The organism is Butyrivibrio sp. WCD2001 (assembly GCF_000424485.1).
Lineage (GTDB): Bacteria > Bacillota > Clostridia > Lachnospirales > Lachnospiraceae > Butyrivibrio.
Window position 1 is genome coordinate 1 of the sequence record NZ_AUJZ01000019.1, and the last position, 51,510, is coordinate 51,510.

Genomic DNA, 51,510 nt, shown 5'->3' on the forward strand with positions numbered 1-51,510 from the left:
CCAAAAATCGGCAGTGTTCCCTCGTATTCCTGTGCATGATAAAATCATGCTACAGGAGGAACAGCCATGGCTAGTAAAGAACTAATAGCAAAGCTTAGAGAGAAATACATCCAAAATCCGCCGGAAGGCATGTCGGCGAACGAAATCCGCGAGATGGATGATGAAGACCTTCTCGACATGGATTACTTTATGCATGAAGATGATGAATTCTTTGACGAGGTAGATTGGTAATTTAAAACCAACATACCTCCGCTTTGCGTGGCCCGGTCTTGTCCGGGCCTTTTAATTCAAGGTTTTGCCGCAAGGCGAAATTTCCTATTAAATAAAAAAAGGACGCATAAACATTAGTGTTTATACGCCCTGTGTTATAACATTCATCTTAGAAATATCCGAGCCCGGATATCCATGCATTTACAGATTCCCTTACGCTGTCCTGATCATTCTGTGCATCAGTATTGGGTCTTTCATCCTCTGATTTCCTTAACAACTTTAACGGCTTCTTTTGTCATATCCTCAATCTTATCAAAGGCGCATGATTTAATAAGATCACCTTTGACCATCCAGCTACCACCACAACATGCAATTCTGTCATAAGAAAGATAATCTCTCATGTTCTTTTCATTGATTCCACCTGTTGGCATGAACTTAATGCCTGTGTAAGGTGCTGCCATAGCCTTGATCATTGCAAGACCGCCTGCCTGTTCAGCGGGAAAAAATTTAAGAACCTTGAGGCCTCTTTTTACGCCCTGCGCTGCCTCTGAAGGAGTAGCTACTCCGGGAAGCACTGGATACCCTTTCTCAAGACAGTAATCCACAACCTCAGGATCAAATCCCGGGCTAACAATGAACTTTGCTCCTGCCTCAATGGCCTCATCCACCTGTTTTGTTGATAAAACAGTTCCTGCTCCAACCAGCATATCCGGAAAATTATCTGTCATTATTTTAATTGCATCAGCTGCAGCAGCTGTTCTGAATGTCACTTCAGCACATTTTAAACCACCTTTAACGAGTGCCTCTCCAAGAGGTTTTGCATCATCTGTGGAATCATTGATACTATTGCAAGTAACCACACATATTTGTTTGTTTTTAACGCATTTACGATATCCTTTAATCCAACTCGTTCCTCTTCGCTGTTTTCATTTGGATTAAATTCCTCTTTTATAAAAATAAATCTAAGCAAGCCAAGAATCAGTAGTGGCACTGCAAGCATTAATACTATCTTTTGCCAACCTCCTGGAACTGGCGCATATTTTCCAATTAGCATTGGAAGAATAATAGAAACAACCATGCAGCCTAAAGTGATAAATACACCACCATATGCAGATACCTTTGTGATAGCCATAGGATCACCAAAAGCTCTTATGATATATGGTGCCTCAGCTGCATTCATCATTGTTCCAAAAATTGACCATACTAATGTGTACATAACTAAAAGCCAAATTGATTTTGCTGTCGTACTCCAATTAACATTCGAAGCAAACAAAGCATATGTACAAACCCAAGTCCCAATCAAACACAGTTCATAAGGGCGTCCTTTGCCCAATTTAGTGTTTGTATTATCTACAATCCACCCAGCAATCAAGTCAGTCAAGCCATCGAAGATTTTGCTTGCCATTAATAATGTTCCGACTAAAACCGGAGACATTTTCAAACTATCTGTGCAAAACATGCTCAGATACCCCATAAGAATTGTTACTGTTCCGAATGAAATTGGTCTTGTATTCCAAGCCAACAGTCTCCCCACTGAAACCTTTTGCGATTTTTCCACCATAATATCCTCCTCTAAATGGTTTATTGATAAATAAACTTTACAGGTTTATTTTTGTTGCAACAATAGCACTTTTAAACGTAATAAGTTATAATACTAACATAAATGAACTTTTGAGTGAGGGAAAATTTTGGCAAGCTACGTTGGAGATACTACAAATGCATCTCAATACCAATTCAATTTCAAATTAGACAATCAGAATACTCGCATTCTTTCAAGGAATTTGGCGGAAGGTTCTGCAGATAGCCCTGATATTATTTTAGAGACGCTCCATCCTGATAATATGGAGGAAAATTTCGTATGGTGTTTTATATCGCCGGGCAATTTTTTCAATGCGTCTTTTTCTTATGAGGATGAATACAGCCCAAATAAGTTTAACCAGCTCCATTACCACGATTATTTTGAGCTGGTATATCTGATTTCCGGCACAATGTATCAACAGATAGAATCTGAAAGGCACCTCTACACTGCTGGCAGTCTTTGCCTTTTGAACTGCAATGTTCGCCATCAGGAAGAGTTCTCCACAGAATATAGAGCTTTATTTTTACGTCTACCTATAGGATTAATAAAAGAGTTATACGAAGATATGGGTAAAATGTACTTTCAGGTGGAGAATAAGCATCGAAATCAAGTTCTAGAAAGATTTTTGGGCGATAATTTAGGTCTTTCAAAAGATAAAACAAACAAAAAAGAATACATAGATTTTATCCCATCAGATAGCGATGCCTCTGTGAGAGAAAACATGTACAAACTATTTGATAAACTGACAAAACAACTTGTGCATCCAGAAGTGGGTTCTACCTACATTATAAAGGCTATAATCGTTCAAATTTTTAATGAGTTATCTATAAAGAATCATTATAAAATGGTTCCTCTGACAATAGGTACCTCTGCAGAGGCCCAGCTTTTCGAATCTGTCAGAAATCAAATTTTGGCAAAGCACGGTAGAATCACTAGGGAAGATTTAAACGAATCATTGTCCTACAATGCTACTTATCTTAATCGCATTGTAAAAAAATACACCGGCTACAGCATAAAGCAATACGCCCTACAAATTGCCATGAAAGAGGCTGCTGAAATGCTTGAACACACAGATATGCAGATTTCAGAGATATGCAAAAAGCTTTCCTTTAAAAATGAAACTTATTTTTATAATTCTTTCCAAAAAATTTATGGGATGACCCCTAAGAAATATAGGCAGGAAATGCAAATCGAGCCTGCAAATAAAAAGTCAATAGTAAAATAAGATTTTTCTATAGTTTCAAAAACGTGTATAACTAATAAGCCACCACATCTGTGCCGGCTCAGTGCACAAATGATAAATGGCAATTACTTTTTCAACTTGGCAAGATACTCTTTAACCCTGCCATAGTAAATTCTTAGAAATTTATTAGCTCCAGCCGTCATATATACATAATACGGCTTTCCTTGCAATCTTTTCTTATCCAAGAACTGATATACAGGGTCATCTTGTGGCATGGATTTAATTAGTGCATCCATGACAAGAAAAAGTGTTCTTCTCAACTCTGACGAGCCTCGTTTAGTTGTGGGAACACTTTTTTGTGCGTAAGTTCCTGACTCATTAACTCCCGGATCCACACCTGCAAACGCCGTTATTGCAGCTTTGTGGCTAAACCTTGTAACATCACCTATTTCTGCCATAAGCTGCGGCCCTAAAGATGGTCCTACTCCCTTCATTGACATCACAACAGGATATTCTGGTAACTTTGAGGCCGTTTCATTCATTAACTGTCTAAGCGACTCAACTGTAGCAGATGCATTATTCAATTGAGAAATTGCCTGTTTAATGATCAGCTTAGTTATTTCATCTTTAGGAAGTACAGGTACCACCTCTTTAGCATTTTCGTATATCGCTACTGCCTTAGATTGACTATAATTGTACTTCTTTCGTTTACACCATTTTTTATAGTGTTCTGTAAACGCATTTAATGACATATTTCGAATGCAATCAACATGCCAGTATGTATCGATGAAATCCACCCACTTTTGACTTCCATCGTTTCTAGCAGGACTATCAAAGTATGTGTTCGCTCCAGGGTAAGTTTGATCAAGGATACCAATTAGATTATTCTTCATCGCAGTTTTTTGCTTTACATAAAAGCCAAACTGTCTATTCATTATTTTTAGTTGATTACGTATCTCATCCATAAGGCTATACTGTTTTAGCCCCGTCCATTTGTCAAGAGCATACCTGGCTATCTTTATTGAATCAGCCTTATCAGACTTTACCTTTCGTAATGAATCATTATCAAAATCTTTTATCAACTTGGCATTGATAGTGCTAACAAAAAGGTTTGCTTCAGCCAACTGATGCGCAAGGACTTCATAATAACGCCCCGTGTGTTCCATCACTATACGTGATTCTCCATCAACCGAATTAATAAGAGCAATCAATGCTTTTATTTCACTCGAAGTATGTTTTACTTCAAATGGCTCAGAAACGATTTCTCCGAATGGTCTCATTATCGATACCATACTCTTGCCTTTGGAAACATCAATACCTACTGCATTCATACACTATGTCACTCCTTATGTTTAATAATGCAATGGAAAAATCCAGTTTCACTCATTGCCTATTCAAACTACTGTGGTGTGACACGAACGTACCGATGGCAGTTCAACCTGCATAAAACGAACACTGCGAATGAGGTGCCGGATAACAGACTCGATTACGGACGCGAAGTCCAAGTAGGCGGTAGTCATTCCGATTGCACCTTCATTCTATCAGTTAAGCAATAAGTTGGATAATAACCTGACTGGCTGCCATATATATAACCCATAAACTTATTGTAGTAGTAGGAGGGAGTGATGCTACTTCCTCTGAAAGCTTTTTAGCGGAAAGGCTATCTCTTGTACATTTTAACTCTATCGCAATGTCAAACTCATCAATACATATGTCTTTTCTAACAGCACACGCTCCTGCATCCTGATACTCTTCTATTCTGGCAAGCGGAAACACTGCTCTTAGCAGAGCATTTCTTCTATATGAATTAATGAAAAAAACAGCAGACCACAAGAATCATGATCTACTGTTATGAACGCTTCGAATTATTTCTGTTATTCTGTTTTAAGGATTATCCCTTGGTGGCTGTTTGTCAGACATCTGAAACAGACCTCCCTCAGGAATTCTTCATCAGTTCATCGAGCATGGCTGCCGCTTCTCCGACAATATCGTTGCAGGTTCTCAAGCATTGCCACGACACTAAGATACCCGCCGCATTTACCGTCAATGCTTCTTGGAGCAGGCACGCTCTTCTTTGCCTCCTCAGGTGTCACACCTAGTTTTTCAGCAAACGTCATAGCAAGCGAGGCTGAACAGTTATTTCCGTTACGGTGATTCTCTCTGGCTATCTTTTCCATTTCATTCATATATATCCCGTCACTTTCTCTTTTCAAAAACGATTTCAGTATCACATGATAGGTCATCTCTGTAAGTATATCCAAGCCGGTCAAACTTCTTTATCTCATTAGGATCTTCAATCTGGTTTTCAGCCATGTATTTCACCATCTCTCCTCTGGCCATCTTGGCATATGTACCCTTTGTCACGAACTTCCCATTTACCATCTCGCCAAATGTGATGGTGATGTAACAGTCATCCGGTTTCAGGTATTTTTCAATGCACTTTGAATACTCCTTAGATGCAAGATTTATTATAACACCGGTACCATCACTTACTTCATCATAGAGCCTGGATCCCCACAGATCATATAAATCCTTATGTCCATTAATTGATGCCTTAGCCTGCATCTCAAGCCTGTATGGCGTAACTCCGTCCATAGGTTTAAGCACACCATAAAAGCCCGAAAGGATGCGAAGATGCTCCTGCACATAATCATAGCTTCTGTCTTCAAACACCGCAGGTGCCATATATTGAAACGCGATTCCTTCATATGAAAGTATAGCTGGTGTCAGTCTGTTACGAAGATCCATCTCTTTAATGCGTTTGTAATTCTGCTCAGCAATTTTATCATTGCAGCCCCACAGTTTCTGTAATTCATAATGCGACTTCTTACGGAGCCACTCAAGTATTTCCTCTGTCTGATCAAGGAATACCGGGGCCCCCTGGCACTCAAGTTTATCCGTATCCACATTCATCTTCTTTGCAGGTGAAAGAATAATCCTCATCACAGTTCTCCATGCATCTTTTCAGAATCATCGTCTGCTTTTGCTTTATACTTTGCATCACATAGCTGGTATATATGCGGCTATAACTGCTATCACTAAAGCTGGCAGCATATTAGCTACTCTTACCTTTTTACCCCAAACAAGGTTAACACCAACACAGAAGATCAGTATGCTTCCGATAAGCGACAGATACGAAACAGCCATATCTGTCATGATAGGTGATACCAGTCTCGCAAGTAAAGTTATTGTTCCCTCAAGCAAAAACACCGGTATTACAGAAAAAGCACACCCTTTTCCCATAGATGCTGTCATAATGGCTACTATTATAAAATCCAGCACAGCCTTTACAGCAAGCGTTGAATAATCTCCGCTGATTCCATCCTGTATTGAACCTACAATAGCCATAGCCCCTATGCATACCGTAAGCGATGCAGTCACAAAAGCGTTTACAAATTCCGAATCCTTGCCATTACCACTTTTTATTTTAAGCCATTCCCCAAAACGCTCAAAGGCTCTTTCTATTCCAATCAGTTCCCCTATAGCTGTTCCTATGGCAAGGCATAGAACCACAAGCATGGATCTGCCACCCACGAGTGCATTGTTCTCAACTTTCATCATACCCTCCATAGCACCTGAAATTGCTATAAAAAGGGTACTTATACCACATACCTTGCAAAGTGCATCCTGCTGATCTTCTTTAAATAACTTCCCTGTTATATTTCCGAGGAAACCGGCAGCAACTATAGCTGCACTGTTTATTATTGTCCCCAACATTATCATGTTCTTATATTTCCTTTTTTCATTTTTCTCCTGATATTTTAAGAATAATTATACTCATGAAAAAGGCAGGACACAATTCAAAGGAAACTGCATCCTGCCGCTTGTTATTATTATCTATTAGATGCATCTAACTTCTCTTCCGATGCCTTTTTCCTATAACTTGCTATACATCCAACTGCAACTCCTATACCCATCCCCCAGCTCTGTCCAAGTCCCATGTATCTGTGCCTGGCTCTGTTCTTTTCAAGCTCTTCTTTATTCTTTTCCGACATCTCCTTGACGTTTTTGGAAGTTGCTACACCAAACAAAAGGTATACAGGCGCAAGTACTCCGATCAATACAATGAATAACCAGATTTTAGGTGTCATATTTTCAAGTCTCCTCCTTTAAGTTATCCTTACAAGCTAGATTATAATCAGGGTTCCTTCCAAAAAACAGAGAAAAAGTGGTGAAATATCCTCTTAATATCCATCATAATCTATAGTCTCTTTCCGATCTCAATTCTCATGTTGTGCTCTTCCGGGCCTTCATTAGAATAGGCATATCTGTCAAATCCTATAAGCTCGAAGCCATTCTTTTTATAGAACAAAATCGCTTTTGAATTGTAGCTCTGTGTTTCCAGGACAGCCATTCTCGCACCGCTATCTACAGCCACTTTCAAAATTGTTTCAAGAAGTGCAGTCCCTACACCTTGGCTACGAAGTCCCACATCAAACACACAGATATTTGATATTCTGTATCTGTTATTCCACGCTTCCAGAAATCCTTCTACAAAGCCTATAAGAACATCTCCTTCAAATGCTCCATAAGCTACCGGATTGTCTAGCCATTCCGACAGCATATCATCTTCAAGCGGCTCCACAATCTCGTTATCCGCTTCTATCCATTCCACAGAAAAGCCGTCATCTGCAGGCTCTATAGACAGGTACTTGTTTGACCGGACTTCTACTTTATATCGTTTTCCGTTGTATTCATCATAGCCAAGTTGTCTTATTGTCATCTATTCTCCCAGTCTTCTTTCCTCTCTTTATCCATCAATCCTGTCAGATCTAAGAATTGCATACCAGCTGGAATCATTGATCCCCTGATTGTTGATATCTGAGCTGCGTAGCGTGCCCTCATATTGCATTCCACATTTCTTCATGACCATACCGGAGTGAGGGTTATTAACATCATGCCTTGATTCAATACGATTTGCTTCCACCTTATCAAAAAAGAAATCTATAACAGCATTTAAAGCTTCAGATGTAATCCCCTGATGCCACCATGCTCTTCCAATGCAGTAACCAATGTGGATCATATTTATGTTTTCTTTCATACCGACGGCGGAGATACTGCCTATTGGCTCATCTATTTCTTTCAAGACAATAGCCCACTGATAGTACTTTTTATCCTTATATGAATCCACCCACTGCCTCAGTAGATTCCTTGTTACATCAACAGTTCCATGAGGCGGCCACGTTAGAAACTTCGTGACTTCTTCATCATTTGCCCAGTTCAAGAACATAGCATCAGCATCTTCAACTTTGAATTTCCTCAGTATCAGTCTCTCGGTCTCAATTGTCTGTGTCCCGCAATGCCGCATTTTCATACATCCTCCGTCAACAAAACATAGTTCCACTATATCAGAAAAAAAGCCTTTTTACAGTAAATAATACCGTCAAAAGGCTTTTTCAGATAATTTTAAAAACCACTTGTCTTATAAGTCTGCTACAGTGTTTTTGCAAATTCCCTTATCTCGTTCATCTTGGCTTCGGATTTGTTCTCGTCCCCATTAGCAGTAATTACGCCTGCTGCCTCAATACCTGCATATCCCATGTATGCCTTATATTGGGCAATCGCAGCATCATATACACCGGGAGATCCTGAACTGAGCAGAAGAACTGTCTTCTTTGCTGCAGGCTTGCCAATACAGTAAACTCTCTGGATAGCAGCCTCCATCTGCGCTGTCATGGTGAAGTAATAGATTGGAGATGCAAAAACTATGACATCTGCCTCTTTGTATGCTGGCATAATCTTCTCAAGATCATCTTTCTGCACACATGTACCCTCACCCTTTGTGTGGCAGTACTCACAGCCAAGGCATCCGGCAATCTTCATTCTGCCAACCTGGTATTCCTCTACTTCATTGACCAAAATCGATCAACGTCTCCGGGGATATATTATTCTATTCCGTTTCATTTAAGTTTCATCTATCCTTTGAAGAATCAGAGAGTGAATGTTGCTCCAAAAGCTATTGTCATCTTCTCTTTATTGTAGAATGCTGAAAGCTTCTCAAGGCAATCATCATACATTTTATGGAATGCTTCGTTTCTCTGCTCTCTCTTAACTTCTGCTTTTCTTGTATCCTGAACATCGTTAAATCTCATAATATTTACCTCTTTCTTTGTTGTGGTATTTGTTAGCCGTTTGGCTGTTTCTTTTCTCTTTCTGAGCTTATAATATTACTTCCCGGGTTATGGGAACACCAATTTTATTTGTTTTCATTTCTATTTATTGGTTATTTATTCCTTATATGTTATACATCACCCAGCAATATCCACATATCAATTTCATTGGATTTTTATAATTATTATCATGTATTTTTTGATTGGCTCATTGTTACTAAGGATGACTAAAAAAAGAATAAGGGAGTATTTATCAAGATTTCAGGATTTAATGGAATCTAAATAGACAGTTGATGTACCAATTATGACAGAAATGGACTTTCATAAGACAGTTATGGAATTCAAGTAGTCAGTCTGAAATTATATGCCGCACCTTGGCATTTCTTCAAAATCATGTATAATTTGCATGGATGAACAAAAGATTGCAAAAGGACGTAATTATGCCTATTTCAAATAAAGCTAACAACAAAGAAGGCTTCTTACCCTATAGCTTGATCGCAATGGATATGGATGGCACCCTTCTTACATCGGATAAAAAGATTCTCCCTGAGACGCTTGATGATCTTTCATTGGTAGCTGATAAAGGAGTACATCTCTCTTACGCAACCGGCAGAGCGCTTGTTGAAATGAAGGAGTACTTTGAGATAACTCCCATGATCCGCTATGCCATCTGCTACAGTGGCGCAATAATATATGACTGCATGGCCAAGAAGGTCATTTACAGAAAAGAAGTACCTTCTGCCTGCTTTGAAAAGATAGTTGAAGTAGCCGATAAATACAACGGAATGCTCGCTTTCCTCACAGAAAAAGAATCCATTGTATCTTCAGCTGATATCAACCACATGGACGATTTCCATATGGGAGTTTACCAACCCATGTACCTTAAAGTAACCAGACAGGTTGATGACATGGCTGCTGAAAGCCGAAAGCACAATTTCATCACCAAGATAAACATATACTTCCGGAATCAGGAAGACCGTCACCGCGGTTATGAGGAATTAAAAGATCTCCCCCTTACATTTGCACTTGCAGAAGAAACAAGCCTTGAAATGAATGCTGAGGGAGTATCAAAAGGTGCCGCCCTTAGGACTCTGTCTTCTCTCCTGGATATCCCCATAGAAGAAACAATGGCTATCGGAGATGCCGACAATGACCGCGATATGTTAACTACCGCAGGAATTTCTATCGTCATGTTGAATGCACGCAGTGATATAAAGAAGCTTGCAAACTATATTACAAAGGACAGCGACCATAACGGTGTTGGCTTTGCTATCAGAGACTATTTTGATCTTTAATTGGAGATAACAATGGAAATAAACAAGAATACCCTAACTGAGTTCCGTAGAGACTTTAAAGAAGCTGTCGCAAGCCTTGAAGAAAAATATGATGTGACCATCTCTCTTGGTAGCATCTCATATTCTGAGAATGACTTCACCAGCAAGCTTACCGTAAATAACGGTCATGACAAGGATGATATCGCTCAAAGGGAATTTGACCGTGATGTATGGAAGTATGCCCACCTTGGTCTTGGGAAAGGCATGTATAAAAGGATCTTCGTTGGTCTCGACGGCAACAAATATACAGCGTACTGCCATTTATCCTGTCACGCATTTCAACTGATGCTTCACCTCCAAGAACAAGATCACTATCTGCCCCTACAATTAAGGTTAACTCCATATTAATATGCTTCTTCATGTCTAAATTTACCCGGGCTACTATGCTCGACTATTTTGTCTTTTACTATTTTCCACAACTCTAGCTGGATGTGTGATAATTGCTCGTTTAATGCTTTTCTTTGTTCCGGATCTTCACTATATATGAAAAAATCTGTGAGTCCTCCCCCTCCAGGATATAGCATTTCATACAAAGTCAGAATACAGTCCTCTTTATCCTCATCCGAATAATCAGCTTCAAGAACAGCTATTCCATCCACCAGTCTACTGTAATGAAAGACGATGGATTGATCTCCATATTTTTTCAAATATGCTTCAAGTTCTTTATATAGTGCTAAAGCATAATTTATATCCATAATTCCAACCTTCCTTAGCCAAAAGAGGAAACGCAATAGATTTACATTTATGATCCGCGGCAAGGTTTAGAGATTTGTCATAGCACTGTCTTAATAGTTCTGCCTCTCCATTATCACCACCTTCCCACCAGGTTCCAATAGCATGAATAATGTATTTAGCATCCAAATCAAAAGCCGGAGTGATAGCGACCATTCCCGGCTCAAGAGGTCCTATCTTCTCTCGTTTTGCCATAAGCCTGTCTCTGCCAGCAGCATTATAAATGGCAGTATCGACCCCACCACCTATTATTGGCTTAGGATTGGCAGTGTTTACTATAGCGTCTGCTTTTACTTTTGTTATATCATTTCTGATAATTGAAAACGGCATTATATTCTCCCCCATTCGCGAGCAGGTTTGCTATTTAGCCAATTTTTCGTTACATTCATCTTCAGTAATATCACCATCCAAGCAAAGTTCAATAATATTACCCATCTCTTTACTCAAAAGCATAAACTCTTCATCTGATATTTTATGATCCGCATATTGTTTAACCAGCTTGTTATAATAATCAGCTCCAAGTTCAAAACCTCTGTCATCAAATCCGCTCATACCAAATACCTTTTAAAAATCTCAATATATCCCATTTTTTCTTGCTATAGCATTGACCCACATCTCGGCTTCCCTGCCGGGTCTGTTATCAGTACCAACCTCATTGTAAACAATCTCAAATCCCGCATCCTCGAATAGCGGAACTATACTCTTCTCATTAAAATCGCTAAATCTGCGATCTCCGCGCATCTTAGTACCATCGCCATATTTGAACGAAGCATATATAACTCCGCAGCTCTTAAGAGAAACATTCAGCTTTTTCATTGTCTCCGGGAGCTGATCCACTGGTACATGGAGAAGTGAAGCGCAGGCCCAGACACCATCGAACTCATTATGAAAATCAATATCCTCAAACCTCATATCCAGGACTTCCTGCCCCAGATATTCAGAGGCTCTCTTCCTCATTTCCCCTGATGCATCAAAAGCAGTTACATCAAAACCTGCCTCCAAAAATGCCTTACTATCTCGTCCGCTTCCGCAACCTGCATCCAAAACTCGACCCTGTTCCGGCAGGAGTGCGATGAACCTATCCCTCTCGTATGACATATCTGCATTAACACTTCCGGCAAAGAACGAGTCAGCATTCTCGTTATAATACTCAACGTTCTTATCGACCATAGCCTCAGCAATCTTAGGAAGAAGCGTAAGATCAGCAGGAAGCCACTCTACACTTCTAAGGTCATTTATCTCAAGCCACCTCGCAGCTTCATGCTCCAAAAGTTGGAGATTGCCTTCAGCTACAGTTGCCCAATAGCAGTTCATGTGAAGATGAAAAGTCTCATAATCATAATCGATGACATCTATAAGATCATTGACCTCAATCTCCGCACCAAGTTCTTCTCTAATCTCTCTTACCAACGCCTCTTCAGGAGTTTCACCTTCTTCAATCTTTCCTCCGGGAAATTCCCAGCCATCCTTATAATCCCCATATCCACGCTGAGTCGCAAATATCTTAGTTTTTCTCTTGTAATCATCGCAGATTATTGCTGCGACTACGTTGACAGTTTTCATAATCATCCTACTTCCAGTTTGCTTGTCTTCTTGATATATTTAGCAGGTATCGGATTATCCAGATGCCATGTTATATTCATAGGCCTGCTGCCGTAATGACTCACATATTTTGCAGTCCCCAGATACGTGTATGGCGCAGCACCTGCCAAATCCTTCTTAAACTCTCTTACAAATAACAGGATCTTACTTCCCTCATGAACATGGTTAATATATCTCTGACCGGTCGGTGAAGTATCTGAAGTTGTACTCTGACTCTGCCAATGGAAAAACTCCTCATTGATAGAATAATCATTGTACATTGTCGTAGGTGAATAATCCTTATCTGCTTTATTAAGCGTTACAAAGAACACGTCCACCATCTTATCTTCAAGCCACTTCACACCTTCTCTTACAGTCTGTGGTTTCTTGAAATCCATTGCCACAAGGATCTGATCTCTGGTATATGTACAGTATAATTCAAGTGGACAATCAAATCCCAGATCTACTTCATCACCTACCACATCTATTCTCTCAAGATTGTAGTTAAGGATTTCCATCAGCTCACTAAACATATTTTTGCTGTTACAAAGCTCAGCCAAATTCTGTTTAACTTCCGGAGCATCCCAATCATCCACCGCACTCTGCCACAGTGTTACGTAGAACATCTGCATCATCCGCTTCTCAGCTTCAGGTAACATGCTAGAAGAAGCGACATAGTTGACATGGCGCAGCGCGCCTGGAAAGAAAGGTCCGAATATGCTTGAATATGATGAACAAACCGAACAGAGAAGCAATAGCTTTTATAGCCAAGGTTTCGCTTTAGGATACGCGGAATCGAATTTATTTGCTAAATTCCATTTGCTAAAGATCCTAACAAAGGAATATACAGATGATCAGATCAGAAGCACTGAGCCTCCCGAAGGCGAACATTCTACATTACTTAAAATGTGGGATAATTCCGATCTTTGCAATATACTGGATTTCTATCGCAAATACGAGAATCTTAGTGAAAAGAGGCTAGTCAATCGGTATATAGCGGAGAGCGAGTATTTGCCTTGGAGATCATTTTGACCCCCTCTACGAAGGTAATGTATTCAGTCCCCAACTTGGGGACTCGATAATAAAAAAAGTGGTTTTGTAAGGACATGATAATTGGCTACACATGTGTAGCCAATTCATCTGACGAATGGCATCATAATTTATGCATCACTTCATATATTTTCTTTGTCTCTTTCAAGTACTTAAGGCGACCTATATTCACGTCAAACATTTTATTAATGACGTCAGCGATTATTCCTGATATTTCCTCAATGCTAGTGCCTGCCTTTATCTGTTCAACAATCATTTCTGCCTCTGTGTCAAATTCATCATCAGGGGCACCATGCTCTATCAGACCGTACATGTCAATCTCCTTAAGTACATTCTTCACAGCGTCGAGAACATCCTTAGATACAACTCGTCTTATTTTTATTTCTTCATCCATTTTCTCTTCCCAATTCGTAGGTGATGCCCAGCTCATCCAAATCTTTTGCCTGTGTTCCTCGTCTCTAGCCAATCTTGCAATAGTGTCCTCACATGCCATCCATATATATTCATAATCATACTCTTTAGGGTTATAAAGGACTTTTCCTTTCACCTCAGCAACTAACAATTTACCATCTTTCTCAAAAATACAAGTTTTCCCATTTCTTTTCTGTCCAATGCAATAGCCACGCACTCTGTGGGATCTAAATGCATTCTTCAAATAGTAGAGATACACCTTTGCCGGTACCATCACTGTTTTCTCCTATAATTATTTTTTCTCATGTACTATTTGATCTATAGAAGAGAGCAAAAAACCTTGCATTGCTGCAAGGCTTTTCGCAACTCGGCTGCTTAACTCGAGTAATAGAGGCGTTTTATATGATAAAATCCTTTTACTATTATGTGCCTACAACACAGCCATAGTAATTTTCTTACCTAGCGGATTATATAGGTTTAAGATTGTCCCCATAAAAATCGAATTCAACCGATGTCCATGTATGTACAACAGAAAACCAATCTACTATTTCGTTTTGGTGTATCAAGTCATCCGTATAATAAACAGGAATCTCAATATATCCCATTAAAACAACCTCCGAGAATCATTCCCAACACCATTTAGGTTTGCATCTATATTTCCACTATAATTATCTTACCTCGCACACAATAATACCAATAAAAATACAATAAAAATTGGCCAGACATTGTCTGACCAATCCGATAATATTATTTCTTTGTTCTACTTCTCTTCTTGACTTCCTTTTCCACACCTCTAATGCTCTTTAAATACTCTTCCTCTACTGGAGACAACGTTATCTCTTGATACTTGCGATATTCTGCCTTTGCTTTCTGCAAAGCCAGATCATGGCTTACACTTCCAGCCCCCACAAGTAGCTTTCTGTTTCCTGAAGACAGGACAGAATCTAGTTGTTCCACATAATCGCTCATATACATGGGCTTGTGCTCAATAGCATTAATCTCTGCAAGATCAAAATAACCTGATACAAGATTGTTAAGAATCTTCAGTTCATCTTCTTTCAAATAATTTTTCGCAACACCAATATCTTTAAGCGCTGGAAGTTCACCTGAAAAAGAGGTAAGCCCCATAAATGGTTTTTCTGCATCTGCTCTTTCATATATGACTTCGGCTGCGGTATGTCCATGAGCAGCATAATGCAGCTTATTTTGAACAATCTTGAAGAATTTTATAGATTCCTCACTTTTGGGATTATAGTCAACACTCGTAGCATATAAGTCTAGAACCTGACGATATAGCACCTTCTCAGATGAGCGGATGTCCCTAATTCGATCCAGAAGTTCTTTCCAGTAGTTTCCGCCGCCATTCCCCTTTAGCCTATCATCATCCATTGCAAAGCCTTTGATGATATATTCCTTTAAAACAGAATTTGCCCATATACGGAACTGAGTTCCGCGGATAGATTTCACACGATATCCGACAGAAATAATTACATCTAAATTATAAAAGTCTACATCATAGACTTTTCCATCAGCGGCAGTGTAGGCAAATTTTGCCCACACTGAATCTTTCACCAACTCTCCTTCTTTAAAGATATTACGAACATGCTTACCTATAACACTTCGGTCTCTTTGAAACAGCTCCGCCATCTGATCGATTGAAAGCCATACTGTTTCATTTTTTAAGTTGACCTCAATTTTGGAAAGTCCATCATCCGTCTGATATATAATAATCTCACCAAATTCATCCATATCTTTCGCACTCTCCTCAAAACCCAAAACTTTTTTCTTTACCATTTATTTACAATTCTATTTTATCATTTTTCAGCTTCTTCCAACGAAATGATTGTGACTGGTTAAGTCCTTGTAATAGTTCCACCCGTTTACAATCTCCTCTGGCGAATGTGCATCATAACCGAATATGACTAAGTCCTTTGGTACCTCTTCCCAAAATTCTTCCTTGAAATAGCCCGGTTCAATACGTGAAGCATAATTGTATTCAAGTCTTATGGGATAGTTACTTTTCTTTACAGCGGTAATCAGCTTATCTGCATACTCTCTTTCAATTGCTCCAAACTCAGGTCTCTTTCTATATGAACGATCTGGATGTGCAACCACATCAAATAGTCCGCTTTCAACACCCTGTACCATTGCATCAAGCTGTCCCATAAACTCATTTGATCTGTCCTGATCATAAATACTCAGGCTTCCGTCAGTATGTTCAAAAAGATGCTGACCAAGGAGCATCACATCCAAGCCTTTCATGTCTCTAAGCTCTTTATAGTATTCAATATAGCTCGGGAAGTATTCAACCTCTAATCCACACTGAATATCGATTCGGCCCTTATACTCTTCTCTTAGCTGATTTATTGCTCCAATATATTCCGGCAACTGCTCATATGGCATTCTATTGCCAAGAGGATTCCCTGAAAAAGGAGCATGATCAGTAAAAACAATTCTGGTACCCCCTAAAGCTATCGCTGTCTCAACATATTCCCTATCCTCATAATTACCTGCATGCCCACATCTTTTTGTATGAACATGGAACACTTCTTTTTCTATTGGTACATACATTATAATATCCTCTGTTTCTCAGCCTTTTGCAGATCATCAAACGAACATGTATAGACCTGATTATCATCTAATCTATAGATTATTCCGCCTCTAATCTTCTTATTTTTGCCATCATGACGAGCACATCCTCCATCAATATCTATAATGTTTTCTGCAATGAATGGAGAAAGTTCTTTAAATTCTTTATTTGCATACCAAACCGGAACATGTCCAACAATAAAGGTCCAATCCTTCAATGAAGTGTATTCCTGTTTATCCACGTATAAGTCACGCCTAAATGGTGTGAGCCATACTGTACTCCAAGCCGTTTGATAATCAATCTCATTATATGGAACATCAATTTTATCCAAATCAAAGAATGAATGCGTCAGAAAGAACTTCTTTCCATTTACTTCAACAAGCTTTGTTAATGATCGAGTTTTAAGCCATTCAAGTAGTTCTACGCGTTCCTCAATCTTATAACGTCTATATCTAAAGTAAGTCTTGTTCCCACCGTTTCCGAAAATCCATAGCTCTCCATCCCTTCCCGGAAGCTTTTCATAATCATTGGTCGTGGTCCCATCTAAAGCAACGGCGTTAAGCATCATAAACTCATGATTCCCTATCAGCATATCCATATTAGTAGCATTCTTCACGTGCTGAAGAATATTTAAACCTTCAGGACCTCTATCGATTGCATCGCCAAGCATATAAAGCTGATCATTTTCAGAAAAATCCACCATCTCACGCAACTTTAAAAATATTCTATACTGCCCATGTAAGTCTGATACGACATATGTTGCCATAGCTATTCTTCCTCCTTAGTTAAGTCCATTATTCCACGTTAAAAGTATATGGCTATACATTAATGCTGTCATTAAACGGACAGTTCAAAGTGCAAGCTATTCCAGTTCCCCATCTCTGTGACAAATCTCATAATATTCGCACATAACGCAAAAGTGCTTACAAAACTTATTCTTCCCCAATAAGCATTTTCTAACCCAATACAACAGTCTCTTCATACACAGTTCCTCCTTACCAGCCCATATCATCCATATCATCTTCAAAATCGAGCCCTGCTTCCAGGCGATCATCTTCTCTGTCTCGCCTAAACTCTTTCTGTTTCCGCTCAAAATCCTTGTGCTCTTTCTTAGACATTCCGCCTACAAGACTCTTATACTGAGATTCTGTAATTCTTACATCTTTATCCTTTTCTCTTTTTCCAAAAAACATATTTGGTACCGCCCTTCTATGAATCAATTTGCAGTTCCACCCACAAATCACTTTGTTTCATCTCTCCTGATGATAGAATTGTCTCACTCGACATATCCTATAAAAAGGACAGTTCTCCGAGTCAATATCCATGCGGGTTTCGAGCATTTTTAAAGGGCAAAGGACATTTTAAAATACGGCAAAGAGGCGAACTCACATGAGCCCACCTCTTTATGTTAAGAATACTCTATATCTTAATCATTACTTTCTACATAATCCAGAAACATTTCATTTCCAGAGCTTATCAATCTCTGAATATAGCTTACGATTATCATTTCTTGACCATCCACCAAACTCTTCATTAAAGCTTGTATGCAATACATCCTCGTTAATGTTTCGCTCACGCTTAACATGATCAATAAACATCTTTAGAATAGCCAAATACACATCCTTATCATTTTCAACACGTTTATGACAATTAATGCGCCACTGTTGTTTAGTCACCCATCCAGAGTATAAATCATTCAATTCTGGGACAATAAAATTTACTACTCCTCCTATTCCCACATCCGCGATAGGCAACTTATCCGGCGATGGATACTTACATATCAGTACATGTAATAGTAAGTGCTCCAAATAGTCACAGTACACAATATTCTCCTTCAACTGCCACTCATATGGGCACATTTCGGCAAAAGCCTTTGTAGATAGCATAATCATCTTATCCTCTGCTTTATGGTGAGCAATGAGTCCCTCAGATGTTCTTGTACATTTTGAGTTCTTGTTAAAGGATCTTGTCATATAATCCGCTAAGCCAATACCATATTTTACTTGTAAGTAATCGCAGTACTCTAAGTATGTCATCTCCTTTACTTTAATGAATTCTTTCATATCCATGTGTTCTACACCTCCTGATAGACAATAATGAATCTACATTCCGGCAGCAGAATCACGTATAATAAGTTATATCAAAAGCCCCGGACACCATTGATCAAGTGGTGTGCCTTTGATAATGATAGTTAACCATAATCTGTTTGATACAGGGAGTTGCAACTAGGTTGCAATCGACTTGCAAGCAGGCAAAACAGGAGTTGTCCTAATGAGTAAATTATGTTTAAGCACATACTTAAGCGTGCTAAAAATATATGAAAATCCACAAGGATCTGGAGCGCGAAAAATTCTAAATGCGCTTGTTGAAAGCATCTGTGACAAACAGTACAACATCCCTGCTTATGAGATTTCAAAAATAAAAAATGGGGATAAAAACATAGCTGGCTATATAATGGATGACATTAAAGAAAGCATTTCAAATCCGCGCTATTTAGAGAACGCAAAAACAAGAGTGTTTCCCTTATTAAACCCCAGCAAGCACAGCGATATTTCTAAAACTTTGGCCATTATTGCTATGCATGACGATAGTATAAACAATGATTGCGTTATAGATTGTTTTTCTGGGATTAAGAAAAAAGATATAACAGAAATTAAGAATGAATTTGAATTTATTCTTGGTATTTTTCTTTATATCATAAGCAGTACACAGAACCAGCATACTCAATCATATGCTGCAGAAATCACTGACCAATACTGTAATGAAGCAATTAAAACTTATGATTCCCTTGAAATAAAAACCACTACAGTAGAAATTATCATGGACTCCGATATTTCTTCTCAAGCTAAATCCTTCTGCCGAGCCTATGAAGACAGTATTAATTTACTTCCACTATGCCAAATAGCAAATATCATTAGTCCATCTCATAACCATGTGAACAAGATGTACTCTGCTTATTGCGATTGTAGTGATAAACTTAAAGCACAGATTATGAAAGACAATAATTGCCCAATTATACATGTTTCTGACGTATATTCTCTATACAAGCTTCTTGCTCGTTATGAAGATGACATAGAAAACTTAGGACTAGCTTCAAAGCATAACATCTACATGTTTACGCAATATATTGCCCCAGCAATTAACGTTGAAGAATTTGAGACGATTGAATCTATGGAATTAATTGACCCTAATCCACCAATATTCCCTGTAGTTCCTTCACATATTCTCCCCAATTATACTTCATCCCATCTTTCAAAATTTATTGGAGATTACATATACTACAAGGGTACAGACAAAGAGCTTCCTGTACCATTTGATTGGATGTGGAATCATTTTAATTTTGCAACCTGTGAATATGCTGATCTTTTCCGGTGGCTTAATACCTTTATCATCAGTAGCTACCATGAAATAAAACAGCCTTCTGAAATTGATACGGAACTATATGAAAGTCCTATTATTCCGGAAATCTACTATGTAAAAACAATGGAGGATCTTCACTTCCTAGCTATGCTAACACTCTATTCGTTATACAGTTGTCTGTAGTAATTAAGCAAACGCTTTAAAAGCACAAAAAGGAGGGTAGCCTCACATTTTGCAAAGCTACCCTTCCCATCAAAACTCATTATTTAGTTAAACGGAATCACATCCAGATCCGGCAGATCTGTAAATCCATCGCCTGTAGAAGTTGATTCTCCGGAATTCTTGCTCTCGGCAAATTCCAGGTTCTCTACGATCACATCTGTGGTGTAGATCTTGGTATCGTCCTTGTCATAGCTGCCGGTTTGGATACGGCCGGTGACGATGAACTTTGTTCCTTTCTTGCCGTACTTTTCCAGGAAGTTGGCCTGGTTTTTGAAAGCTACGAGGCCAATGAAGTCAGCATTTGGCCCATCTCCTTCTTTTTTGAAATCCCTGTTTACTGCAAGAGTACATCTTGCTACTTTCTTGTCGGAGTCAGCATTTCTGATCTCCGCATCCCTAGTTAATCTACCTGATAATAATACTTTGTTCATGTGTGATATTTTTCATGAAACAACCAAATCCCCCTCCAGAGATCTGTTTCAGCAAATATTTTTCCTCCTTGAATTTTTGACATGGTGAATAATAGCATGAAATAGTGGAAGAACTGCCTCAACAGCGAATCAATTAAGGGTCAGTTTTGAATCAGAAATTTCGATAACATCCAATTATTCACCTCAGCAAACACATTTTTCCAAATCCTAAAAACTATATTTTAAGTAATTGTTTGGCATTATTACTAAATATATTATTTCGATCTTGCTCTAATTCAGTCGCTCGTAAAACTGACACAATAGAAAATGCCTGTGAAACAAATGGGTAATCTGTACCAAACAGAAGTCTACTACTTCCAACACTATCAATAAGCTTCCTAATATTCTTTGAAGGCTGAACACTTATATCAGTGTATGTGTTTGGAAACTCTTTTAAAATACTTGTCATATAATCAAAGTCAAAGCATCCACTGTGAGCTAAGATAAATGTTGCATTTGGAATACACGCTAGTACTTTTTTGAATTTCTCCAGTGACTGGGTAGTCACTTCCTTTTTAGTTTGTTTTGTTGGTATTGATGAATCAAGCATTTCTTTGGGTAATCCCTTACCGCTGCAGCTCAAAATAGGAAGTCCAGTTTTTTCTAACTCTTTAAGAAGTTCAATTGTTTTATCGCAATCGATTGGTACATTCCAAATATGAGGATTCAGTTTCCACCCCTTAATATCTAGCTTCATATAGTCATCAATTTTGGATAGAATATTTTCATCAAAAGGGTGAATCGACGCAAATGTAAGCAGGCGATTATTACGCGCTACCATCTCGTTCATAGTTGATGCACAACTTTTATTTGCCGGATTAATTTGTTGAACAACCGATTTAGAAATATGATTAGAATTCATATCCATTATAATTCGTTCTTCAGTTGCATAATTCAAAACCAAAGCACCTGAAAAAAGTTTTATCCGAGCCTTAATTCCATCTGAAGATAATAATGTAGTCGGACATTTTGTGAAATATATTTCATCTAAATCAAACAGTTTCATGGAAAATGGAAAGCAACTCATATCCATTAATGATTTTTCTTTATTCCATTTTTCTTTCTGTAAAAAAGAAGGAAAAAGCTGAGATAAGCCTGCAAATAAATGACAATGCATATCAATAATTTCATAGTTATCAACTAAATCAACATCTATCTTAAAATCACCATTGTCGCATAATTGCAATTCTGGATTCTCTTCTAGTATTTTTATTTTTTCTCTACAGTATTTCATCTCCACAAGTCCCGTTTGGTTTTCTCAATTAAACCGCAAGTTATATTCTCGAAGTCTTCCCTCTACCTTCTGCATCATTTACAACTTGTGATATGATTTTTGTAACATCAGCCTCAGGCAGATCTTTCAGATAAATGCAGTATTCATCTGGATATCCGCCGACAAATTTCATGTGTTCCATGGATATTTGTGAAGGGTTTGTAATCCAGAGTACCTGTTCTCCAAAATAGTCTTCAATATATCTTAATTTTTCACCATTGTATGTAATGACCATGTAAAAATCTCCAATTAATGTAGATCATCCCTCCAAAAGTTCACTTGAATCCATTGTTTTAATCCCATGTTTATTTAAGAGTTCCGCAATCTATGCTTATATATTTATCTTTTGTCTGAAATCTTAGAACGGAGCTAAAAGTTCAAGGATATTATTTCATCCATAGGTACAGCTTTTTTGCTTGCAGTTTCAACATCACATTCTTTTGCCCACAAGAAAGGATAAATAAGAATTCCCTGATAGAATGCAACATTTTCACAATCCCTTTCCCATTCCTGCCATCTCATGGTCCCATAGAATTTTTCTGTGTTGCCCCTAAAAACCCATGTAAGAAAATCATCGTACTGCACTTCCATGCATTCCCAATCCAATGTATCTGGAGCAAAATACCAGATATCCTTTTTGCCCGGATCAAATCTAGTGACATCCAAGGCGAATATTCCACCAAGAATATCGATTGCAATTACGGATAATCCTGACAGTTCCTCATAAATAACGCCATTTATGCAGTCACCCTGTTCGTTTAACAGACGTATCCAGTTATCAACGATTATGCCTTCGGGTTCGCACTGTGTAATCTTTCTTTCCGAGCTGCTTATTAAATCCTGTAACTCATTCAATATATCCATCTTCTGTAATTAGTTATCCTTCTTCAGTAATTTCATCAGATTCTCGGGTTTATCTATGCAGCCGGTGTTACCGTTAAAGCTTACCGCATCCAGCCACAAGACATAATGCAAACACAAATAATACTACTCGTCTTTTCATGTTTCCCTCATTACTCACTGTTCAAAACAAGCTATAGACTAAAGTCTAATCACATCTGCTAAGAGAAGCACCGCCACTGTACTTCTCTGAAAACTCATCCTCGTTCCATGTCTCATAGTATTCCAGGATATCCGCATCTTCTTCAGAAGACTGATACGTGTACTGTACTCCGTTATCAGACTCTGCCTTAATCTTGTATCCTCCAGTCTTCAGTTCCTCGAATAGCGAAATACTATCAAAATGATCCGGAACAAAATCATTATTTTCCATATGACCATAAATTATCTCTGCATCACCAAACTGTACATAGTATTCAGGCTGCATATCCCCATCAGTCTCATAGCCTATGGATGCTGTCTGCCAGGTTCCTGATACCACAGGATCACTCACTTTTGATGCCAAAAAAATAGATGTTGGACCGTCAGCTCCACCGATTATCGCTGCATCTTCTTTTTTCGCACCACATCCTACTGTTCCTATTACCATTATCAGCACAAGCGCTGTCACTACTATTTTCTTCATCTTAGTCTCTCTTCTTTTTCCTTAAGATACTTCATTACTGTCTCAAGCCCTTCCATCGGAACACAAAACGTGCCATCCCTGTGTATGCATCCCTCATGGACTTTATCGATATCAAACCACTTGACTTCTTCCACTTCCTCTGTCTGAAGCTTCAGCTTGGAAATATCCACAGGCTTTTCATACACGTAAACAAAAGCAACTTCATTGTCCTTAAACATTTTTCCATGGAATTCCATCTCATACTTAATATGAAACTTCCCGGCAAAAGTAAGATCTCCGGCCAGAGTTTTTATTCCAAGCTCCTCAAACAGTTCTCTCTGTGCAGACTCAAGTGGCTCATCACCAGCCTGGATATGTCCTGCCGATGAAGTATCATACATCCCAGGAAAAGATTCCTTTTCGGCGCTTCTCTTCTGAAGAAGAACCTGATATTTATCCACTTCCTTTCTCACAATCCAAATATGCGCTGTCCTGTGAGGAATCCCATTGTCATGTGCATCACTTCTGCTTACAGTCTCCCCGGTCGGAAAGCCGTTATCGTCAGTTATATCAAATATCTCCATTTTTCACTGCCTCTTTTCTGTTCCTGATGGCAAAAACAGCTGTACCAACTCCCGCCAGTACAAGCACGAATATTCCATAGACCATCGCAATGAAAGCTCCGACAATAGGTGTCTCAAAATCAGAACTAACAAAATAGTAGTAATAATATGTACTTAGTATCATTCCGGCAACGCATGATATCAGCAATAATAACGAAGACAGGAGATACTCCTTCATGCTTTTAGCCATAAAAACATTCATTATGACAAATGCCGCAATAACTATCATCCATATGGGATTAATATCAGCCATTCCGAGCATATCCCTAATCACAAACATTACAAGGGGAATTAGATTTAACCACTTCAAGAACTTCACTTTTTTCCTCCGCCAACAATTATTCTTTAACAAAATATATCTCTACCATTTTACACCATTGCTATCATTACAAAAACTTACTTTTGATGACATGAGAGAAACTATTCTGACCTTTGCGTCCGTATAGATTTTCATAAAACACAAAGATATGCCGTTAAAAAGGTGGACAGTCACTTCAGCGATGTCCACCTTATCTTATATTTATTATTTCAGCTTCATGCCATCTTTATCGGCATTTATCAGATAGTGAATGTTGCTCCATATAAAAACAGCTGCGGATTTTTAACTCCACAGCTGCCCATCTTATAATTCCTTGCCGCCTCTTATAACAACCTGGGTACAATATAGAACAACAGAACAATCAGCACTCCCAGTAACATATATTTCAGTCTGCTATTATCCACTTTACTTAGGCTGTTTATCATTTCCGTTCTAATAATATATCCGTGATAGTTTACCTGTTTGTTTTCCGGAACAAAGTTCTCCCTAACAGCCTGTCCATACCATGTAGTTCCGGCATTATCCATCACATATCTTTTGAATCTCTCTGCGCTTTCTAAATCATTCAGCACTATTGCTGCGCGGTACAGATAGTATTGCCTTTCAACTTCATTCCTTTATGTTTCCTTTACTGATATGTTCCCTTATTATCTGATCTGTAAACTCATATAGCTTTTCCGAACCTTCTCTTGTCTTTGACTGCCTGCCATATACCTGTTCCTTGGTAACCCCATGCTCTCTCCAGTCACCTCCACCGTTACTGTTGTTCAGCATAAGTGGCTGGAGGTTATCCATTGCATGCGCAAACTTCGATTCAGGAGTCTTATTTTCCTCAAACTCATCAAAAAGAGCTGTCAGTTCCTTTTTCTGATCCTCCGGTAAAATCGAGAATATCCTTTCCTTGGCTGCATCCTCGCGTTCCTTTTGGGTAGCAAGCCCCTCTTTGTCGTATGCATATGTATCACCGGCATCAATCTCAACTATGTCATGAATAAGGCACATTATCATGACCCTTGAAATATCAATATCCTTATTCGAGTATTCCTTAAGCAGATACGCCATAATAGCCATATGCCAGGCGTGCTCCGCATCATTTTCATTTCTGCCTTTTCCTGATAGATGAGTCTGCCTGAATACATTCTTTTCTTTATCTATCTCCAAGGCAAACTCCATTTGCTTTCTCAGTCTGTCATCCATTACTTATTCCCATTTCTTCCACACATCTGGCTGATATCCCAGTGTAGACTGCTTACCATTTCTCACTACCGGCGTCTTTATTATCTGCTGATTCTCAAGCAGTTTTTCCAGCTTATCTTTGATTTTATACCCTGAGCTATTGTATCTGCTTCATAAGAATAGACCCTGTAATCCTGTGAAGCTTTATATGTTCCTTCAGGATCCAATTGATTGAAGAATGCCATAATCTTTTCTGCTTTCGAAAGTGACATACTAAATTTCATAGTCCTATCTCCATAATATTTTTGTCCCAGTATCCATCAATATGCTTTTCTGCTGTCACAATACCTTCCATATCTTTCCAGGCATCATACCATTCGTCTGGAATAAGATCATCCAACACTATCGACCCTACACCATCCACGTACAGGACCAATTGTTCAAGTGTCTTTCTCAATTTTGTCCTGACTTTTGTTTTCTCATTATCCCTGAGAAGATCCAGAATATCATTAGCCTGCTCAACCTTAACACCATCATAAAGGCCATAATAACCGCCATCATCAAAAGAATCATCCTCATCGGCAATACGCGATATCACGATTGGATATTCCGCTACATCTGACGCTGCTATAATGTACCGCGCACTTCTGTAAAACTCCACTGCATCCTTAAGATCATTCTCATCAGGACGTCCCTTAGCGGTACCACCTATCAGCTTAAAGGGGCCGAAAGTATTGAAGCCAGGACAAGTGAATTTCCCTACAATCTCAGCATTCTTACCCTTTATGGACTCTGCCATTGATTTTGAAAAATCCTTATTCATGGCACTTGTCATTATGAAAAATATCTTCTTATTCTGAGGAAGATTAGCCTGTGCAAAATTCTTAACCTGCTGATGGAACTGCGCTGCGTAGATACTTGAAGATATTGACTTGCTTTGCTCCCTCAATCATTTCATCATAAGACTGTTTTTCAGCCTCAGTCAGTTCCCTGATTTGCATGTTATAACTAATAAACCTCTTTATCCCTACGTTTGTTTACTGTCTCATTCTCCGCATTTATCTTTGAAAAACATGGACAGGTTTCATCATGGTCGTTGATAATACCGCATGCCTGCAGGTGAGAATAAATCGTCACTTCACCAACATACTTGAATCCTCGTTTCTTCAGATCTTTGCTGATAGTCTTTGACAGCCCATTACTGACAGGAATCTTGCCCCCAAGCTTGCTGTGTCCATTATATAAAATGACCTTGTTATCCGAGTACGACCACATGTAGTTGCAGAAGCTCCCGAATTCTTCCCGCACCTTCTGAAAACACTTCGCATTGTTTATTACTGCAGCTATCTTCCGGGGAGACTTTATCATGTCTTCCGTATCAAGGATCCTCTGAACATCTGCATCATCATAGGCAGCGATCTTGTCATAATCAAATCCATCAAAACATGACCTGAAAATCTCGCGCTTTTTAAGCATCAGATCCCAGGAAAGTCCGCACTGCATACACTCCAGCATCAGATGCTCAAACATCTTTCGATCGTCATGCACCGGAATTCCCCATTCATTATCATGGTATGTCTTATTTCGTTCGTTGAAATCAGCCCACCCGCAATAACCCATGCTGTCACCTTCTTATATTTTTATGTCCACTATAGATTATATCCCAGATGCAACCTTCATTATAGTCATACAATAGAAAAAGCCGCCCATCAAGGCAGCTATTGTTTTAGGGAGGATGCTGTCTGGTTCTTCACCAGACAGCGGTTATGAAAAAGTATTATATCAATATTAACAAGAGTTTCTGTCCTCTTGATAGCTTTATGATACATTCGAAAACTTAACTCATCTTAAAATTCCTTTGAACATAATGTGAATAATATCCCCGTAACGTTCATAATCTGTTTACATGGCTTTTTGTTTTGCTTTAGGCTGGAAATGTATAGTAATAACAACAAGAGGAACAAACCTCTTGGAACCCCTCATAAGAATACATATTCATAGTTGCAATATCGATAACCCTATTCCCCATAAGTGGTAAAATATAGGAAATAGATTTCTAAAATGCCCCGGGAATAAAGATTAATCCCCGAGGCATATGTAAATCCTGTATTCAGTTTTACTTCACTTCGTCAGTGGAGCCGTCCTTCTTAACCACCACCAGCTTGCATCCAAGTCCGAATGCTGCTACAGATCCTGCTATAAGTGCCCAGGGTGCTGCTGCAAGTCCAAGAACTCCGCCGATGATCCCGACATTTACAGGGACACTGAGAACAATCTCATCGCCCTTCTTCACCTGAATTCTGTCGACATTGCCATCCTCAACGATCTTCTTAAGCTTATCAATAAGCTTCTTTACGTCTTCTTCCAGCTCACATGCCTTGGGCTGAAGGAGCTTTATTGCCTCATCTGCATCGCCATTTGTCTGCTGCAGCGCTTCCTTGGCTGCTGCGTAGTCGACTCCTGTCTGATTCATTACCTTTTCAATTGCTTCAAGTGTGATGTCCATAAAATCCTCCTCTTTAAGCTTCCTTGACTACAAAACTTATTGTAATTGCTACTTTGATCTATATTATCAGCGGATAAGGAACAATTCCGTTTCCGGCTGTTTCTGCTTTTCTTTCGCTTTTACTGCTTCCCCCATCAGCCGCTTAATGACATCCCTGACAGGAAGTACATAGCACATTCCAATGACAGCAAGACAGATGCTCTCTATCATGAACATCGTATTTGCCTCACTGGCTGCTTCCCATGCAAGAAGCACACCAACGATAATTGCTAAAACACCTGCGTATTTCTTTAATCTGCTGTTCATGCCGTCCTCCTCATAAAAACTCCGGGATAGTTCATCCCAGGGCATCTGATCAAAGGTTAAATCCTTTAATTTCACCATTGTCGTCAGAATCAGGCTTGAAACCTACCGGCTCAGCTGATTCATAGACATTTTCTTCCGAGTAACTGTTTTCTTCGATTCTCTTAACGGTTACAACATTTTCAGGATTTTCATCCATGATTATCGCTGCAATTATGTATGGCAGGATACCAACGCCTGTAAACAAGACAAGTAACACATATACAAGTCTTATCACTGTCGGATCTATGCCAAAATATTCTGCTATGCCTCCGCACACGCCACAAACCTTTTTATCTGCACTCTTGTACAATTTCTTTCCATTCATAACAACTTCCTCACTTTCTGAGAAGCACCATCTGTTTATATAACGATTGTAAAATTGAAATATCTTCAGATAAATGTTCTTCCTCGCAAAAATGGCATGTCTATTCTTCTTTTACAGAGTTTTTTACATCCTTATCCTGACCGTATGGTATCACCAGTACAAAAACTTCAGGCCAACCTACACTGATTATGGCCGAATTTACACGGAACTCATTTATTTTTCATGAATAAAAATTTCAAATATGCCACCCAAAAAAGTATTTTTAAAACATTATAGTTTCCTCTAAAGTTATCTCTCTCACCCATCGATATATTTCCTGTAAGCGACAAGGAACATTCAAATGGCCAATACGAATGAAACAAAAATAAGATGATTAAATGGAGGTTTCTCTTATGTATATGTACGAACTGTTTCTTTCAAATGATGTAGAAGGCAAGAGCATTCACTTTATCCAGACAAACCACAAGGCAGATAACCTTGAGAAATGGCTTAGAAAGCTTGTAAAAGATAACACTATCACAGAAGATATTGCTAACGCAGTAACCTTCGTTTGGTAATCCATATATAACACTAACGGAAGATTCCAAAAGGGATCTTCTTTTTTTATGTTCACTTAAGTTTCGGATGCTAATATACATCCATCGGGAGATGAAAATCTTCTGGAAATAGCAAAGAAACTTTTTTCATACAATTCTTCATAACAACACGCCCGGGACAGCGCAGTTCCGGGCAACTTCAAAAACAATGCCGCGGTACTTGTAAACCAATACAAATGCAAATGATAGAGTACAACAGAATACCATGCTTCCCAAAACATCTCATATATGACATCTGTATTCGCCTCGTAGGCATAGCCACCGATTGACGATAAGAGTCTTGCAATATTGGGAGGGCAGCACGCACAGCCAAACCATTTCTGACGCTCGATTTTTACATGCCTCTTGTAAATGATATGGCTAAGGTAATAAATAACGATATCAATGAAATTGCTAAAAAGGTTGAAGAGTTGACAGATAAAGAGCTGGAAAAGGTTGCCGGAGGAGTTAAAAAACCTGCCCGGCCGGTCAGGTTTTGATAGGAAATAAATGTGAAAAGAAGAAAAAGCTAAATTTGAATCCTGACCAAAATATACAATAATAAAATAAGGCTACAGGAACTGATGATTTTTGATTTTCCTGTAGCCTTTATATTTTTACATTGTCGCGTATCTCATTATAGTTTCTTCCGAGAATTCATCCTTTTGAAGTTCTCCTGTTATTCTGCCTTCATTCATGACGCAGATCCTGTCACAGGTGCCTATGAGCTCAGGCAGTTCTGAACTGACCATGATGATGGATAGTCCCTGTTCCAGAAGGGAATTCAGAATAGTGTAGATTTCACGCTTTGATCCTACATCGACACCTCTTGTCGGTTCATCTACCAGAAGTATCTTGCAGTCTGCAGCAATCCATTTTCCCAGAACAACCTTCTGCTGATTGCCACCGGACAGGTTCTTTACGTTTGCATCTCTCCCCGGTGTTCTGATATTGAATAGCTTGATATATTTATCAGCCGCATCCGTTTCCTTTTTCCTGATTATCTTGCCAAACTTGTTGCTATATAGCGGTAATGCAGGAAGGGATACATTAAATACCAGGCTGTTATTCAGCTGAAGTCCTTCTACCTTTCTCTCCTCCGGAACTATGCCAAATCCTGCTTCCAGAGCCTGTTTGATATTATCAAACTTACGCTCCTTCCCAAAAAGTGTGATCTTCCCACTATCAATTTTATCTGCACCTATGATGGCTCTCAGTGTCTCTGTTCTTCCTGCTCCGGCGAGACCCGCCAGCCCCAGCACTTCTCCCTTATGAAGCTCCAGTGACACATTATCAAGGACTCCCTGTCTCGTCAGGCCTTCAACCTTAAGGACTACATCTCCTATTTTCACATCTCTTGAAGGATAGATATCGCTCATCTGTCTGCCAACCATCTTTTCAACAAGCTTATCCGTATCGTAATCCTTCGTCATGCCATTCTCAACCAGCTGGCCGTCCTTCATGATGGTTACCTTATTACACAACTCGAAAATTTCCTTGAGCCTGTGTGAGATGTAGACAAAGGATATTCCCTGATCAGAGAGAGATTTCACCAGTTCGAAAAGTGTCTTTAGCTCCTCATCAGCCAGTACTGCTGTAGGTTCATCAAGAACTATTATCTTAGCATTCTTGGACAGAGCCTTGGCGATTTCAACCATCTGCCTCTTAGCCACACTTAAGTTACCTACGAATTCGCCGGGATCCACAGGCAGATTTACACGGTCCAGAACCTCCTTTGCATCAGCTTTCATCTTAGCGAAGTCAATTTTCCCAAATTTGTCCGTCGGATACCTGTTCTGATATATGTTTTCTGCCACGGTAAAATGAGGCAGGAGCATGAGTTCCTGATAGATAACAGCGACTCCCTTTTCTATCATCAAAGCAGGTGTCGGGTGTTCTATCTTTTCACCATCAATGATGATTTCTCCCTCATCGAGGGTATAAGCTCCTGACAGAATTTTCATCAGTGTGGATTTTCCTGCACCATTTTCTCCAACTAATCCCAGTATATCTCCGTCGCACAGCTCTATTGACAGATCGTCCAGTGCCTTGACACCCGGAAAAGACTTTGAAATATGATTCATCTTTAACATGAGCGTTTTCTTCCTTCACTTTTTATTACTGAAGACCTGTTCCAAGGTGCTCAGCAACGTTCTCTTTTGATACAAGAGTGGGAATACAGTTTACTACTTCATCCTGGGGCTGCTTTGTAAGTACATTGTATGCAGCGATCATAGCCTCGGGGGACATTGTAGGATAGATGATCGTGAATGCCATCTGTCCGTTCTCAACCATCTGGAATGCTGCTTCTTCGCCGTCCATACCTGTGATGAGAATGCCCTCGTTATCACGTCCTGCAGCAACTACTGTCTCAGCAACAGCTTCTGCCATGGGATCGTTGTGGCAATATATTGCCTGGATTTCGCCTTCACCATACTTCTGAAGCATATCTTCCATGTAGGAAGCAGCCTTTGCAGAATTGAAATCACAATCCTGTGAATCTACGATTTTGATATCAGGATACTTGGAAGCTATTGTCTCTTCGAAACCTGCCTGACGATCGATTGCAGCAGATGATCCGGTAGTTCCGCATACTTCTATGACATTACCTTTGCCGCCCATCATCTCTGCAAGCTTATCTGCAGCCATAACTCCCATTTCCTTATTATCAGCTACAACCTTTACAGTAACAGGTGTATCTACTTCACGGTCCATTGTTACAACAGGAATACCTGCATCCATTGCCTCCGCAACAGCATCTGTCAGACCGTCTGATGTAAGAGGTGATACCATGATAAGGTCAACGCCTCTTGATATAAGGTCCTCAATATTTGCAGCCTGAGTTGCAACGTCGCCCTGTGCATCCGTTTCAACCCACTGCAGATTCGGATAATGCTCCTTTGCGTATTCCTGATTTCTCTCCTTGATTGCGATTGTATATGCAGCATCAGTTGCTCTCTGTGCATATCCTATTGTAAAAGTTTCGTCTCCACCGGGTTCATCTGCTGTGGCTGTTGCCTCGTCTTTTATCTCTTCTGTCGAAGCCTCTTCTGTAACTTCCTCTGCAGCCTCTTCTGCCACTTCTGTCGTCTCTTCTGCTACAGCCTCTTCTTTTGCAGGCTCCTCTGTCTTTGTCTCGGCAGGAGCAGATCCGCAGCCTGAGAGCGATACTACCATCACACCTGTTAATAATGCAGACAATACTTTCTTATTCATTTTCTTCCTCCTTATCTTATAAAAAGATACATGTAAGTTGCGACGAATTCTCTCTTCGTCAGTTCTATTTCACATCGGGAAAAGTGAGGGCAATTATCTACTTCCCGAAAGTAAAATCATTTGTAATTATTTCTTTTTCGCAGAGATACCACCAATAAGTACTGCAAAGATGACTATCAGACCCTGTACGATATTCTGCATGTAGGAGTTTATTCCAACCAGATTCATAATGTTTGATAAAACTGTAAGAAGGCATGCTCCAATAAGAGTTCCCGATATTTTGCCGACACCTCCCATGGTGGATATTCCGCCTATGTAGCACATTGAGAGAGCATCCAGCTCGTAGCCTTCACCTGCTGTGGGATCACAGGAGGACAGCTTTGAAGTGAGAACAAGAGCTGACATGAAGCTAACAAAAGCTGTAATTATAAAGCAGATGAGCTGCGTCTTTTCAACATTTATTCCGTTAAGTCGTGCTGCCTCTCGGTTATCGCCTATAGCGTATACACTTCTTCCAAACCAGGTGTATTTAAGGATGTAAAATCCTATAAAGAACATTATCAGGAAAATGATCACAGGTACGGGAACGAATCCAACATATCCCTGACCGATGAACTTGATATCAATTCCGGTTGCTCTCCAGTTCTGTGGTGAGCCGTTTGAAATGTATTTCGACAATCCTCTAAGCGCTGTCATGGAACCAAGTGTCATGATGAAAGGAGCAAGCTTACCTTTTGCAATTCCAAGTCCGTTTAAAAATCCTATGAGTATCGCAGTTGCAAGCGTGATCGGTATTGCTATAAAAGGACTAATATTATTCTTGAGCATCTGTGCGATCATGATTCCGTATACCGCGACCTGTGATCCTACCGATAGATCAACGCCGCCTGTCAGACAAACAAATGTCATTCCCAGAGCAATGATTCCGTTTATGGAAATCTGTCTCATGACATTTATGATATTTGCTCCTTTTAAAAAGCTGGGACTTACAAAGGCTCCTACTATGCACAGCGTTATCAGTGCCCACAAGGTCCCCATTTCAGAAATCCATTTTTTTGAAGACTTCTCTTTTTTTGCTGAGTTCATAACAATCCTCCCATACCTTTATGTAAATCTTTTTTCTTTTCAGCCCGGTTCTTTGTATTTGACTGCTTTAGAATATAAAAAAAATGACGCCGGTATAAGTACCAAACGTCATTACTATTTGTAAACAAATATCATATTTTTTAATGACAAATGTCACTTGCAAAAATCACATTTGCCGTTTTTAGTTATGAATGGTTTTGAGAAAATTGTTGATGCTTCTGGCCTGGATAACCTGCTCCATGCGGATATTTGCATCACTTTTGAGTAACTCACTAACTCCCGTATCCACCGCATTAACAGCTTCATTAAACCCTGAAAATCTGTGGGTAAAAATAGCATTCTGCATGGTATATTCCAAGGTCTCTATATTGGGACTCTCATCCATTCCGGGGAGCATCTCATTTTCCTTTACAAGTTCAGCCTCCGTCACATCCCTGCATACGGATATTCCTTCAGAGAACTCAAATATCCCTGCCTGAATATCTTCATCACAGGTGAGCAGCTTCATAAATTCCCAGGCTTCATTCTGCATTGGAGTTCCCGAATACATGGCAATTGATATCAGATCAAGAATAGATGCATTATCACCATCAGGCCCTGCCGGCATTGTAAGATAATCCCAGTCAAAATCCGCATATCGGCTTGCATGAACGGGATTGTTCAAATATGTTCTGTAGCTTGAAAAATTCATGGGCCAAAAGGCGACATTACCGTGCTCAAAAGATATGTCGGCACTACCGCTTCCTGAGTACAGAACATCCAACTGGTCAAGGAACATAAGTGCATTGTACACTTTCTCATCAGTAAAGTTGCTCTCCGTTCCCTCCTTGTTGAATAAAGTCACGTTGTTTGAGGCAAATGCCTCCTCCCAGGAATAATCAGCTACGCCTACCTGATCGATCGTTCCGTTGCCGTCTGTGTCCTTAGTGACCTTTCTACATATGTCGTAGAAATCTTCCCAGGTCCACTTTGAGGAAGGCAGTTCTATTCCTTCATTTTGCAGGATTGTACGATTTACAAACATCAGGTCCGGTGCACATTCCACTGGAAGTGAATACCTTACACCATCAGCTTCTCCGGCTGAATATGCAGCCTCATAAAAAGCTCCGGCATCAAAGTCTTCGTCTTTTTGTATCATGCTATCCAGATTTTTAAGTGCCCCTATGTCGCGAAGCATATTGAAATCTTCGGGAATAACAATAAAAACATCCGGTGCAGTCCCTTGTATTATCTGCTCTGCCAGCCACTCAGAATAGTCATCCTTCAGGATTCCCTTTTCATAAACAACCTTTATATTAGGATTTTGTTCCTCATATTTTTCAATCACGCTGTCTATGAATTTGTGCTGATTTCCGTTTTGCTGGTTCCAGTAGCTGTCCGAAAAAACGCCCACCGTCAAAACATTTTTTTGATGAAAAGGAATCGATCTCCACCAGTCCGTTGTAAGGAAGATAACAATTATCAGAATAAAAAGGGAGAGCCAATATTTAATTTTTTTATTATCACGCTCTGTCATCTTTTAATTCCGTTCGTTGTTTTTATTGTTCATCCTGCTCATTGCATCTGACTGCACAGCCCAGATTGCAAGCTGAGTTCTGTTCTTAAGCCCCAGCTTATTTAATATATTGCTGAGGTTATTCCTTATTGTTCCTTCGGAGAAATTGAGCTTTGTAGCAATCTCCTTATTTGACAGACCTTCAACAATGCCTTCGATGATAGCCCATTCGTTTTCCTTTATCTCATTTATACTCTGCTCGTCAACCTCAACTGAGTCCTTTGATTTAGCCATCTCTGAAAAGAGCTTTAGTACTTTATTGGTGATATCATCATTCATAATAGCCATGCCGCTGTGGACTTTTCTGATTGCTTCAATGAGCTCCTCAAAGGAAACGCCCTTTAACAGATATCCGCTGGCTCCGTTTTTAATCGCATTGAAGACATATTCATCATCGTCAAAAGTTGTAAGTATTATTATTTTGATATCAGGTTCGTTTTCCTTGATTATCCTGGTGCACACAACCCCATCCATCTTGGGCATGCGCACGTCCATCAGGATCACATCGGGCTTATTTTCTCTGATGCTCCTTATGACGTCCGTTCCGTTTGATACAGCATCGGTTACCTCAAAATCTTCAACTCCTCCCAGTATCATTTTAAGACTCTGACGCATCAGCTCCTGATCATCAGCTATCAGTATTTTGATCATGGTTCCAGTTTACCTCCGTTCCCCAGCGAATCGGTATCTCTGCGCGAAGCAAAAATCCGTTATTTCCATCACAATATAATTTTCCGTCGAGCATCTGCAAACGCTCCTCCATATGGCTAAGTCCAAAGCCCTTATTAAGATCCGGACATCCGCAGCCATTATCCCTTATGATAATGTTGATCACATCATCAATCTTGTTTATCATGATCCAGATATCCTGAGGTTTTCCGTGCCTTACAGAATTAGTGATCCCTTCCTGAACGGTTCTATAGAGTGCTTCCGCTTCATCTTCGCCAAAAGCATCCCTCAAATCCACAACGCAGTTATAGTGAAAACGAATACCGGTGGACCTGCGCATTTCATCTATCATCTGCTCAATCGCAAGATCAAGGGGCATGCTTTCAAGGCCATCGGGTTTTAAGGCTCTCACCGATCTGCGTACATCCTCCATCCCTCGGTGAGCGACCTCTGAGATAGCCATTAGCTGTTCCTTTACAAGCTCTCTGTTAGTGTCGAACAGCATGATGCAAGCTTCTATTCCTGTTACAATTCCTGTAAGTGAATGCCCTATCGTATCGTGAATCTCTCTGGCCAGGCGGTTTCTCTCACTAGTCTGTGCCATAAGTGCCGACTTTTCGGAGTACTCCTCAAGCTTGGCATTTGCATCCCTTAGCTGTTCGTTCAGTGACAAGATGCGCTCATTTTCACTCATCTGAATTCTGACGATGAGGAACATATAGCACATGAACAGAAATACATTAAAAAGCCTTCCAACATTTATTATCCCCTGGAATATTTTCGCATAATCGCTTCCGTAGTAATTCAGGTAATCCGAAAAATCTGTTACCGGAATCCAGATGGATAGTATCTGACTCTCCAGCAAAAAATAACATACTCCAACCAGCACAAAGGTTATGTTTCGGTTCCATCTGCCAATGGGACGCCTTATCAGATTGGCGATTATCATGAGGAACATACCCATGTAGCAAAAGCTCATAATTCCTGATAGTACAATAACGATTATTGTCTCTGCTATGAGTTTCAATAAAAAATGTATCCCCGGGTCTGTCTCCGTTGTGAGCAGCAACAGCAGACATGCATAAAGAAGTCCCGATGAAAGTATCGACTCAAAAGGACGCGCAGGAATATGCCTGGAATTCATGAGAAATGACAGCGCAGAGCCTTCATGAACGTATCCCCAAAGGGCATGATACATGATAAATACTATAAACAGCAGCATCCAGAAATTAAGGTGCATCATGAGATTCACCAACAGATCCGGAAGTCTGTAATCTTTTTCTATTATTGTGTTATTGCCATCTGTGTTCTTCATATTGCTTTATTGTAATTTATTATTCTAATGCATTTTGTCTTGTTGCTATTTGTTTTATGGTTACTGCCATCTGTCTTTTTCAAATTGACTGATGTTATCCTGTGTCACGATATCGACCGGCACCGTGATACTTTTTTCTATCTCATTACCTGCAATCAGGTCGTATAGAACATCTGCTGCTTTCTCACCTATTTTCGTGGGAAACTGCACCACCGAAGCCTTCATCATTCCGGCAGATATCAGGGCCTTGGCATCAGGGGAAGCATCCACAGCGTATACGTTAACGCTCCCTGACAGCCCCTTTTCCTGAAGGGCTGCCACTACGCCTTCAGCAGCAGGGTCGTTTAAGCAAAATACCGTGTCAAAATCATGTCCTCCCTTAAGGTATTCGCTCATCCGTTGAAGTGCCTTTTCATACTGACCGTTGCAATCAATCTGGCACTCCACCGTATAGTCAGGATTCCTTGAAACTGTATTCAGAAAACCTGCCACACGCTGCCTTCCGGATACTGCACTGGTGTGAGTCATGACCACAATTTTGCCGCTTTTTTGCGTCTGTAACATATATTCTCCGTCAAGACACCCCGCATTGTAATTGTCCGAAACAATAGTGCAGTTGATAAGATTCTCCGTACTTACATTTGAATCCACAACAATTACAAATACGCCTTTTGCCCTGGCTTCGATCAGCACATCCACAAGGCCGTCCGGGTCCACCGGAGTGAGGATCAGAGCATCAATGCCCATTTTCAGCATCTCCCTTATCTGTTCCTTCTGTCTCTTCACATTCATACCGGGATCACGCAATATCACTTTGTCACCCTCGGCCTCAACTCTAACTCTGACCTGCTCATGAATTATCCTGAAAAATTCATTGTTCATGGTCATATAGCTTGCGCCTATTAGTCTGGAGCCTTCCTTCTGATTTTTGGATAGATCAATAGATTTAATAGATATCAGAATTCCTACTGAGAACAGAGCAAGATACACTACTGCCAAAGCAAGGCAGTATACCTTTTGGTATTTTTCTTTCTTCTTGAAATTATTAATAACGCCCAAATTCAGATCCCCACATAATCACTTTTTTCGTTCTCTATACAGCGAGACTTTTATTCCATTTTGCAGCTCATAAGCCATCTCGAAATGATAATTCATCATTTTCCGGCAACAATGTTAAAATTGCCTCCAACCAATAAAACTTATAACTTTGCGTCGGAGACTCCAGCATGCGCGCAAATCTTTGAATATTAAGCTTATTCTCATATAATGAGCCTATTTGTAATCCTTCGATAACCGGCAAAATACCTGGCAAATTCATCTAAACCTATTACTGCCACTTAATCTCCTCCAAAACATTTTCTATTTCTCTCTGGACCCTGGGATCTTTTGTATCCTTCAACGAGTAATAAAGGGATAACTTGTCCACTATTCCGTTATCGCAAAGCTTCAGCGGATCATAATTCCACAATTCGACCTTGCATATCGCAGAAGGATTTTCCCATCCCGGCTCATCAACGATTTCAAAACCATCTACAATCCTATCTTTCTTAAAACATGCATATACACTTATTTCCGGTGGGTTTATCATACTGATTTCAGACAATGCATAATCAGAAGCCTTAGGAAGTCTTGTAACATCTTCTGTTTTTCTCACATAGATAACATCACTGACAGGACTGGTAAAAGAAGCGCTTGCGAGCTCAAACAGTTCTTTTGAATCAATCACTCGTCCCACTTCGACACTACGCCCATTTCTTTTCTCTTCGATAAATCCCCTGGAGACAAGTTCTTTTGTGCTCCTTGTTACGTAAACAGGATTGAGCCCCAGCCTTTCAGACAACTCTTTTTTTGTAAAATCAGCTTTTACATTATACGTCAGATAAAGAAGAATCATCTGAGCATTTGATGTTAGCTTTAGTAAGCTGTTTCCTTGGTTCCCTGAAAACTTCCTACTGAAAAGTATTCCTAAAAACGGCAAATAAATCTGAGTCGGAACCATTATGAAAGGAATGTGATGCTTTACGTATGCATTCCTGTTATTCTTTGTAAGAGTCTCAAACCAGAATGCGACCGGTACACCAAGTTTATCTTCGTATAGCATCTTTTCTTTATAAAGTATTCTGCTGTCAATTGCAGATTGAAGCTTTACTATGAAAAAAGAAAACTGTTCATGTTGCGCTGTATATATGGTTCTGCCCGTAGTCAGGTATCTTGGCAGACCATTCTTTTCAGTCTTCTCAGATATTGCAAAAGATAAACCAAATGCATTTTCTAATTCTTTCTCAATCATCATAATTACACCTATATAATTCTTTACATAGTTATTGTAATAGTTTATATATATGTAATTATAAATCTAGAATGCCCTGATTTCAACTATTACCTATTGTTACCACACCACTGTCAATTTAGAGAATCCGGTCCGACACATGTCCATCTTTGAGATTAGAAATAGCTGCATCCATCATATTTATAGTATTTTTTGATATGGAATAATCATCACTCTTCATTGCACACCTCACTCGTTTTCCTTATCCGACCACCCGGTACCGGATCTCTCCAACCCGGAAGCGCTCATCTCCGGTGGTTTCGGTAGTGAATTCTTTTTTCCGATCATCCCATTTTAATTGGGTAATGCAGTACTGTCCCTGTTTATAGCCGTATCCGTCTCCGGCATCTTCATACAGGCGGAAGGTGGCATCTCTTCCTGGATAAACGATCACCTCCGTTACCGTATTCTTCTGGGCGTTTGTGCAGACGGCAGCCTCTTTTGCAGGGATCAGCGATCCCTCTTTTACAAACACCGGAATGCGCGCCAGCTCGCAGGAAAGCTCAATCCTTTGGCCTCCGTTGTAATACTGTTCCGTTTGCATCTCATACCAGCCGCAGCCCTTCGGCAGATAGATGCTCCGCTGGTCGTCTTCTCCTGTAACAGGGCAGATCATAAGGCTATCTCCCAGCATATACTGATCCCAGATTTCGGACACCCGTTCATCCTCCGGAAAGTCGAAGAACAGTGGCCGTATGATCATACCATCCTCCATGGAGGTGGCAGCGCCGACGGAATACAGATAGGGGATCAAGCGATAGCGACCACGAATGGTCTCGCAGATCGCTTCGTACACCGGATCTCCTTTATCTCCAAAGGCCCAGGGTTCCCGTTCCACATCGGTGCCATGGGCACGAAAGATCGGCAGATACGCCGCCCATTCCAGCCAGCGCACATACAGTTTTTTGTATGCATCATCGATCCCTTGCGGATACTTCCCCTTCCAGTACCAGAAGGGTCCTTCTTTGACAAAAAAAGCGCCGGTATCCATGGTCCAGTAGGGCATGCCGCTTGCTGCCATCTGCAGACCGCACCGGATCTGCTGCCTCAGGCACGCCCAGGAAGCCGCTGTGTCACCGGACCACAGGATGGTACCGTATTTCTGGCTTCCTGCCCAGCCGCTTCGGGTCAGGTTTACCACTCGTTTGTCGGGATAGGTGCTGCGCATCCCTTCCCAAATGGTCATAGCATGGTATCTTCCGTAGGCATTAGCTTTTTCCAGTGGCATGATCGCCGCAGCATCCTCTTTGAAGGCTACGTATTTTTCTCCGTCGGAGGGTTCCATGATGTGTTCCCATTCCGGAGAGATCGGCTCGCTGGAATCGCACCACCAGGCATCCACGCCTGCAGGTGCCAGCCCTCTTACTACCTGCTCCCAGTACAGCTTTCTGGCTTCTTCGGAAAACGCATTGTAAATATCGGTTCCGTGCAGAAGCATTCCCCGCTCCCGAAACTCCCGGTTATTCTCTGTATTAGGGCTCATATTGGGCCAAATGGACATCATAAAGTGTATGCCCTGCTCATGAAGACGCTCCACCATGCCGGCAGGATCCGGGAATCGCACGGGGTCAAAGCTTTTTTGTCCCCACTGTCCATCCTCCCAGCTAAGCCAGTCCAGGATCAAAGTGTCCACTCCGATCTTCCGGTTCCGGAATTCTCCCGCCGTATCCAGGATCTGTTCCTGGCTTTCGTACCTCTCCTTGGACTGCATATATCCATAGGCCCACAGTGGCAGCATAGATGCCTTTCCCGTAAGCCTCCGATAGTTTTTTACCACCTGAAACAGATCCTCTCCAAAGAGGAAATAATAATCCAGATAGGCGTCTGCCTCCGTCTGCAGAAAGGCTTTTCCATGGTTCTCCGAAAACAGTGCCGGCGATTCCGTGCTCAGCAGGATACCGTATCCGCCTGTGGATACCAAAAGAGGCATACCGATCTTCCGGTTCCCCTGATGGACATAATAGGATACATGCCTGAGATCCCATTCTCCGTGTTCGCCCTGTCCGAGACCAAATAGCCTTTCAGACTCTGCAAAGGAGAAATACGTCCGGGTGCGGTAAGCCTCCCCATAGGCTTCCTTTTCCACCGCCTTCACCTTCTTTTTAACCCCATCGGCGGTCTGGATCTCTTCTACCTGCAGGTCCTTCGTGGGGATCGTGCGATACAGCGTGATCTTTTCCAGTTCTCTGGGCAAATCCTGCGCTTCCCGAAGAAGGCTCCGTCCCATGGAATCCAGAAAGGTTACTGCACCGCCGGCTCTGCTTACTGTGACGGTGCCTTCCGCCGTACAGATCCCAATCTCATCCCCGCTCTCTGTAACGATAAAAGGGAGGCTACCTGCAAAATCCTGAAAAAAACTACCCTGCTCTCCTGCAAAGGTATCGTCCTCCGAAAAAGAAATCCGGACGATACCGCCCACCTGAGGCATTACCCGCAGCACGCCATATTCCGAATGCAGAAATACAGCGTTTTCTGTTTTTCTTACTTCTGTAATGTTCCTCCTTCTCGGAGGAATCACGTTCATCATAGGCTTATTTCCTTCTCTTCCCCATTTACTTCTACGATCCGTTCTTTCTTTTCAAAGCTCTGCTCTTTGAGACGCTTTATCTCCCAATCGGTTACCTTTCCAAAATAGTAATCTGAGCATCAGCGTTATAAGTATGAGGCTCCTTAGTCACTGCCTTATGACCAACTGCAATTGCTATCTCAAACTCATAGCCTTCCGGTATAGCAAGTTTCTCTGAAAAATAATTGCTCTTCTCACCATGAAGTGCATCATAAATACATCCTATGATAAGGTTTCCAAGTCCCATCTCCTCGGATAAAAGTGCAATGTTTTCAACAGCGATACCTGCATCAACCTTGCTCCATTTGTATCCACTCTCTGCGCTTATAACAATAAGAACCGGTGCCTCATAATAGAAATTGTGCTCAGCATGCTCTATGTTACGGAGCGCATTCTTCTCATTCTCAATCTCAGCAAGGATCGGATTATTTCCCTTTACAACTGTAAAATGAAGTTCCTGCTTGTTTGCTCCAGTCGGAGCCTGCAGTCCTGCTGTAAGAAGCGCGTCAAGCTCTTCCTTTGAAATCTGATCCTGTGTATAACCACGTGTTGAACTTCTCTTTGCTATTGTCTCTTTTACTGTGCTCATGAAAAACTCCTCCTTAAACCTTTTTCCCTATTGCATTGACCCACATCTCATCTTCTCTGCCGAGTCTGTTATCAGTACCAACCTCATTGAAAAGAATCTCAAATCCCGCATCCTCGAATAGCTTAACTATGCTTTTTTCATTAAAATCGCTGAATCTGCGGTCTCCACGCATCTTAGTACCATCGCCATATTTGAATGAAGCATATATTACGCCGCCACTCTTAAGAGAAGCATTAAGCTTCTTCATTGTCTCAGGCAGCTGATCCACCGGCACATGAAGAAGTGACGCGCAGGCCCAGACTCCATCAAATTCATTATGAAAATCGATATCCTCAAACCTCATATCCAGAACTTCCTGCCCCAGATATTCAGACGCTCTTTTCCGCATTTCCTTGGATGCATCAAAAGCAGTTACATCAAAGCCTGCCTCCAGGAATGCCTTACTATCTCGTCCACTTCCACAGCCTGCATCCAAAATTCGACCATGTTCAGGAAGTAGTGCTATGAACCTGTCCCTTTCATATGACATATCCGCGTTAACACTTCCGGCAAAGAACGAATCAGCATTTTGGTTATAATACTCTACGTTTTTATCAACCATAACAGCAGAAATCTTCGGAAGAAGTACCAAATCCGCAGGGAGCCAATCCACGCCCCTAAGGTCATTAACCTCAAGCCACTTCGCTGCTTCATGCTCCAAAAGCTGGAGTTTACCTTCGGCAACAGTTGCCCAGTAACAGTGCATATGAAGATGAAAAGTCTCATAATCATAATCAATGACATCGATCAAATCATGAACCTCAATCTCTGCGTCAAGCTCCTCTCGAATCTCTCTTACCAACGCCTCTTCAGAAGTTTCGCCTTCCTCAATCTTTCCTCCAGGAAATTCCCAGCCATCTTTATAATTTCCATATCCACGCTGGGTTGCGAATATCTTTGTTTTTCTTTTGAAATCATCGCAGATTATTGCTGCGACTACGTTAACAGTTTTCATTTATGTCTTTTCTCTCTTACCTTTTATTTAGCTAATCTTCCACAGCTCATAACCCTGCCGTCTTGCAGAATCATAGACCGGTCTCATATTCTTTTCCAAAATATTTTCAAATTCTTCTATCGTATTACCTGGCCGATATAATTCCTGGTTTGCCCAAATAGAATGGATATTATCCTTATAGCACGCCTCAAAGCGCTTATGGAAAATAGGTCGTTCTTTATCATGTATCATCTGATAAAGAAGATACTGATTATTTGCAAACTTTATAAAAAAGGGCTCCCACTCAGGAAGCTTATTACTCTTAGACGAATTAAGCGATGAATCCATTGGCATAAGATTCCATAACTCATCATTCATTACAAACGACCAGGGAATAAAATGATCAACATCATATTTTTTAGAATCAATAGGATTGTCAGTAAAAACATCTGAAACAGATTCTATCTCCAATACAGCATCCCATAGCTTTCTTACAGCATTTAGTTTCCGCATTTTCTCATCCATAGGAGCCAGCTTATAAACAAGCCCTGGCACCTCGGGATTATTATTCTGAAGCCACTTTACCTTTTCAAACTGAATCCAGCCTAATATAGCTACTGTATTATCTTGTATCATCTTTATCCAAGACGGATTAAAATACACTTCTTTTTTGAGTTTACTACTACTCCCCAAAGTATATGGAAGTATATTCACCTTATTTACACGCTCAATATATGCGATCATCCTGCGAGTACTTTCCCAATCTGCAGTTTCATCTACCTTACCAAAAAATCCAGCTAATGCCCTGTAGGGCACCATGTTGGTAAGCTGTTCTTTTTCCGCTTTAAGATATCCATCATGCTCTTTGATTGCATTCTTTATTTCAAGCTTCGATGCATTTACCGGAAGCTCACTGATATCACTAAGTTTTTTTACTGCCCTTTCCAAACCATCCTTTACTTCGCCTACCACAATTCCGCTAAGATGAATATGAAACTCCAGTACAGAGTACCAGGCATTGGCAATCATTTCATTTATGATTTCATCAAAAATAGTTTCCGTTACGTCTTCTGAAATCAAATTCACAATAGCTTCCAGCCAATAAAACTTATAGCAATAAGACGGATTCTTCATCATAAGAGAGAAGCCCTCTATATCCAGCTGGTTATAGTAGTCTCCTTCTATTCGTAAGCTATATTCGATTTTCTTAGGATCAAAATCAGCCATTGTTTTTTATATTTCCTCAAATCCAATGCTCTTCAGATACTCATAGGTTCCATTATAATATTCCGGTAAGCGTGTCTCATCTTCCCAGAATCCTGTTGTTGTCTTATGCGAATTCCCTTCAGGTACACATATGATCATTCCTGATCTGGCACGGGTAAGCAATACTCTATATGCATTCAGCATGTACTTCATCTGCTCTAAACGACTCTCGCTATTAGGTATAAGTTCATTCCATCTTTCTTTGCCATTAAACCTGTAATAATGCCAATCGCCATTCTCATAACGCATATCCGCATCCCATAAAAGGCACGTATAATCCAATTCCAGTCCCTGCACCTGAATTTCAGTAGCAGCATCCTCCAAGTAGTTTGAAGATCTGGTATCAGCTTTGTCTTCCAGGAACCAGTGAACTGCGTTATCAACATCAGATTGCAATACATGTATTCCAAGTGGTTTATATCTTGCCGATTCCTTTGTAATTAACACTCCGGTCCGCTCTGTACCCCTGACCTTTTCGTGCAACCATCTCTTTGCTGTTTCCATATCCCTTGTCAGAAAAATAGGATATTTATCTTTTATTTCAGAATAGATGGAAGCAGCACTCGAATCCAGGGAAAGAAGAGCATGGACCATCGCTGACAGTTTCTCTGCTCTGAAGGAGCGAAGAGATACTCCGAGATGAAGATCAGGCGCATAAGTCACATTTCTGTTATCGTTTAGTAATTCATTAACTCTGCCTTCAGCATATTCTGACTCTGTAAGCTGCGGGGAAATGTGTACCTTCCAGTGAGTAAACTTATCATTCAAAGCCCTGATCCATTCTGTAATCCCAGCTTCCCCTGTATTTATCTCCTGTCCTCCACCAACAAGACATACTATGGTAGCCCAGTCTTCACGTTGATCAAGTGCCCATATCAAAAAAGCAGCCTCCGACATTGGAAAGTTTGGAACTTTAAGCTTATTACCGTAAGTTCCACCTCTCTTTAGGTAATCTGCAAGTCTCTTATGAGTCCATGAACGCTGCGCTTCATCAAAAATAGCTACATGCTCAACTTCGCCATATCCAGCATCCTGCATTTTCACTGCTTTTGCCGGATCAATTTCAAGTACACCATTTTCAACAGGATTCTTTATCTTGGCGAGCATATTATCCCTATATCTGTGGATAATTTGGATAAACTTACCCACTTCACGCCTGGAATCCGAAAGCTTCTTCGCTTCTCCCCTTTCCTTGCACTTTGCAAAGTTATCTTTTGCCAAAGCTTCATTGAGTACCGCCACTAGTGGGCCATTCCCCGAAAGATAAACTGCCCCTTCATCCTCTATCGGCTTATCAGAGCCTTGGTAAGTCTGCTTCACTGCCACATCCAAGCCAACCAGGGTTTTACCCGCTCCAGGAACTCCGGTCACAAAGCAGATACTTTTCTCACCATTCCTTTTACTCTTATGTATTACGTCTAAGATGTATGCTATAGTTCTATCTGTAGTCACTTTGTCAGCTTCATGTCTAGTGATATCTTCAACCGAATGACTCTCATACAATGCTTTAGCAGCCTCAATTATTGTTGGAGTCGGTGCATACGGACTAATAATCCAATTAGGATCTACAGATGATTCATCCGGAAAATGCTGCACTACTTCTTCAAGTAAAACTCCAAGCCCTGTTTCTCCAGTAACTAATGGATTAACAACTCTGTCATTATAGACAGATGCCTGTATCACCGATGATTTCTTTTTGTATTTCGTTGCAACCAGAATCGGAACTATCAGCTTATCATGACTATACTTATGGAAATTCTTTAGATCCAATGCATAATCAAGGACCTGATCCACGTCGCATTCCTGAATCTTAGACTCTCCAACCTTGAACTCAAGGCAAAAGATTATACCATTTACCAGCAATACTACATCAAGCCTTTTCCCCAACCGCGGAATATCATACTCAAATATGATACGACCCCTTGAATCTTTCCAAGAAGTAAGAGCTCTCTGCAGAATTTCAATTTCACCGCTCCATGCTTCTCTCGTAGTAGTCAGTGCATCACCATGATATTTGTCGCAAAGCACACCAAATATAGACTCTTTATCTTTTTCAAGAAACGTCTTTATATCACTGTCAAACAAACATCGAGGACTATTTCCCATTTTTATAACTCCGTATACTTCTTGCTGCTCCCGTAACTCTTCTCGACAGGATACTTTGCTGCATTCTTCCTTATCTTACTGATTATTGCATCTTCAATATCAACACCAATTTTATCTGCCATAAGAATACAGTAATTCATTACATCCGCAAGTTCTTCTGTGACAGCTTCTTTATCATACTCAGAATTCCACTGAAAACACTCGAGAAGTTCAGCCGCTTCTATAGAAATACTCTTTGCAAGATTTTCAGGAGTATGAAACTGATCCCAGTTTCTGTCCTCCGTGAACTGTACAACCTCTCGTTTTACATCTTTAAAGTCCATGCCCATCAAAACCTTTCCACATATTTCATAAAATAATCGCGGAGTTTGTCATCGCATACATATAAATATGTTCCGCGGATTCCTCTTGTCATAAGAACATAATAAATATTCCTGATATATAAATCGAGTTCAACTTCAGTGGCGGACTGCTTACCACGCTTATCATAATAACAAGATCTGTCTACATATATCCTTCTGTTTACTTCATCATATCTGATGTCTCTGCCCAATATTACAAAAGCATAATTAAGGTCATACCCAGCACTTGTATGAATACATCCAACTTCATCAATAGCACCATTACTATTAATCCAGTTGTTCAGGCAATGGTTCCACCGTTTACTTATTCCTTCTATCTCAATATCATATACGGTTTTATCGTTCTTGGTTTTCCATTCCCACGCGTATCCAGCAAGCATCCTGCAGAGCTTCATGTCTTTTTCCTTTAGATATAGTTCCTTGTTGAAATCTCCAAAGCTTGAAAAAATTTTGAAATCATAATCAACAAATGTCTTTTTCGGAACATCAACGTCATGGAGTATATCATTTACGTAATTGATATATTCTTCTCCACCTTTAACACGCATCTGCATTTTCAAGAAATGCGTAAGGTAAGCGCCTATGCGCTGCCTTCTCCCCATTTCCTGCTTAACTTTATCCTGGAATACTTCTATTGTCGTTCCTGATGGTCCGGATAACTGATCAGGATCAAAAAAGAATACAGGTGTCTTCGAAATCTTAAGTATCCAGTCCAGCTCCGTTGCATCACTGGGAAGTCCTAGTTTTTTATTGTTATTATCATAGGCCTGGTACCCAACAATGCTTCGCCTAACCTGAAGCTTTTGCGCTTCATCAACAAAGAGTATGTCCCATGTTCCTTGTTTTACCGCTTCTGATGCACCTATTACATCTTTAGATGCCAGCCCCTCTATTTTCTTGAACAAGCTTTTCAAAGTCGCTCGTAGCGAGGTTTGAGGAATAATCAATGCCATCTTTTTACTACGAAACGGAAATTCATGAGTCTTTTCATCCTCATAATCTCTAAGGTATTTCATTAAATAGACAGCAACAATTGTTTTACCGGTGCCCGGTCGCCCTTCTACAACAATTGGTAATTCCTTTCCAGCCCTAATCTCAGAAATAATATCATCCGCCAGCTTTTTCTGATCTTTATTTAATTCTTTAAATGGAGAATACTTGTAGAATTCGCTGTTCTTGATATAATCAAGAGTATGATCAGCAAGATCATACGAGATCAATTTATTCCAAAGATCTTCAAAAGTATCATCGTAATCAGGCTTCTTAAAATAATTTTTGTTAGCAATGCCGTCATTCTTGTTTGTTATTATGAATTTTCCATCAGCAGAAACAAACTGAATTAGTTTAGACTCATAATCAAATGTAACAGACTGATTAAATCTATCTGAATATATGAAATGGACTTGGTTGAATTCCCTCTTCTCGTGATTGTTATAATGCTGCTTCATTCTCTCAGCAACATTTGTAGACTCACCAATATAAACCTTATTTCCATTTTCCAGGATATAAAGCATTGGCCAGTTTCCAAGATAATCATCGTTCCCATAGCTGTCGCTTGGAAATCTGTGATTAGTTATGACATAAAGATTTTCTTTTGTCGTTTCCGTGTTAACCATATAATTGCTCCATCCATCAACATAAGCAAAACAACTATTTTAAGTATACTACAAATAGATTAATTCTAGACCATAACCCTTACCTTTGTTAAAGTACAAAAAAATCAGAGGCATTCCCATAGGTCTTAACAATGCTTTTTCTGCCCATCGCACTCCCCCTTCATGAAAATAGTCTCTTATAAGAATTGCTTTGTTCCGGAACATTTTTATTGTACTTTTTATGACACAGAAAAAGATTCCCCATTATGTGATACTTTATCAGGATTTGTGATATTGCCACATCTATTCCAAAGTTATCATCATTTCAATCCCCCATAAAGAGATCCAAGGCATCAAAAAAGAGGACTCCGAATAATTCTCGGAATCCTCTGACATCACAGACTTATGAAATTGACACATCATGCATGGACTGGGACGCCGGGGCAAAGCTTATCCAGCCTCTCATTGCACTCCGCTTCGGTAATATCACCATTTGAACAAAGTTCGATGATGTTGCCCATTTCCTTACTGATACGCATGAACTCTTCATCTGATATCTCATGGTCTGCATACTGTTTTGCCAGCTTGTTATAAAAATCAGCTCCAATATCAAAGCTTCTGTCGTCAAATCCGCTCATATCAAATACCTCCTTCAGAATAGATGAATCCATATTCTGATGCATGTTCCCTGAGAAATGCGATCATCATATCATTTTCAATTCTGGCTCTTACGTCCCAGGTAAGGTCTGTAGGAAAAATCTCACCTGACTTTATCAATTCCATGATCCTGTTGCTAAGTGCATCAGAACCTGTTGCGTTCCACGCATCATTTATGAATGACAGGCTCACAGCTGCATCACTTTTTCTCTTTAATGAAAAATACGTGCCCTGCGGTGTAGAAACCCTGCACTCAAGCAATCCGTCCAATACTGCACTCTTTATATCCTGCCTGGAAAAACATCTTCCGGTGGGATGATTATGAGTAAAAATTCTGTCCTTTAGAAGTTCCTGCGGTGGGAAAACTGAATGCTTATCTCCATAGGTAACATCCACAATCACGCCCTGACAATTGATGGTAGTTCCCACTTCTATATCTAGCTGCATCTTTTCCTGTTCCACTTCATGAAGAACATTTGCTATGGCATCCTTGTTTTCATTATATTCGTCAAAAACCGTTTTCATATTAACCCTGTCTTTCTGTGTTGCCTATAATTTTATCATCCGGCAATTTATAAGACAAGCATCCATAAATTGCCATGTTTACTGCGTCTGTCCTGGTCTAATCCTTTCCCGTGCTCCTTCCCAGTAAGTCACAAAGTGTCTATGCTGACCATCCAGGTATTCATCTAAGTTTATTGGTGGGGATTTTGATTTGAGCATTCCGCCCTCCTTTCATAGGCGAGATGCAATTAGAAAGTGAAGAATAAAAAACACCCACATCTTCGCATTTCTACGAAAACGTGAGTGTCGTGTATTACTCATATTTATGAACCGGCCATTTCTCACCAAAAAATATCTGGTACAAAAATGTCCATAGAGTTCCGCTTGATTTTAGTGGTATTTTCCATCCTGGTCCATAACAGTCCATGCATTAAGGCTGACTCCTACTTCGCTGTCTGCAGGCTTTACTACGATTGCCTCATAGTTACCGTTCATCTTTTCCGCTGTACGGTGTTCGACCTCAAAGTCTGTTCCGCTCCTGGCCTCAAGTGTTTCCTTAATATCTCTGGCAAGATTTTCTCTAAATGTCTCAAAATCCATTTTGTTTTCTCACTTTCTTTTGTATTTTTGAGCATAGAAAAAAGACGCCGGTCCAATCCTTCGATCAGACATAAGCGTCTTTGGTTTACAGTTATTCTTTTGCAAAAGAAAAAGCCAGGAGATGAGCCGCTTCCCTGCTGCTCATTTCTTGGCGCATTATAACAATATCACACTGAAAATCGGCTTTCAACGCAAAAACCATGCAAATTTCATGCATCTTGGTGACGTTTGGGCATTTTTAGTGACGTTTGGTAGGCAGGACATCCGCTCTATAAGCACGATAATATTCTGGTATAATGCTCATTCCAACAAACTGGAATTGTTAGCACTCTGTCTTATTGCACCGGAGGCATAAAGCATAAAATGCAATCGCCAGAAACTGTGATACCACAGACACAGTGACAAGATACACAGGATTCAAATCATACAGGGCACCGAGAAGCCAACTGCCCAGAAACCACGCAATACCAAATCCTGTCTCAAATATTCCGAAACCGGTGCTTCGCATGGAACGCGGGACGATTCCGCTGACAGCTGCTTTCATAATACTTTCCTGCGCCCCCATTCCAATCCCCCACAGAATTATCCCAGCTCCGATCAACCAGGCATTTCCAGTCATAAAAACAAAATATGAGAAGAATGTG

At 40.2% G+C, this 51,510-nt stretch carries 63 protein-coding genes and 4 pseudogenes; 7 read left to right on the plus strand and 60 right to left on the minus strand.

The features are described 5' to 3' along the window. Positions 1–66: 66 nt before the first annotated feature. Positions 67–231 (plus strand): hypothetical protein, encoded by a 165-nt coding sequence (locus G630_RS25085; protein ID WP_170832732.1) that lies wholly within the window; start codon positions 67–69, stop codon positions 229–231. Between the two features lie 233 nt (positions 232–464). On the opposite strand, the gene eda is transcribed toward G630_RS25085, so the two are convergent. Both eda and G630_RS25415 read right to left on the minus strand, forming a co-directional pair. Continuing rightward, positions 465–1,076 (minus strand): bifunctional 4-hydroxy-2-oxoglutarate aldolase/2-dehydro-3-deoxy-phosphogluconate aldolase, encoded by a 612-nt coding sequence (eda, locus tag G630_RS0114135; protein WP_026498958.1) that lies wholly within the window; start codon positions 1,074–1,076, stop codon positions 465–467. After that, positions 992–1,771, minus strand: coding sequence for an MFS transporter (locus G630_RS25415; RefSeq protein ID WP_081667964.1), 780 nt, complete (start codon positions 1,769–1,771; stop codon positions 992–994). The genes eda and G630_RS25415 overlap by 85 nt, the downstream gene beginning before the upstream one ends. A gap of 127 nt (positions 1,772–1,898) precedes the next feature. Between G630_RS25415 and G630_RS0114145 the strand changes: the two genes are divergently transcribed. Further along, positions 1,899–3,014, plus strand: coding sequence for an AraC family transcriptional regulator (locus G630_RS0114145; RefSeq protein WP_026498959.1), 1,116 nt, complete (start codon positions 1,899–1,901; stop codon positions 3,012–3,014). 83 nt (positions 3,015–3,097) lie between these two features. On the opposite strand, the gene G630_RS0114150 is transcribed toward G630_RS0114145, so the two are convergent. The 10 genes from G630_RS0114150 to G630_RS24750 form a co-directional block, all read right to left on the minus strand. Continuing rightward, positions 3,098–4,303: an IS110 family transposase gene (locus G630_RS0114150; protein WP_026498960.1), complete on the minus strand. Its 1,206-nt coding sequence runs from the start codon at positions 4,301–4,303 to the stop codon at positions 3,098–3,100. 214 nt (positions 4,304–4,517) lie between these two features. Next, entirely contained in the window at positions 4,518–4,805 is a 288-nt protein-coding gene (locus G630_RS23780; RefSeq protein ID WP_049946232.1) for a hypothetical protein, read from the minus strand. A 122-nt stretch (positions 4,806–4,927) separates the two neighbouring features. Then, positions 4,928–5,185 (minus strand): hypothetical protein, encoded by a 258-nt coding sequence (locus G630_RS0114160; protein ID WP_044959406.1) that lies wholly within the window; start codon positions 5,183–5,185, stop codon positions 4,928–4,930. Then, entirely contained in the window at positions 5,169–5,915 is a 747-nt protein-coding gene (yaaA, locus tag G630_RS0114165; RefSeq protein ID WP_026498961.1) for a peroxide stress protein YaaA, read from the minus strand. The genes G630_RS0114160 and yaaA overlap by 17 nt, the downstream gene beginning before the upstream one ends. Before the next feature lie 57 nt (positions 5,916–5,972). Next, on the minus strand, positions 5,973–6,695 hold the full coding sequence (locus G630_RS0114170; RefSeq protein WP_022762063.1) for a DUF554 domain-containing protein: 723 nt from the start codon (positions 6,693–6,695) through the stop codon (positions 5,973–5,975). A 110-nt stretch (positions 6,696–6,805) separates the two neighbouring features. Continuing rightward, on the minus strand, positions 6,806–7,063 hold the full coding sequence (locus G630_RS0114175; RefSeq protein ID WP_026498962.1) for a hypothetical protein: 258 nt from the start codon (positions 7,061–7,063) through the stop codon (positions 6,806–6,808). A 110-nt stretch (positions 7,064–7,173) separates the two neighbouring features. Next, positions 7,174–7,695, minus strand: a complete 522-nt coding sequence (locus G630_RS0114180) for a GNAT family N-acetyltransferase (protein WP_026498963.1) — start codon at positions 7,693–7,695, stop codon at positions 7,174–7,176. Between the two features lie 27 nt (positions 7,696–7,722). Next, the gene (locus tag G630_RS0114185) at positions 7,723–8,280 is read right to left on the minus strand and encodes a GNAT family N-acetyltransferase (protein WP_026498964.1); all 558 of its coding nucleotides are present in this window, start codon (positions 8,278–8,280) and stop codon (positions 7,723–7,725) included. A gap of 125 nt (positions 8,281–8,405) precedes the next feature. Then, complete coding sequence (locus G630_RS22060) at positions 8,406–8,831, minus strand: flavodoxin family protein (RefSeq protein ID WP_022762059.1); 426 nt, start codon at positions 8,829–8,831, stop codon at positions 8,406–8,408. Positions 8,832–8,902: 71 nt separating this feature from the next. Beyond that, complete coding sequence (locus tag G630_RS24750) at positions 8,903–9,064, minus strand: hypothetical protein (RefSeq protein ID WP_022762058.1); 162 nt, start codon at positions 9,062–9,064, stop codon at positions 8,903–8,905. Positions 9,065–9,522: 458 nt separating this feature from the next. Here G630_RS24750 and G630_RS0114200 point away from each other — a divergent pair, with 458 nt between their 5' ends. Together G630_RS0114200 and G630_RS0114205 are read left to right on the plus strand one after the other, a co-directional pair. Beyond that, positions 9,523–10,377: a Cof-type HAD-IIB family hydrolase gene (locus tag G630_RS0114200; protein ID WP_044959408.1), complete on the plus strand. Its 855-nt coding sequence runs from the start codon at positions 9,523–9,525 to the stop codon at positions 10,375–10,377. Between the two features lie 12 nt (positions 10,378–10,389). Next, a complete protein-coding gene (locus G630_RS0114205) occupies positions 10,390–10,764 on the plus strand; it encodes a hypothetical protein (RefSeq protein WP_026498966.1) in 375 nt (124 codons plus the stop codon). On the opposite strand, the gene G630_RS24755 is transcribed toward G630_RS0114205, so the two are convergent. The 12 genes and pseudogenes from G630_RS24755 to G630_RS23790 all read right to left on the minus strand — a co-directional run bounded on the left by G630_RS24755 (position 10,761) and on the right by G630_RS23790 (position 18,849). After that, positions 10,761–11,111, minus strand: a complete 351-nt coding sequence (locus G630_RS24755) for a hypothetical protein (protein ID WP_026498967.1) — start codon at positions 11,109–11,111, stop codon at positions 10,761–10,763. The two genes, G630_RS0114205 and G630_RS24755, sit on opposite strands and share 4 nt — an antisense overlap. Next, positions 11,080–11,478, minus strand: coding sequence for a macro domain-containing protein (locus tag G630_RS24760; protein WP_026498968.1), 399 nt, complete (start codon positions 11,476–11,478; stop codon positions 11,080–11,082). Before G630_RS24760 ends, G630_RS24755 begins: the two co-directional genes overlap by 32 nt. Before the next feature lie 30 nt (positions 11,479–11,508). Beyond that, entirely contained in the window at positions 11,509–11,700 is a 192-nt protein-coding gene (locus tag G630_RS0114220; protein WP_026498969.1) for a hypothetical protein, read from the minus strand. 21 nt (positions 11,701–11,721) lie between these two features. Next, positions 11,722–12,318, minus strand: a complete 597-nt coding sequence (locus tag G630_RS25840) for a class I SAM-dependent methyltransferase (protein ID WP_044959421.1) — start codon at positions 12,316–12,318, stop codon at positions 11,722–11,724. Next, a pseudogene (locus tag G630_RS25845) lies at positions 12,316–12,711 on the minus strand ((deoxy)nucleoside triphosphate pyrophosphohydrolase); the annotation flags it as partial. The gene G630_RS25840 and the pseudogene G630_RS25845, both read right to left, overlap by 3 nt. Positions 12,712–12,713: 2 nt before the next feature. Beyond that, positions 12,714–13,388 (minus strand): DUF3427 domain-containing protein, encoded by a 675-nt coding sequence (locus G630_RS0114235; RefSeq protein WP_081667968.1) that lies wholly within the window; start codon positions 13,386–13,388, stop codon positions 12,714–12,716. A gap of 494 nt (positions 13,389–13,882) precedes the next feature. Beyond that, positions 13,883–14,464: a hypothetical protein gene (locus tag G630_RS0114245; protein WP_026498973.1), complete on the minus strand. Its 582-nt coding sequence runs from the start codon at positions 14,462–14,464 to the stop codon at positions 13,883–13,885. Between the two features lie 473 nt (positions 14,465–14,937). Beyond that, entirely contained in the window at positions 14,938–15,984 is a 1,047-nt protein-coding gene (locus G630_RS0114255) for a virulence RhuM family protein (protein WP_330363814.1), read from the minus strand. Between the two features lie 27 nt (positions 15,985–16,011). Further along, the gene (locus G630_RS22070; protein ID WP_049946233.1) at positions 16,012–16,761 is read right to left on the minus strand and encodes a PHP domain-containing protein; all 750 of its coding nucleotides are present in this window, start codon (positions 16,759–16,761) and stop codon (positions 16,012–16,014) included. After that, positions 16,761–17,546: a metallophosphoesterase gene (locus G630_RS23785; protein ID WP_049946234.1), complete on the minus strand. Its 786-nt coding sequence runs from the start codon at positions 17,544–17,546 to the stop codon at positions 16,761–16,763. Before G630_RS23785 ends, G630_RS22070 begins: the two co-directional genes overlap by 1 nt. A 229-nt stretch (positions 17,547–17,775) precedes the next feature. Next, positions 17,776–17,973, minus strand: a complete 198-nt coding sequence (locus G630_RS0114275; protein WP_026498975.1) for a hypothetical protein — start codon at positions 17,971–17,973, stop codon at positions 17,776–17,778. A 267-nt stretch (positions 17,974–18,240) separates the two neighbouring features. Next, positions 18,241–18,849 (minus strand): hypothetical protein, encoded by a 609-nt coding sequence (locus G630_RS23790; protein ID WP_049946235.1) that lies wholly within the window; start codon positions 18,847–18,849, stop codon positions 18,241–18,243. Between the two features lie 202 nt (positions 18,850–19,051). Here G630_RS23790 and G630_RS0114285 point away from each other — a divergent pair, with 202 nt between their 5' ends. After that, complete coding sequence (locus G630_RS0114285; RefSeq protein ID WP_026498976.1) at positions 19,052–20,323, plus strand: hypothetical protein; 1,272 nt, start codon at positions 19,052–19,054, stop codon at positions 20,321–20,323. Positions 20,324–20,406: 83 nt separating this feature from the next. Here the strand turns inward: G630_RS0114285 and G630_RS0114290 are convergent, their stop codons facing one another. From G630_RS0114290 to G630_RS25745, 16 genes and pseudogenes are all read right to left on the minus strand, one after another. Then, entirely contained in the window at positions 20,407–20,793 is a 387-nt protein-coding gene (locus G630_RS0114290; RefSeq protein ID WP_026498977.1) for a single-stranded DNA-binding protein, read from the minus strand. Between the two features lie 214 nt (positions 20,794–21,007). Continuing rightward, positions 21,008–22,066 (minus strand): amidohydrolase family protein, encoded by a 1,059-nt coding sequence (locus G630_RS0114295; RefSeq protein ID WP_026498978.1) that lies wholly within the window; start codon positions 22,064–22,066, stop codon positions 21,008–21,010. Between the two features lie 40 nt (positions 22,067–22,106). Then, positions 22,107–22,340: a hypothetical protein gene (locus G630_RS22085; protein WP_044959411.1), complete on the minus strand. Its 234-nt coding sequence runs from the start codon at positions 22,338–22,340 to the stop codon at positions 22,107–22,109. 134 nt (positions 22,341–22,474) lie between these two features. Further along, entirely contained in the window at positions 22,475–22,969 is a 495-nt protein-coding gene (locus tag G630_RS22090; RefSeq protein ID WP_049946236.1) for a DUF2625 family protein, read from the minus strand. A 184-nt stretch (positions 22,970–23,153) separates the two neighbouring features. Then, entirely contained in the window at positions 23,154–23,630 is a 477-nt protein-coding gene (locus tag G630_RS0114310; RefSeq protein ID WP_026498979.1) for a hypothetical protein, read from the minus strand. Continuing rightward, a complete protein-coding gene (locus G630_RS0114315) occupies positions 23,627–24,193 on the minus strand; it encodes an NUDIX hydrolase (protein ID WP_026498980.1) in 567 nt (188 codons plus the stop codon). Before G630_RS0114315 ends, G630_RS0114310 begins: the two co-directional genes overlap by 4 nt. Continuing rightward, positions 24,180–24,551, minus strand: a complete 372-nt coding sequence (locus G630_RS0114320; protein ID WP_022762051.1) for a hypothetical protein — start codon at positions 24,549–24,551, stop codon at positions 24,180–24,182. Before G630_RS0114320 ends, G630_RS0114315 begins: the two co-directional genes overlap by 14 nt. Before the next feature lie 323 nt (positions 24,552–24,874). Continuing rightward, a complete protein-coding gene (locus G630_RS0114325) occupies positions 24,875–25,123 on the minus strand; it encodes a hypothetical protein (RefSeq protein ID WP_026498981.1) in 249 nt (82 codons plus the stop codon). 37 nt (positions 25,124–25,160) lie between these two features. Further along, on the minus strand, positions 25,161–25,748 hold the full coding sequence (locus G630_RS0114330; protein WP_026498982.1) for an HD domain-containing protein: 588 nt from the start codon (positions 25,746–25,748) through the stop codon (positions 25,161–25,163). Between the two features lie 3 nt (positions 25,749–25,751). Continuing rightward, a pseudogene (locus G630_RS25850) lies at positions 25,752–25,868 on the minus strand (arsenate reductase family protein); the annotation flags it as partial. After that, positions 25,829–26,011 carry a hypothetical protein gene (locus G630_RS0114335; protein ID WP_022762048.1) on the minus strand — a complete coding sequence of 61 codons (183 nt, stop codon included), beginning with the start codon at positions 26,009–26,011 and terminating at the stop codon, positions 25,829–25,831. The gene G630_RS0114335 and the pseudogene G630_RS25850, both read right to left, overlap by 40 nt. Next, positions 26,008–26,676 carry a hypothetical protein gene (locus tag G630_RS23795; protein ID WP_049946237.1) on the minus strand — a complete coding sequence of 223 codons (669 nt, stop codon included), beginning with the start codon at positions 26,674–26,676 and terminating at the stop codon, positions 26,008–26,010. The genes G630_RS0114335 and G630_RS23795 overlap by 4 nt, the downstream gene beginning before the upstream one ends. A gap of 59 nt (positions 26,677–26,735) precedes the next feature. Then, entirely contained in the window at positions 26,736–27,347 is a 612-nt protein-coding gene (locus tag G630_RS0114345) for a DNA-3-methyladenine glycosylase I (protein ID WP_026498983.1), read from the minus strand. Positions 27,348–27,843: 496 nt separating this feature from the next. Then, entirely contained in the window at positions 27,844–28,233 is a 390-nt protein-coding gene (locus tag G630_RS0114350) for a DUF4342 domain-containing protein (RefSeq protein ID WP_022762044.1), read from the minus strand. Positions 28,234–28,299: 66 nt separating this feature from the next. Beyond that, entirely contained in the window at positions 28,300–28,539 is a 240-nt protein-coding gene (locus G630_RS0114355) for a hypothetical protein (protein WP_026498984.1), read from the minus strand. 49 nt (positions 28,540–28,588) lie between these two features. Continuing rightward, complete coding sequence (locus G630_RS25745) at positions 28,589–28,903, minus strand: PspC domain-containing protein (RefSeq protein ID WP_022762042.1); 315 nt, start codon at positions 28,901–28,903, stop codon at positions 28,589–28,591. A gap of 392 nt (positions 28,904–29,295) precedes the next feature. Here G630_RS25745 and G630_RS24765 point away from each other — a divergent pair, with 392 nt between their 5' ends. Together G630_RS24765 and G630_RS24330 are read left to right on the plus strand one after the other, a co-directional pair. Then, positions 29,296–29,460 carry a hypothetical protein gene (locus G630_RS24765; protein WP_022762041.1) on the plus strand — a complete coding sequence of 55 codons (165 nt, stop codon included), beginning with the start codon at positions 29,296–29,298 and terminating at the stop codon, positions 29,458–29,460. 395 nt (positions 29,461–29,855) lie between these two features. Beyond that, a complete protein-coding gene (locus tag G630_RS24330; protein ID WP_196805220.1) occupies positions 29,856–29,978 on the plus strand; it encodes a bacteriocin in 123 nt (40 codons plus the stop codon). Between the two features lie 117 nt (positions 29,979–30,095). Here G630_RS24330 and G630_RS0114380 read toward each other — a convergent pair whose 3' ends face one another. The 20 genes and pseudogenes from G630_RS0114380 to G630_RS0114495 form a co-directional block, all read right to left on the minus strand. Continuing rightward, positions 30,096–31,562 (minus strand): sugar ABC transporter ATP-binding protein, encoded by a 1,467-nt coding sequence (locus G630_RS0114380; protein ID WP_242829940.1) that lies wholly within the window; start codon positions 31,560–31,562, stop codon positions 30,096–30,098. Between the two features lie 34 nt (positions 31,563–31,596). Beyond that, the gene (locus tag G630_RS22105) at positions 31,597–32,694 is read right to left on the minus strand and encodes a substrate-binding domain-containing protein (RefSeq protein ID WP_022762038.1); all 1,098 of its coding nucleotides are present in this window, start codon (positions 32,692–32,694) and stop codon (positions 31,597–31,599) included. A gap of 126 nt (positions 32,695–32,820) precedes the next feature. Further along, complete coding sequence (locus G630_RS0114390; RefSeq protein WP_022762037.1) at positions 32,821–33,780, minus strand: ABC transporter permease; 960 nt, start codon at positions 33,778–33,780, stop codon at positions 32,821–32,823. A 181-nt stretch (positions 33,781–33,961) separates the two neighbouring features. Next, positions 33,962–35,296, minus strand: coding sequence for an ABC transporter substrate-binding protein (locus G630_RS0114395; RefSeq protein ID WP_026498986.1), 1,335 nt, complete (start codon positions 35,294–35,296; stop codon positions 33,962–33,964). A 3-nt stretch (positions 35,297–35,299) separates the two neighbouring features. Beyond that, positions 35,300–35,986: a response regulator transcription factor gene (locus G630_RS0114400; protein WP_022762035.1), complete on the minus strand. Its 687-nt coding sequence runs from the start codon at positions 35,984–35,986 to the stop codon at positions 35,300–35,302. Next, positions 35,964–37,319: a sensor histidine kinase gene (locus G630_RS25425; protein WP_022762034.1), complete on the minus strand. Its 1,356-nt coding sequence runs from the start codon at positions 37,317–37,319 to the stop codon at positions 35,964–35,966. Before G630_RS25425 ends, G630_RS0114400 begins: the two co-directional genes overlap by 23 nt. A gap of 60 nt (positions 37,320–37,379) precedes the next feature. Then, on the minus strand, positions 37,380–38,378 hold the full coding sequence (locus tag G630_RS0114410; RefSeq protein WP_022762033.1) for a substrate-binding domain-containing protein: 999 nt from the start codon (positions 38,376–38,378) through the stop codon (positions 37,380–37,382). A gap of 268 nt (positions 38,379–38,646) precedes the next feature. After that, complete coding sequence (locus tag G630_RS0114420) at positions 38,647–39,612, minus strand: MarR family transcriptional regulator (protein WP_081667970.1); 966 nt, start codon at positions 39,610–39,612, stop codon at positions 38,647–38,649. A 238-nt stretch (positions 39,613–39,850) separates the two neighbouring features. Beyond that, a complete protein-coding gene (locus G630_RS22115; RefSeq protein WP_049946238.1) occupies positions 39,851–42,175 on the minus strand; it encodes a glycoside hydrolase family 31 protein in 2,325 nt (774 codons plus the stop codon). Positions 42,176–42,266: 91 nt separating this feature from the next. Beyond that, positions 42,267–42,803 (minus strand): nitroreductase family protein, encoded by a 537-nt coding sequence (locus tag G630_RS0114435; protein WP_026498990.1) that lies wholly within the window; start codon positions 42,801–42,803, stop codon positions 42,267–42,269. A gap of 13 nt (positions 42,804–42,816) precedes the next feature. Next, positions 42,817–43,404: a class I SAM-dependent methyltransferase gene (locus tag G630_RS25855; RefSeq protein WP_044959434.1), complete on the minus strand. Its 588-nt coding sequence runs from the start codon at positions 43,402–43,404 to the stop codon at positions 42,817–42,819. A 9-nt stretch (positions 43,405–43,413) separates the two neighbouring features. Then, positions 43,414–43,797: pseudogene (locus G630_RS25860) on the minus strand ((deoxy)nucleoside triphosphate pyrophosphohydrolase); the annotation flags it as partial. Between the two features lie 27 nt (positions 43,798–43,824). After that, positions 43,825–45,003, minus strand: coding sequence for an HNH endonuclease domain-containing protein (locus G630_RS25100; protein ID WP_196805799.1), 1,179 nt, complete (start codon positions 45,001–45,003; stop codon positions 43,825–43,827). Positions 45,004–45,009: 6 nt separating this feature from the next. Further along, complete coding sequence (locus G630_RS0114455; RefSeq protein ID WP_026498993.1) at positions 45,010–47,148, minus strand: DNA/RNA helicase domain-containing protein; 2,139 nt, start codon at positions 47,146–47,148, stop codon at positions 45,010–45,012. A gap of 2 nt (positions 47,149–47,150) precedes the next feature. After that, positions 47,151–47,471 carry a nucleotide pyrophosphohydrolase gene (locus G630_RS0114460; RefSeq protein WP_026498994.1) on the minus strand — a complete coding sequence of 107 codons (321 nt, stop codon included), beginning with the start codon at positions 47,469–47,471 and terminating at the stop codon, positions 47,151–47,153. Positions 47,472–47,476: 5 nt separating this feature from the next. Continuing rightward, positions 47,477–49,126, minus strand: coding sequence for a DUF2075 domain-containing protein (locus tag G630_RS0114465; RefSeq protein WP_044959413.1), 1,650 nt, complete (start codon positions 49,124–49,126; stop codon positions 47,477–47,479). 398 nt (positions 49,127–49,524) lie between these two features. Continuing rightward, positions 49,525–49,743: a hypothetical protein gene (locus G630_RS0114475; RefSeq protein WP_026497038.1), complete on the minus strand. Its 219-nt coding sequence runs from the start codon at positions 49,741–49,743 to the stop codon at positions 49,525–49,527. A 1-nt stretch (position 49,744) separates the two neighbouring features. Then, positions 49,745–50,287, minus strand: a complete 543-nt coding sequence (locus G630_RS0114480) for a hypothetical protein (RefSeq protein ID WP_026497037.1) — start codon at positions 50,285–50,287, stop codon at positions 49,745–49,747. A gap of 369 nt (positions 50,288–50,656) precedes the next feature. After that, positions 50,657–50,866 (minus strand): hypothetical protein, encoded by a 210-nt coding sequence (locus G630_RS0114490; RefSeq protein ID WP_026498996.1) that lies wholly within the window; start codon positions 50,864–50,866, stop codon positions 50,657–50,659. A 322-nt stretch (positions 50,867–51,188) separates the two neighbouring features. Beyond that, positions 51,189–51,510, minus strand: a pseudogene (locus tag G630_RS0114495) (MFS transporter); the annotation flags it as partial.

Excerpts from the sequence above, each read along its gene's own strand:
- G630_RS25085 (WP_170832732.1), top strand. The coding sequence starts at position 67 with ATGGCTAGTAAAGAACTAATAGCAAAGCTTAGAGAGAAATACATCCAA.
- G630_RS25415 (WP_081667964.1), bottom strand. The coding sequence starts at position 1,771 with ATGGTGGAAAAATCGCAAAAGGTTTCAGTGGGGAGACTGTTGGCTTGG.
- G630_RS0114150 (WP_026498960.1), bottom strand. The coding sequence starts at position 4,303 with ATGAATGCAGTAGGTATTGATGTTTCCAAAGGCAAGAGTATGGTATCG.
- yaaA (WP_026498961.1), bottom strand. The coding sequence starts at position 5,915 with ATGAGGATTATTCTTTCACCTGCAAAGAAGATGAATGTGGATACGGAT.
- G630_RS0114170 (WP_022762063.1), bottom strand. The coding sequence starts at position 6,695 with ATGATAATGTTGGGGACAATAATAAACAGTGCAGCTATAGTTGCTGCC.
- G630_RS0114175 (WP_026498962.1), bottom strand. The coding sequence starts at position 7,063 with ATGACACCTAAAATCTGGTTATTCATTGTATTGATCGGAGTACTTGCG.
- G630_RS0114180 (WP_026498963.1), bottom strand. The coding sequence starts at position 7,695 with ATGACAATAAGACAACTTGGCTATGATGAATACAACGGAAAACGATAT.
- G630_RS0114185 (WP_026498964.1), bottom strand. The coding sequence starts at position 8,280 with ATGCGGCATTGCGGGACACAGACAATTGAGACCGAGAGACTGATACTG.
- G630_RS24750 (WP_022762058.1), bottom strand. The coding sequence starts at position 9,064 with ATGAGATTTAACGATGTTCAGGATACAAGAAAAGCAGAAGTTAAGAGA.
- G630_RS0114200 (WP_044959408.1), top strand. The coding sequence starts at position 9,523 with ATGCCTATTTCAAATAAAGCTAACAACAAAGAAGGCTTCTTACCCTAT.
- G630_RS0114205 (WP_026498966.1), top strand. The coding sequence starts at position 10,390 with ATGGAAATAAACAAGAATACCCTAACTGAGTTCCGTAGAGACTTTAAA.
- G630_RS24755 (WP_026498967.1), bottom strand. The coding sequence starts at position 11,111 with ATGGATATAAATTATGCTTTAGCACTATATAAAGAACTTGAAGCATAT.
- G630_RS24760 (WP_026498968.1), bottom strand. The coding sequence starts at position 11,478 with ATGCCGTTTTCAATTATCAGAAATGATATAACAAAAGTAAAAGCAGAC.
- G630_RS0114220 (WP_026498969.1), bottom strand. The coding sequence starts at position 11,700 with ATGAGCGGATTTGATGACAGAGGTTTTGAACTTGGAGCTGATTATTAT.
- G630_RS25840 (WP_044959421.1), bottom strand. The coding sequence starts at position 12,318 with ATGGTCGATAAGAACGTTGAGTATTATAACGAGAATGCTGACTCGTTC.
- G630_RS0114235 (WP_081667968.1), bottom strand. The coding sequence starts at position 13,388 with ATGTTACCTGAAGCTGAGAAGCGGATGATGCAGATGTTCTACGTAACA.
- G630_RS0114245 (WP_026498973.1), bottom strand. The coding sequence starts at position 14,464 with ATGGTACCGGCAAAGGTGTATCTCTACTATTTGAAGAATGCATTTAGA.
- G630_RS0114255 (WP_330363814.1), bottom strand. The coding sequence starts at position 15,984 with ATGGTAAAGAAAAAAGTTTTGGGTTTTGAGGAGAGTGCGAAAGATATG.
- G630_RS22070 (WP_049946233.1), bottom strand. The coding sequence starts at position 16,761 with ATGTATGTACCAATAGAAAAAGAAGTGTTCCATGTTCATACAAAAAGA.
- G630_RS23785 (WP_049946234.1), bottom strand. The coding sequence starts at position 17,546 with ATGGCAACATATGTCGTATCAGACTTACATGGGCAGTATAGAATATTT.
- G630_RS0114275 (WP_026498975.1), bottom strand. The coding sequence starts at position 17,973 with ATGTTTTTTGGAAAAAGAGAAAAGGATAAAGATGTAAGAATTACAGAA.
- G630_RS23790 (WP_049946235.1), bottom strand. The coding sequence starts at position 18,849 with ATGGATATGAAAGAATTCATTAAAGTAAAGGAGATGACATACTTAGAG.
- G630_RS0114285 (WP_026498976.1), top strand. The coding sequence starts at position 19,052 with ATGAGTAAATTATGTTTAAGCACATACTTAAGCGTGCTAAAAATATAT.
- G630_RS0114290 (WP_026498977.1), bottom strand. The coding sequence starts at position 20,793 with ATGAACAAAGTATTATTATCAGGTAGATTAACTAGGGATGCGGAGATC.
- G630_RS0114295 (WP_026498978.1), bottom strand. The coding sequence starts at position 22,066 with ATGAAATACTGTAGAGAAAAAATAAAAATACTAGAAGAGAATCCAGAA.
- G630_RS22085 (WP_044959411.1), bottom strand. The coding sequence starts at position 22,340 with ATGGTCATTACATACAATGGTGAAAAATTAAGATATATTGAAGACTAT.
- G630_RS22090 (WP_049946236.1), bottom strand. The coding sequence starts at position 22,969 with ATGGATATATTGAATGAGTTACAGGATTTAATAAGCAGCTCGGAAAGA.
- G630_RS0114310 (WP_026498979.1), bottom strand. The coding sequence starts at position 23,630 with ATGAAGAAAATAGTAGTGACAGCGCTTGTGCTGATAATGGTAATAGGA.
- G630_RS0114315 (WP_026498980.1), bottom strand. The coding sequence starts at position 24,193 with ATGGAGATATTTGATATAACTGACGATAACGGCTTTCCGACCGGGGAG.
- G630_RS0114330 (WP_026498982.1), bottom strand. The coding sequence starts at position 25,748 with ATGGATGACAGACTGAGAAAGCAAATGGAGTTTGCCTTGGAGATAGAT.
- G630_RS0114335 (WP_022762048.1), bottom strand. The coding sequence starts at position 26,011 with ATGAAATTTAGTATGTCACTTTCGAAAGCAGAAAAGATTATGGCATTC.
- G630_RS0114345 (WP_026498983.1), bottom strand. The coding sequence starts at position 27,347 with ATGGGTTATTGCGGGTGGGCTGATTTCAACGAACGAAATAAGACATAC.
- G630_RS0114350 (WP_022762044.1), bottom strand. The coding sequence starts at position 28,233 with ATGGACATCACACTTGAAGCAATTGAAAAGGTAATGAATCAGACAGGA.
- G630_RS0114355 (WP_026498984.1), bottom strand. The coding sequence starts at position 28,539 with ATGAACAGCAGATTAAAGAAATACGCAGGTGTTTTAGCAATTATCGTT.
- G630_RS25745 (WP_022762042.1), bottom strand. The coding sequence starts at position 28,903 with ATGAATGGAAAGAAATTGTACAAGAGTGCAGATAAAAAGGTTTGTGGC.
- G630_RS24765 (WP_022762041.1), top strand. The coding sequence starts at position 29,296 with ATGTATATGTACGAACTGTTTCTTTCAAATGATGTAGAAGGCAAGAGC.
- G630_RS24330 (WP_196805220.1), top strand. The coding sequence starts at position 29,856 with ATGGCTAAGGTAATAAATAACGATATCAATGAAATTGCTAAAAAGGTT.
- G630_RS0114380 (WP_242829940.1), bottom strand. The coding sequence starts at position 31,562 with ATGAATCATATTTCAAAGTCTTTTCCGGGTGTCAAGGCACTGGACGAT.
- G630_RS22105 (WP_022762038.1), bottom strand. The coding sequence starts at position 32,694 with ATGAATAAGAAAGTATTGTCTGCATTATTAACAGGTGTGATGGTAGTA.
- G630_RS0114390 (WP_022762037.1), bottom strand. The coding sequence starts at position 33,780 with ATGAACTCAGCAAAAAAAGAGAAGTCTTCAAAAAAATGGATTTCTGAA.
- G630_RS0114395 (WP_026498986.1), bottom strand. The coding sequence starts at position 35,296 with ATGACAGAGCGTGATAATAAAAAAATTAAATATTGGCTCTCCCTTTTT.
- G630_RS0114400 (WP_022762035.1), bottom strand. The coding sequence starts at position 35,986 with ATGATCAAAATACTGATAGCTGATGATCAGGAGCTGATGCGTCAGAGT.
- G630_RS25425 (WP_022762034.1), bottom strand. The coding sequence starts at position 37,319 with ATGAAGAACACAGATGGCAATAACACAATAATAGAAAAAGATTACAGA.
- G630_RS0114420 (WP_081667970.1), bottom strand. The coding sequence starts at position 39,612 with ATGATGATTGAGAAAGAATTAGAAAATGCATTTGGTTTATCTTTTGCA.
- G630_RS22115 (WP_049946238.1), bottom strand. The coding sequence starts at position 42,175 with ATGATGAACGTGATTCCTCCGAGAAGGAGGAACATTACAGAAGTAAGA.
- G630_RS0114435 (WP_026498990.1), bottom strand. The coding sequence starts at position 42,803 with ATGAGCACAGTAAAAGAGACAATAGCAAAGAGAAGTTCAACACGTGGT.
- G630_RS25855 (WP_044959434.1), bottom strand. The coding sequence starts at position 43,404 with ATGGTTGATAAAAACGTAGAGTATTATAACCAAAATGCTGATTCGTTC.
- G630_RS25100 (WP_196805799.1), bottom strand. The coding sequence starts at position 45,003 with ATGGCTGATTTTGATCCTAAGAAAATCGAATATAGCTTACGAATAGAA.
- G630_RS0114455 (WP_026498993.1), bottom strand. The coding sequence starts at position 47,148 with ATGGGAAATAGTCCTCGATGTTTGTTTGACAGTGATATAAAGACGTTT.
- G630_RS0114460 (WP_026498994.1), bottom strand. The coding sequence starts at position 47,471 with ATGGACTTTAAAGATGTAAAACGAGAGGTTGTACAGTTCACGGAGGAC.
- G630_RS0114465 (WP_044959413.1), bottom strand. The coding sequence starts at position 49,126 with ATGGTTAACACGGAAACGACAAAAGAAAATCTTTATGTCATAACTAAT.
- G630_RS0114475 (WP_026497038.1), bottom strand. The coding sequence starts at position 49,743 with ATGAGCGGATTTGACGACAGAAGCTTTGATATTGGAGCTGATTTTTAT.
- G630_RS0114480 (WP_026497037.1), bottom strand. The coding sequence starts at position 50,287 with ATGAAAACGGTTTTTGACGAATATAATGAAAACAAGGATGCCATAGCA.
- G630_RS0114490 (WP_026498996.1), bottom strand. The coding sequence starts at position 50,866 with ATGGATTTTGAGACATTTAGAGAAAATCTTGCCAGAGATATTAAGGAA.